Annotated in this window: 63 protein-coding genes, 2 tRNA genes and 1 pseudogene (2 of these 66 running past the window's edge); 34 read left to right on the plus strand and 32 right to left on the minus strand. The window is 67.9% G+C overall.

The window, feature by feature from the left end:
- The 4 genes from thiE to QE452_RS10905 form a co-directional block, all read right to left on the minus strand.
- Positions 1-246 carry the start of a thiamine phosphate synthase gene (thiE, locus tag QE452_RS10890; protein WP_309657821.1) on the minus strand. 444 nt of this gene lie to the left of the window's left edge, so only the first 246 of its 690 coding nucleotides appear in the window; its start codon is at positions 244-246; the stop codon falls past the left edge of the window.
- A gap of 80 nt (positions 247-326) precedes the next feature.
- Complete coding sequence (locus QE452_RS10895; protein WP_309657820.1) at positions 327-1,235, minus strand: class I fructose-bisphosphate aldolase; 909 nt, start codon at positions 1,233-1,235, stop codon at positions 327-329.
- 34 nt (positions 1,236-1,269) lie between these two features.
- Complete coding sequence (locus tag QE452_RS10900; protein ID WP_309657819.1) at positions 1,270-1,611, minus strand: type II toxin-antitoxin system PemK/MazF family toxin; 342 nt, start codon at positions 1,609-1,611, stop codon at positions 1,270-1,272.
- Positions 1,608-1,838: a ribbon-helix-helix protein, CopG family gene (locus QE452_RS10905; protein WP_309657818.1), complete on the minus strand. Its 231-nt coding sequence runs from the start codon at positions 1,836-1,838 to the stop codon at positions 1,608-1,610. Before QE452_RS10905 ends, QE452_RS10900 begins: the two co-directional genes overlap by 4 nt.
- Before the next feature lie 136 nt (positions 1,839-1,974).
- Between QE452_RS10905 and QE452_RS10910 the strand changes: the two genes are divergently transcribed.
- Complete coding sequence (locus QE452_RS10910) at positions 1,975-2,469, plus strand: TlpA disulfide reductase family protein (protein WP_309657817.1); 495 nt, start codon at positions 1,975-1,977, stop codon at positions 2,467-2,469.
- A gap of 66 nt (positions 2,470-2,535) precedes the next feature.
- On the opposite strand, the gene QE452_RS10915 is transcribed toward QE452_RS10910, so the two are convergent.
- The 3 genes from QE452_RS10915 to gap are packed head-to-tail and all read right to left on the minus strand — an operon-like array spanning position 2,536 to position 5,257.
- Positions 2,536-3,726 carry a phosphoglycerate kinase gene (locus QE452_RS10915; RefSeq protein ID WP_309657816.1) on the minus strand — a complete coding sequence of 397 codons (1,191 nt, stop codon included), beginning with the start codon at positions 3,724-3,726 and terminating at the stop codon, positions 2,536-2,538.
- On the minus strand, positions 3,723-4,304 hold the full coding sequence (locus tag QE452_RS10920) for an MOSC domain-containing protein (protein WP_309730040.1): 582 nt from the start codon (positions 4,302-4,304) through the stop codon (positions 3,723-3,725). Before QE452_RS10920 ends, QE452_RS10915 begins: the two co-directional genes overlap by 4 nt.
- Complete coding sequence (gap, locus tag QE452_RS10925; protein ID WP_309657814.1) at positions 4,247-5,257, minus strand: type I glyceraldehyde-3-phosphate dehydrogenase; 1,011 nt, start codon at positions 5,255-5,257, stop codon at positions 4,247-4,249. Before gap ends, QE452_RS10920 begins: the two co-directional genes overlap by 58 nt.
- 153 nt (positions 5,258-5,410) lie before the next feature.
- On the opposite strand from gap, the gene QE452_RS10930 reads away from it, so the two are divergent.
- The 4 genes from QE452_RS10930 to QE452_RS10945 all read left to right on the plus strand — a co-directional run bounded on the left by QE452_RS10930 (position 5,411) and on the right by QE452_RS10945 (position 6,908).
- A complete protein-coding gene (locus QE452_RS10930; protein WP_125992989.1) occupies positions 5,411-5,638 on the plus strand; it encodes a hypothetical protein in 228 nt (75 codons plus the stop codon).
- Positions 5,638-5,943 carry a cell division protein ZapA gene (locus tag QE452_RS10935; protein WP_125992988.1) on the plus strand — a complete coding sequence of 102 codons (306 nt, stop codon included), beginning with the start codon at positions 5,638-5,640 and terminating at the stop codon, positions 5,941-5,943. The genes QE452_RS10930 and QE452_RS10935 overlap by 1 nt, the downstream gene beginning before the upstream one ends.
- Positions 5,944-6,141: 198 nt before the next feature.
- Positions 6,142-6,705, plus strand: a complete 564-nt coding sequence (locus QE452_RS10940) for a 5-formyltetrahydrofolate cyclo-ligase (RefSeq protein WP_309657813.1) — start codon at positions 6,142-6,144, stop codon at positions 6,703-6,705.
- Entirely contained in the window at positions 6,702-6,908 is a 207-nt protein-coding gene (locus QE452_RS10945) for a DUF2842 domain-containing protein (protein ID WP_309657812.1), read from the plus strand. Before QE452_RS10940 ends, QE452_RS10945 begins: the two co-directional genes overlap by 4 nt.
- Before the next feature lie 26 nt (positions 6,909-6,934).
- Here QE452_RS10945 and QE452_RS10950 read toward each other — a convergent pair.
- The 4 genes from QE452_RS10950 to QE452_RS10965 form a co-directional block, all read right to left on the minus strand.
- Positions 6,935-7,011 (minus strand) — tRNA-Asp (locus tag QE452_RS10950).
- 69 nt (positions 7,012-7,080) lie between these two features.
- Positions 7,081-7,157 (minus strand) — tRNA-Asp (locus QE452_RS10955).
- Between the two features lie 56 nt (positions 7,158-7,213).
- A complete protein-coding gene (locus QE452_RS10960; RefSeq protein ID WP_309658126.1) occupies positions 7,214-8,410 on the minus strand; it encodes an AI-2E family transporter in 1,197 nt (398 codons plus the stop codon).
- Between the two features lie 127 nt (positions 8,411-8,537).
- On the minus strand, positions 8,538-8,879 hold the full coding sequence (locus tag QE452_RS10965; protein WP_125992984.1) for a hypothetical protein: 342 nt from the start codon (positions 8,877-8,879) through the stop codon (positions 8,538-8,540).
- A 138-nt stretch (positions 8,880-9,017) separates the two neighbouring features.
- Here QE452_RS10965 and QE452_RS10970 point away from each other — a divergent pair, with 138 nt between their 5' ends.
- The gene (locus QE452_RS10970; protein ID WP_309657811.1) at positions 9,018-9,512 is read left to right on the plus strand and encodes a hypothetical protein; all 495 of its coding nucleotides are present in this window, start codon (positions 9,018-9,020) and stop codon (positions 9,510-9,512) included.
- A 162-nt stretch (positions 9,513-9,674) separates the two neighbouring features.
- Here QE452_RS10970 and QE452_RS10975 read toward each other — a convergent pair whose 3' ends face one another.
- Positions 9,675-11,777, minus strand: a complete 2,103-nt coding sequence (locus QE452_RS10975; RefSeq protein ID WP_309657810.1) for a prolyl oligopeptidase family serine peptidase — start codon at positions 11,775-11,777, stop codon at positions 9,675-9,677.
- Between the two features lie 287 nt (positions 11,778-12,064).
- Here QE452_RS10975 and QE452_RS10980 point away from each other — a divergent pair, with 287 nt between their 5' ends.
- Entirely contained in the window at positions 12,065-12,808 is a 744-nt protein-coding gene (locus QE452_RS10980; RefSeq protein ID WP_309657809.1) for a PEPxxWA-CTERM sorting domain-containing protein, read from the plus strand.
- Between the two features lie 72 nt (positions 12,809-12,880).
- Here the strand turns inward: QE452_RS10980 and QE452_RS10985 are convergent, their stop codons facing one another.
- Positions 12,881-14,614, minus strand: a complete 1,734-nt coding sequence (locus tag QE452_RS10985) for a DUF885 domain-containing protein (RefSeq protein ID WP_405052798.1) — start codon at positions 14,612-14,614, stop codon at positions 12,881-12,883.
- Between the two features lie 142 nt (positions 14,615-14,756).
- On the opposite strand from QE452_RS10985, the gene QE452_RS10990 reads away from it, so the two are divergent.
- Positions 14,757-15,584, plus strand: coding sequence for an alpha/beta hydrolase (locus QE452_RS10990; RefSeq protein ID WP_309657808.1), 828 nt, complete (start codon positions 14,757-14,759; stop codon positions 15,582-15,584).
- A gap of 39 nt (positions 15,585-15,623) precedes the next feature.
- On the opposite strand, the gene QE452_RS10995 is transcribed toward QE452_RS10990, so the two are convergent.
- Positions 15,624-15,941 carry a septum formation initiator family protein gene (locus QE452_RS10995; protein ID WP_125992979.1) on the minus strand — a complete coding sequence of 106 codons (318 nt, stop codon included), beginning with the start codon at positions 15,939-15,941 and terminating at the stop codon, positions 15,624-15,626.
- A gap of 10 nt (positions 15,942-15,951) precedes the next feature.
- Positions 15,952-17,232: a phosphopyruvate hydratase gene (gene eno / locus QE452_RS11000; RefSeq protein ID WP_309657807.1), complete on the minus strand. Its 1,281-nt coding sequence runs from the start codon at positions 17,230-17,232 to the stop codon at positions 15,952-15,954.
- Positions 17,233-17,367: 135 nt separating this feature from the next.
- On the opposite strand from eno, the gene QE452_RS11005 reads away from it, so the two are divergent.
- The 5 genes from QE452_RS11005 to QE452_RS11025 all read left to right on the plus strand — a co-directional run bounded on the left by QE452_RS11005 (position 17,368) and on the right by QE452_RS11025 (position 19,366).
- A complete protein-coding gene (locus QE452_RS11005) occupies positions 17,368-17,943 on the plus strand; it encodes a hypothetical protein (protein WP_309657806.1) in 576 nt (191 codons plus the stop codon).
- 5 nt (positions 17,944-17,948) lie between these two features.
- On the plus strand, positions 17,949-18,299 hold the full coding sequence (locus tag QE452_RS11010) for a phage holin family protein (protein WP_125992976.1): 351 nt from the start codon (positions 17,949-17,951) through the stop codon (positions 18,297-18,299).
- The gene (locus QE452_RS11015; protein WP_309657805.1) at positions 18,296-18,637 is read left to right on the plus strand and encodes a hypothetical protein; all 342 of its coding nucleotides are present in this window, start codon (positions 18,296-18,298) and stop codon (positions 18,635-18,637) included. Before QE452_RS11010 ends, QE452_RS11015 begins: the two co-directional genes overlap by 4 nt.
- Complete coding sequence (locus tag QE452_RS11020) at positions 18,634-19,074, plus strand: hypothetical protein (protein ID WP_309657804.1); 441 nt, start codon at positions 18,634-18,636, stop codon at positions 19,072-19,074. The genes QE452_RS11015 and QE452_RS11020 overlap by 4 nt, the downstream gene beginning before the upstream one ends.
- A gap of 64 nt (positions 19,075-19,138) precedes the next feature.
- Positions 19,139-19,366, plus strand: a complete 228-nt coding sequence (locus QE452_RS11025; protein ID WP_125992973.1) for a DUF4170 domain-containing protein — start codon at positions 19,139-19,141, stop codon at positions 19,364-19,366.
- A gap of 191 nt (positions 19,367-19,557) precedes the next feature.
- On the opposite strand, the gene QE452_RS11030 is transcribed toward QE452_RS11025, so the two are convergent.
- From QE452_RS11030 to carA, 5 genes are all read right to left on the minus strand, one after another.
- The gene (locus tag QE452_RS11030) at positions 19,558-20,139 is read right to left on the minus strand and encodes a rhomboid family intramembrane serine protease (RefSeq protein WP_405052761.1); all 582 of its coding nucleotides are present in this window, start codon (positions 20,137-20,139) and stop codon (positions 19,558-19,560) included.
- A gap of 68 nt (positions 20,140-20,207) precedes the next feature.
- On the minus strand, positions 20,208-20,684 hold the full coding sequence (greA, locus tag QE452_RS11035) for a transcription elongation factor GreA (protein ID WP_125992971.1): 477 nt from the start codon (positions 20,682-20,684) through the stop codon (positions 20,208-20,210).
- Between the two features lie 74 nt (positions 20,685-20,758).
- Entirely contained in the window at positions 20,759-24,118 is a 3,360-nt protein-coding gene (gene carB, locus QE452_RS11040; RefSeq protein WP_309657802.1) for a carbamoyl-phosphate synthase large subunit, read from the minus strand.
- Entirely contained in the window at positions 24,118-24,381 is a 264-nt protein-coding gene (locus QE452_RS11045; protein WP_309657801.1) for a hypothetical protein, read from the minus strand. The genes carB and QE452_RS11045 overlap by 1 nt, the downstream gene beginning before the upstream one ends.
- Before the next feature lie 2 nt (positions 24,382-24,383).
- Positions 24,384-25,559 carry a glutamine-hydrolyzing carbamoyl-phosphate synthase small subunit gene (carA, locus tag QE452_RS11050; protein WP_309657800.1) on the minus strand — a complete coding sequence of 392 codons (1,176 nt, stop codon included), beginning with the start codon at positions 25,557-25,559 and terminating at the stop codon, positions 24,384-24,386.
- Between the two features lie 145 nt (positions 25,560-25,704).
- Here carA and QE452_RS11055 point away from each other — a divergent pair, with 145 nt between their 5' ends.
- The 4 genes from QE452_RS11055 (at position 25,705) to QE452_RS11070 (ending at position 31,035) form a co-directional block, all read left to right on the plus strand.
- Positions 25,705-26,157, plus strand: coding sequence for a GatB/YqeY domain-containing protein (locus tag QE452_RS11055; RefSeq protein ID WP_125992968.1), 453 nt, complete (start codon positions 25,705-25,707; stop codon positions 26,155-26,157).
- Positions 26,158-26,354: 197 nt separating this feature from the next.
- Complete coding sequence (dnaG, locus tag QE452_RS11060) at positions 26,355-28,250, plus strand: DNA primase (RefSeq protein ID WP_309657799.1); 1,896 nt, start codon at positions 26,355-26,357, stop codon at positions 28,248-28,250.
- Positions 28,250-30,277 (plus strand): RNA polymerase sigma factor RpoD, encoded by a 2,028-nt coding sequence (gene rpoD, locus QE452_RS11065; protein WP_309657798.1) that lies wholly within the window; start codon positions 28,250-28,252, stop codon positions 30,275-30,277. Before dnaG ends, rpoD begins: the two co-directional genes overlap by 1 nt.
- Before the next feature lie 11 nt (positions 30,278-30,288).
- Positions 30,289-31,035, plus strand: coding sequence for a glycosyltransferase family 25 protein (locus tag QE452_RS11070; protein ID WP_309657797.1), 747 nt, complete (start codon positions 30,289-30,291; stop codon positions 31,033-31,035).
- Here QE452_RS11070 and QE452_RS11075 read toward each other — a convergent pair.
- From QE452_RS11075 to trmD, 3 genes and pseudogenes are all read right to left on the minus strand, one after another.
- Positions 31,032-32,360 (minus strand): DUF418 domain-containing protein, encoded by a 1,329-nt coding sequence (locus tag QE452_RS11075; RefSeq protein WP_309657796.1) that lies wholly within the window; start codon positions 32,358-32,360, stop codon positions 31,032-31,034. The two genes, QE452_RS11070 and QE452_RS11075, sit on opposite strands and share 4 nt — an antisense overlap.
- A 98-nt stretch (positions 32,361-32,458) precedes the next feature.
- A complete protein-coding gene (gene rplS / locus QE452_RS11080; RefSeq protein ID WP_125992964.1) occupies positions 32,459-32,851 on the minus strand; it encodes a 50S ribosomal protein L19 in 393 nt (130 codons plus the stop codon).
- Positions 32,848-33,590: pseudogene (trmD, locus tag QE452_RS11085) on the minus strand (tRNA (guanosine(37)-N1)-methyltransferase TrmD). The gene rplS and the pseudogene trmD overlap by 4 nt, the downstream one beginning before the upstream one ends.
- On the opposite strand from trmD, the gene QE452_RS11090 reads away from it, so the two are divergent.
- Positions 33,586-34,533 carry an NAD(P)/FAD-dependent oxidoreductase gene (locus QE452_RS11090; protein ID WP_309730043.1) on the plus strand — a complete coding sequence of 316 codons (948 nt, stop codon included), beginning with the start codon at positions 33,586-33,588 and terminating at the stop codon, positions 34,531-34,533. The pseudogene trmD and the gene QE452_RS11090 sit on opposite strands and share 5 nt — an antisense overlap.
- A gap of 4 nt (positions 34,534-34,537) precedes the next feature.
- On the opposite strand, the gene QE452_RS11095 is transcribed toward QE452_RS11090, so the two are convergent.
- The 6 genes from QE452_RS11095 to QE452_RS11120 all read right to left on the minus strand — a co-directional run bounded on the left by QE452_RS11095 (position 34,538) and on the right by QE452_RS11120 (position 40,894).
- Positions 34,538-35,956, minus strand: a complete 1,419-nt coding sequence (locus QE452_RS11095) for an amino acid permease (protein ID WP_309657794.1) — start codon at positions 35,954-35,956, stop codon at positions 34,538-34,540.
- 8 nt (positions 35,957-35,964) lie between these two features.
- On the minus strand, positions 35,965-36,471 hold the full coding sequence (rimM, locus tag QE452_RS11100; RefSeq protein ID WP_309657793.1) for a ribosome maturation factor RimM: 507 nt from the start codon (positions 36,469-36,471) through the stop codon (positions 35,965-35,967).
- Positions 36,452-36,619 (minus strand): hypothetical protein, encoded by a 168-nt coding sequence (locus tag QE452_RS11105; protein ID WP_184113804.1) that lies wholly within the window; start codon positions 36,617-36,619, stop codon positions 36,452-36,454. Before QE452_RS11105 ends, rimM begins: the two co-directional genes overlap by 20 nt.
- Positions 36,620-36,886: 267 nt before the next feature.
- Positions 36,887-37,276 carry a 30S ribosomal protein S16 gene (gene rpsP, locus QE452_RS11110; protein WP_125992960.1) on the minus strand — a complete coding sequence of 130 codons (390 nt, stop codon included), beginning with the start codon at positions 37,274-37,276 and terminating at the stop codon, positions 36,887-36,889.
- A gap of 50 nt (positions 37,277-37,326) precedes the next feature.
- Entirely contained in the window at positions 37,327-38,847 is a 1,521-nt protein-coding gene (gene ffh / locus QE452_RS11115; RefSeq protein ID WP_309657792.1) for a signal recognition particle protein, read from the minus strand.
- Positions 38,848-39,052: 205 nt separating this feature from the next.
- Positions 39,053-40,894 carry a methyl-accepting chemotaxis protein gene (locus QE452_RS11120; RefSeq protein ID WP_309730047.1) on the minus strand — a complete coding sequence of 614 codons (1,842 nt, stop codon included), beginning with the start codon at positions 40,892-40,894 and terminating at the stop codon, positions 39,053-39,055.
- 299 nt (positions 40,895-41,193) lie between these two features.
- On the opposite strand from QE452_RS11120, the gene QE452_RS11125 reads away from it, so the two are divergent.
- The 3 genes from QE452_RS11125 to QE452_RS11135 are packed head-to-tail and all read left to right on the plus strand — an operon-like array spanning position 41,194 to position 44,017.
- Positions 41,194-42,402: a MiaB/RimO family radical SAM methylthiotransferase gene (locus QE452_RS11125; RefSeq protein WP_309657790.1), complete on the plus strand. Its 1,209-nt coding sequence runs from the start codon at positions 41,194-41,196 to the stop codon at positions 42,400-42,402.
- Positions 42,399-43,334, plus strand: coding sequence for a signal recognition particle-docking protein FtsY (gene ftsY / locus QE452_RS11130; RefSeq protein ID WP_125992956.1), 936 nt, complete (start codon positions 42,399-42,401; stop codon positions 43,332-43,334). Before QE452_RS11125 ends, ftsY begins: the two co-directional genes overlap by 4 nt.
- A 38-nt stretch (positions 43,335-43,372) precedes the next feature.
- Positions 43,373-44,017, plus strand: coding sequence for an inner membrane-spanning protein YciB (locus tag QE452_RS11135; RefSeq protein WP_309658123.1), 645 nt, complete (start codon positions 43,373-43,375; stop codon positions 44,015-44,017).
- Between the two features lie 73 nt (positions 44,018-44,090).
- Here the strand turns inward: QE452_RS11135 and QE452_RS11140 are convergent, their stop codons facing one another.
- Positions 44,091-44,702 carry a superoxide dismutase gene (locus QE452_RS11140; protein WP_309657789.1) on the minus strand — a complete coding sequence of 204 codons (612 nt, stop codon included), beginning with the start codon at positions 44,700-44,702 and terminating at the stop codon, positions 44,091-44,093.
- A gap of 67 nt (positions 44,703-44,769) precedes the next feature.
- The gene (pspF, locus tag QE452_RS11145) at positions 44,770-45,834 is read right to left on the minus strand and encodes a phage shock protein operon transcriptional activator (RefSeq protein ID WP_125992954.1); all 1,065 of its coding nucleotides are present in this window, start codon (positions 45,832-45,834) and stop codon (positions 44,770-44,772) included.
- A gap of 172 nt (positions 45,835-46,006) precedes the next feature.
- Between pspF and QE452_RS11150 the strand changes: the two genes are divergently transcribed.
- From QE452_RS11150 to QE452_RS11190, 9 genes are all read left to right on the plus strand, one after another.
- The gene (locus QE452_RS11150) at positions 46,007-46,144 is read left to right on the plus strand and encodes a hypothetical protein (protein WP_309657788.1); all 138 of its coding nucleotides are present in this window, start codon (positions 46,007-46,009) and stop codon (positions 46,142-46,144) included.
- A 37-nt stretch (positions 46,145-46,181) separates the two neighbouring features.
- A complete protein-coding gene (gene pspA / locus QE452_RS11155) occupies positions 46,182-46,850 on the plus strand; it encodes a phage shock protein PspA (RefSeq protein WP_309657787.1) in 669 nt (222 codons plus the stop codon).
- Between the two features lie 7 nt (positions 46,851-46,857).
- On the plus strand, positions 46,858-47,169 hold the full coding sequence (gene pspB / locus QE452_RS11160; RefSeq protein ID WP_309658121.1) for an envelope stress response membrane protein PspB: 312 nt from the start codon (positions 46,858-46,860) through the stop codon (positions 47,167-47,169).
- Between the two features lies 1 nt (position 47,170).
- A complete protein-coding gene (pspC, locus tag QE452_RS11165) occupies positions 47,171-47,548 on the plus strand; it encodes an envelope stress response membrane protein PspC (protein WP_309657786.1) in 378 nt (125 codons plus the stop codon).
- 28 nt (positions 47,549-47,576) lie between these two features.
- Positions 47,577-47,897, plus strand: a complete 321-nt coding sequence (locus QE452_RS11170) for a hypothetical protein (RefSeq protein ID WP_309657785.1) — start codon at positions 47,577-47,579, stop codon at positions 47,895-47,897.
- Positions 47,898-47,919: 22 nt separating this feature from the next.
- Positions 47,920-48,174: a hypothetical protein gene (locus QE452_RS11175; RefSeq protein WP_309657784.1), complete on the plus strand. Its 255-nt coding sequence runs from the start codon at positions 47,920-47,922 to the stop codon at positions 48,172-48,174.
- 14 nt (positions 48,175-48,188) lie between these two features.
- Positions 48,189-48,431 (plus strand): hypothetical protein, encoded by a 243-nt coding sequence (locus QE452_RS11180; protein WP_309657783.1) that lies wholly within the window; start codon positions 48,189-48,191, stop codon positions 48,429-48,431.
- Positions 48,432-48,572: 141 nt separating this feature from the next.
- The gene (locus tag QE452_RS11185) at positions 48,573-48,881 is read left to right on the plus strand and encodes a glycine zipper 2TM domain-containing protein (protein ID WP_241214695.1); all 309 of its coding nucleotides are present in this window, start codon (positions 48,573-48,575) and stop codon (positions 48,879-48,881) included.
- Between the two features lie 164 nt (positions 48,882-49,045).
- Positions 49,046-49,636 carry a glycine zipper 2TM domain-containing protein gene (locus tag QE452_RS11190; protein ID WP_125992949.1) on the plus strand — a complete coding sequence of 197 codons (591 nt, stop codon included), beginning with the start codon at positions 49,046-49,048 and terminating at the stop codon, positions 49,634-49,636.
- Positions 49,637-49,696: 60 nt separating this feature from the next.
- Here the strand turns inward: QE452_RS11190 and QE452_RS11195 are convergent, their stop codons facing one another.
- Positions 49,697-49,942, minus strand: a complete 246-nt coding sequence (locus tag QE452_RS11195; protein ID WP_405052762.1) for a hypothetical protein — start codon at positions 49,940-49,942, stop codon at positions 49,697-49,699.
- Between the two features lie 59 nt (positions 49,943-50,001).
- Here QE452_RS11195 and crcB point away from each other — a divergent pair, with 59 nt between their 5' ends.
- The 4 genes in view from crcB to QE452_RS11215 are tightly spaced (at most 7 nt apart) and all read left to right on the plus strand, a layout consistent with a single transcriptional unit that may run on beyond the window.
- Entirely contained in the window at positions 50,002-50,376 is a 375-nt protein-coding gene (crcB, locus tag QE452_RS11200; protein WP_309657782.1) for a fluoride efflux transporter CrcB, read from the plus strand.
- A complete protein-coding gene (locus QE452_RS11205) occupies positions 50,373-51,470 on the plus strand; it encodes an RluA family pseudouridine synthase (RefSeq protein ID WP_309657781.1) in 1,098 nt (365 codons plus the stop codon). The genes crcB and QE452_RS11205 overlap by 4 nt, the downstream gene beginning before the upstream one ends.
- Before the next feature lie 7 nt (positions 51,471-51,477).
- Complete coding sequence (locus tag QE452_RS11210) at positions 51,478-52,131, plus strand: HAD-IA family hydrolase (protein WP_309657780.1); 654 nt, start codon at positions 51,478-51,480, stop codon at positions 52,129-52,131.
- On the plus strand, positions 52,128-52,203 hold the start of the coding sequence (locus QE452_RS11215) for a hypothetical protein (protein WP_309657779.1). The gene runs 143 nt beyond the window's last position; the window shows 76 of its 219 coding nt (coding positions 1-76); it begins with the start codon at positions 52,128-52,130; the stop codon falls past the right edge of the window. Before QE452_RS11210 ends, QE452_RS11215 begins: the two co-directional genes overlap by 4 nt.

A 52,203-nucleotide genomic window follows, 5' to 3' on the forward strand; every position in this document is an offset into this window, starting at 1 on the left:
ATCCGCGCAAATCCGCTGGAGCGGCTCGGCAAGGCGCGCCGCCTCATGCTGGTCGACATCCTTGACGCGGAACTGGAAGGCCGCGACCGGCCCGGCATCCAGTGCGCGCGCCAGCCGGTCGGCGAAGCCGCCGGCCACGTCGAGCGGCGAGATCAGATAGAGTTGGCAGGGTGGCCGCCGCACGTCGCGCTGGAAGGCGGCGGCGAAATTCGGGTCGAGAGGGCCCAGGGGATCGTCTTCGGTCATCCCCCCGCCCTAGCCGCTTGCAGCCGCGTGCTCCAGAGCGGTGATCGGCCGTCGCCCATGGGACGACGGCCGTGCGGGCCTTATTCCTCGTCCTTGTAGATGCGGACGATGCGCGCCAGCATCGCCAGCGCTTCCTCGCGCGGGCGCTGGAAGGTGTTGCGGCCGATGATCGAGCCCTGGCCGCCGCCGTCGCGAATGTCGCGCGCGTCCTGGAACACCGCATCCTCGCCCTTGGCCGCGCCGCCCGAGAAGACGTTGATCCGCCGGCCCGCGAAGCTCGCCTGCACCATATGGCGCACGCGCGCCGCCTGGGACGTGAAGTCGCCGTCCTTGTAGAGCGGCTTGGCTTCGTTCTGCTCGATATGGTCGGTGGGCAGCTTGGTCTTGATGATATGCGCGCCGAGCAGCGCCGCCATGTGCGCGGCATAGGCACCGACGTCGAGCGCCAGCTCGCCCTCCTTGGACAGGTCGCCGCCGCGCGGATAGCTCCAGATCACCGTCGCCAGCCCGACCGCCTCGGCCTCCTCGCGCAGCGCCCGGATCTCCTCCATCTGCTCAAAGATCTGGTCGGAGCCCGGATAGATGGTGAAGCCGATGGCGGCGCAGCCCAGCCGCAGCGCGTCGCCGACGCTGGCGGTCACCGCCTGGTCGATGCTGGTCGCCCAGCTGTTCGAGCTGTTGACCTTCAGGATCGTCGGGATCTGCCCGGCGAAGGTGTCGGCCCCCGCCTCCAGCATCCCAAGCGGCGCGGCATAGGCCGACAGGCCGGCATCGATCGCGAGCTGATAGTGGTAATGCGGGTCATAGGCCGCCGGATTGACCGCGAAGGAGCGCGCCGGGCCATGTTCGAAACCCTGGTCGACCGGCAGGATCACCAGCTTGCCGGTGCCGCCCAGATGGCCCTGCATCAGGATGCGGGCTAGATTCGCCTTCACGGCCGGGCTGGTGCCTTCGTACTTGTCGAGAATGGCCTTCACGGTCGGGGTCATGTGCGTCTCCTGAAAGTGTCGGATTGAAACAAGATCAAAGGGCGAGCCAGCGGCGCAGCGCCTGGTCCACCTGCTCCATGCGAGTCGCCGAAGCATGGCCGAGCAGCTTGACGCAGCGATGACGCGGCACCGAGATGATGCGATCGACCTGCACCTCGCACTCGACCGGCAGGCCGGTATGCTCCTGGGGCGATATGGCGACGCGGAACAGCGCCTCGCCGCCGACGCTGCGGGTCAGCGGGCAGAGCGTGATGGTGGCATGGGTCTCGTTGAACAGTTCGGCCTGGACGACCACCGCCGGCCGCGGCTCGCCGCCGTCGTGACCGTCGACCAGCAGGATCGCGCCCCGCGCCAGGTCGCTCGCCGCGACACTCATGCGCCGCGCGCCTCGGCCAGGACGGTCCAGAAGCCGTCATCCTCCGCCTTGTCGCGCTTGGAGGCGCGCAGCGACTGGCGCCGCGCCTCGCGCCGATACGCCTCGTCGTGCAGGTCGACATAGCGGCGCACTGCCTCGCGCGCGATGTCGCTCTTGCTGCGGCCCTGGGTCCGCGCGACCGCCGCCAGCCGCGCTTCCAGATCCGAGTCGAGCCTGACACCGAGCATGGGGTTCTCCGTTTAACGTGTTAAACGTAGCAACGCGCGACCGGTGTTTCAACCGGCGATCGACATGGCTTGATCGGCCGTGCCGGGACGGCCAATCTGGGGCTCGGCCCGGGGGCGGGCCATGAGGGGGATCAGGATGAAGAGGATATGGGCCGCAGCGGCGGCGATGACGATGCTGGCAGCGCCATCGTCCCTTTGGGCGGGGAGCCGGACGGTAAAGGTCGGCGAACCGGCACCGGATGCGGAATTGACGCTGGTCGACGGTAGCACGGTGCGGCTTGCCGATCTCAAGGGGCAAGTGGTGCTGCTCAACTTCTGGGCGACCTGGTGCGTGCCGTGCCGGCAGGAACTGCCCCTGCTCGATTCCTATTATCGCTCGGCGCAGAAATACGGGCTGCGCGCCTATGCGGTCACGACCGAGGGGTCGGTGCCGATCTACCGGCTGAAAACGCTGTTCGCCGCCATGGCCATCCCCTCGGTCAAGCGGATGAAGGGCCTGTCGGGCGAGATGCCGGCGGTGCCGACCAACTATATCATCGATCGCGCCGGGATCGTCCGCTACGCCAAGGCGGGCGCGATGGACCTGGACGATCTGAACCGCGAACTGGTGCCGCTGCTCAAGGCCCAATGAGGGCGCATCGTTCCTCCCTGCATGGCGCGTGGCGCTGCCACCGCCCCGTGCAGGGAGGAGGAGCCGTTACTTCATCAGCGCCGCGACGCCGGGCAGGTCCTTGCCCTCCATCCATTCCAGGAACGCGCCGCCGGCCGTCGAGACGAAGGTGAAGGCCCCCGCCACACCCGCCTGATTGAGCGCGGCGACCGTGTCGCCACCGCCCGCCACCGAGACCAGCGAGCCGTCCTGCGTCAGCGCCGCCGCCGTGCGCGCCAGCGACACCGTCGCCGCGTCGAAGGGCGGCGTCTCGAACGCGCCCATCGGCCCGTTCCACACCAGGGTCCGGCAGTTCTTCAGCACATCGCCCAGCGCCTCGACGGCGGCGGGGCCGACGTCCAGGATCATCTCGTCCGCCGCGACCTCATGGACGTTGATCGTGCGCGTCGCCGGGTTCGGCTTGAACTCGCGCGCCACCACCACGTCATAGGGCAGGTGGACCGTGCAGTTCGCCGCATCCGCCGCGTCCAGGATCGATTCGGCGGTGCCGGTCAGGTCATGCTCGCACAGCGACTTGCCGACATCGACGCCGCGCGCCGCCAGGAAGGTATTGGCCATGCCGCCGCCGATGATCAGGTGGTCGACCCGGCTGACCAGATGGCGCAGCACGTCGAGCTTGCTCGACACCTTGGCCCCGCCGACCACCGCCGCGACCGGATGCGCCGGATTGCCCAGCGCCTTTTCCAGCGCATCGAGCTCGGCCTCCATCGCCCGGCCGGCAAAGGCGGGCAGCACATGCGCCAGCCCCTCGGTCGAGGCATGGGCGCGGTGCGCGGCGGAGAAGGCGTCGTTGACGTAGAAATCCCCCAGCTTCGCCATGTCGGCGACCAGCGCGGGATCATTCTTCTCCTCGCCGGGGAAGAAGCGGGTATTTTCCAGCACCGCGACATCGCCGGGCTGGAGCATCGCCACCGCCTCGGCCGCGCCGTCCCAATCGACGAAGCGGACGGGCCGGCCCAGCACCTCACCATAGGGCTTGGTCACCATCGCCAGCGACATGTCGGGATTGCGCTGCCCCTTGGGGCGGCCGAAATGCGCCAGCACCAGCACGATCGCGCCGCGATCCGCCAGTTCGCCGACGGTGGCCAGCGTCGCGCGCAGCCGCGTGTCGTCGGTCACCCGACCGTCCGCCATCGGCACGTTGAGATCCTCGCGCACCAGCACGCGCTTGCCCTGGATATCGCCCATGTCGTCGAGCGTCTTGAACGGCTTGGTCATGCTTCCTCGATCCTGATGATGTCGCCCAGGGCGATCCGCCCGCCCGCCAGCACGCGCGTGCACACGCCGCCACGCCAGTCCGGGGTCAGGGCCCGTCGCAATCCCGGCCGCAGCGCATCCATGCGCTGGCAGGGCTCGCATTCCATGGTGATTTCCAGCACCACCGCCGCGCCGATCCGCAACCGCGCGCCCGCCACCTGGGGCAGGACGAGGCCGTCGACCAGCAGGTTGGCGCGCCGCTCCTGCCAAAGCAGGTCATGGGTCAGCGCCGGGTCGAGTTCGGCCAGCGCCTGGCCCCAACCCGTCCGCGCCATCGCGGTCACCTGACGCCGGCCGCGCCCGCCGGGCTTGACCAGCCCGCGGCTATCGCCCGCGAGGCCGGCATCGAGAGAGATGTCGACCGCGTCGATCACCTCCACCGGCCCCTTGGGGCGGGCATGGCGGGCGATACCGGCCAGCACGCCCGTCAGCCCCGTGACGGGCATGACGGACGCATCGGCGTGGACGGGCAGGTCGCGGTTCAGAGGAACCGCGCCATCGCGGTCGCGGTGTCGACCATGCGGTTGGAGAAGCCCCATTCATTGTCGTACCAGGACACGACGCGGACCAGCTTGCCGTCGATCACCGCCGTCTCCAGGCTGTCGACGGTCGACGACTGCGGCGAGTGCATCAGGTCGATCGAGACCAGCGGCTCGTCCGAATAGACCAGCACGCCCTTCAGCGGGCCGCTTTCCGACGCTGCCTTCAGGATCGCGTTCACTTCGTCGCGCGTGGTGTCGCGCTTGGGGGTGAAGGTCAGGTCGACCAGGCTGACGTCCGGCACCGGCACGCGGATCGCCGAGCCGTCCAGCTTGCCCTTCAGCTCCGGCAGCACCTCGCCCACCGCGCGCGCCGCGCCGGTGGTGGTCGGGATCATCGACATGGCGGCCGCACGGGCACGACGCAGGTCCGGATGGATCTGGTCGAGGATCTTCTGGTCGTTGGTATAGGCGTGGACCGTGGTCATCAGGCCGCGCTCGATGCCGATCGCGTCGTTCAGCACCTTGGCGACCGGCGCCAGGCAGTTGGTGGTGCAGCTGGCGTTGGACACGATGGTGTGGTCCGCGCCGAGCTGGTCGTGGTTGACGCCGAACACGACGGTCAGGTCGACATTCTTGCCGGGGGCCGAGATCAGCACCTTCTTCGCGCCCGCATCGATATGCTTCTGGCACGAGGCGCGGTCGGTGAAGAAGCCGGTGCACTCCAGCACCAGCTCGATGCCCAGTTCCCGGTGCGGCAGGTTGGCGGGATCGCGCTCGGCGGTGACGCGGATGCGCTTGCCGTCGATGACGATGTCATTGCCCTCGGCCGACACTTCGCCGGGATAGCGGCCATGGACGCTGTCGCGGCTGAACAGCCATGCGTTGGACTTGGCATCGGCCAGGTCGTTGATCGCCACCAGTTCGAGCTGGCCGTCGCCGCGCTCCAGAATCGCGCGGGCGACCAGGCGACCGATACGCCCGAACCCGTTGATCGCTACCTTCACCGTCATCGCGCCTGCTCCTTCGGATAGTGGCCCAGCGACGGCTAAGTCGCGGAGGGGCCGAACGTCCGCGCCTTTCGGATCGTCGGCCCTGCCTGTCAACCATCGCAACAACGGTTCGCGGCCCTTGCCGCGTCTCCGCTCCATCCCTACTCCGGCCGAATGGATGACCTGCCCGCCACCGAACACCCCAGCGACACCTCCGCCGCCGACCGGATCGAAGGCGCGATCGCCCGGATCGAGCGTGCCGTCGCGGTGCGCGCCGCCGACAGCGAAGCCCTTGCCAAGCGCCACGCCGCCCTGAAGGCCCGGATGGCCGAGGCGGTGTCCGCGCTCGACGAGGTCATCGCGCGCACCCCGGCCACCGCACCTGCGCAGGGCCGCCGCTGATGGCGACCGTCACGCTCAATATCGGCGGCCGCCCCTTCCCCGTCGCCTGCCGCGATGGCGAGGAGGCACGGCTCCAGTCGCTCGGCCGGATGGTCGCCGAACGCTGGCCCGCCGCCGACCGCGCCGCCAACGGCCAGCCGGAACGCGCGATGCTCTATGTCGCGCTGATGCTCGCCGATGCGCTCGACGAATCGGAGAGCCGGCCGCCGCCGGGCTCGGCGGTCAGCGAACCGGCGCTGCTGCGGATCGCGGATCGGCTGGAAGCGCTGGCGGATGCCCTTGAGCAATCGCCCCCGAGCGCCTAGATAGATGGGCGGCGGGTACTGCCCGGTGCGAGCCTCTTATATCCCTGAGGCTATTCTTCATCCAAGGGGGCTGTCCCTGCCCGGACCCTGGTCCGACGCACATGGTCCCCACCTGACGTACTGGGCGTCGGTGGATACAATGGCAAACGGCCATGGCGGTCCCGCCACCCGCTTCATTCCCTTCCTGCGCGTGCGTTCGTGAGCGACGCACGCCCCTCGACCGACAAGAGCGCGCTGCGCGCCCGTATGCGCGCACTGCGCGATGCGGTGCCGCCGCAGGCCTTGCCGGTGCCGGCGGCCTTCCTCGCGCTCCTGCGGCCGGCGCTGGTCGTCGCCAGCTATGCCCCGATGGGCGGCGAGGCCGACCCCGCCCCCTTCGCCCAGGCCGCGCTGGCGGCGGGCGCACGACTGGCCCTGCCCCATGTCGTCGACCGGGCGACGCCGCTCCGCTTCCTGGCCTGGGACGGACAGACCCATGAGCCCGGCCCCTTCGGCCTGCGCAATCCCCCCGCCGGCTCGCCAGAGTTGCAACCCGACCTGATCCTGACGCCGCTGGTCGGCTTCGATCGTTCGGGCAACCGGATCGGGCAAGGCGCCGGCCATTACGACCGCGCCTTCGCCACCTTTCCCCAGGCGATTCGAATCGGCATCGCATGGGGCGTGCAGCAATTGCAGCCGATAACGCCGGACCCATGGGACGTGCCGTTGCACGCCATCGCCACCGAACAGGAATGGATCAGCATCATGGACCCCACCGCATGACCCCCAGTTGGCGCAAACCCGCCGGCGCGCTGCTGATCCTGGCGCTGATCGTGATCTGGGTGGGGCTGGTCGCCAGCCTGTCCGGCCTGGTCGGCAGCTGGCACTGGACGGCGCAGCTCATATTCTACGCGGTCACGGGACTGGTCTGGATCGCGCCGCTCAAGCCGCTGCTCCGATGGATGGAGACGGGGCGCTGGCGCTGAATTTCAAGGTATGAATTTGCGCCGGGTGGCGCGAGTGACGGGGCTCGAACCCGCGACCTCCGGCGTGACAGGCCGGCGCTCTAACCAACTGAGCTACACCCGCAGACCCTGCGGACCTGGCGGCCCGCGAACATCGGCGACTTCCTGCTTATGCACCATCCCCGAAAGGGGGTGGCGCGAGTGACGGGGCTCGAACCCGCGACCTCCGGCGTGACAGGCCGGCGCTCTAACCAACTGAGCTACACCCGCTTGCGAAGCGAGGCCGGCCCACTATGCGACAGGCGGGGGGCTGTCAACGGCCCTTTTCATTTTCCTTCGTCGCCGGTCCCATTTCCCATGCCCCGCTGCCGCCGCTCGCGCCCCTGATGGACCAGCGTGCCGTGCTCGAACAGGAAGCCGGCGATATCCGGCTTGCCCGCCGCGCCCAGCACGGTCTGGAGGATGATCAGCAGCGGCACCGCGAGCAGCGCCCCCAGTGTCCCCCACACCCATCCCCAGAAGCTCAGCGAGATCAGGATGAGCAGCGGGCTGATCGTCAGCCGGTGGCCGACGATGAAGGGCGTAATCGCATTCGCCTCGACCAGGTGCAGGCCGTACATCACCACCGGCGGCAACAGGGCGGTCCAGATGTCGTTGAACGTCATCAACCCGCCCAGCGCGAGCAGGAACGCCCCGATCACCGGCCCGAAATAGGGGATGTAGTTGAGCAGCGCGACGATGCCGCCCCACATCGCCGGATAGGGCATCCCGATCGCCCACAGCGCCGTGCCCGTCACGATGCCCAGGATGACGTTGATCAGCGTGATCGTGCCCAGATAGGCCGACACGTCGTCGACCACGTCCTGAATGACGCGGGCGGTCGCCATCGCGCCATCGAAGCTGGTCCGGCCGGTGATCGTCTTCTGCCGCATCCGCGTCCAGCCGGACAGGAAGAAGAAGACGATCAGCACCCCGAACAGGAATTGCACGATCACCGCCGGCGCCGAGGTGGCGGCCAATTCGAGGATCGACGAAGGCGGTGCGACGGCGGCGGTCGGCGAGGAGCGGATTGGCGTCGAGGCGATCTGGTGCAGCGCCTTGTTGGCATAGCGTTCCAGGCTGGAATAGAGATCGAGCAGCGGCGCCAGATTGTCCTGGATACGCCCGATCCGGCTCGGCAGCAGGCGGAAGAAGTCGGTCGCCGGCACCACGATCGCGGCCAGCGCGATGTTCACCGCGATCAGGAACAGCAGGATGCACAGGATCGCCGCCAGCGCCGAGGGCACGCGGCGCCGCTCCATCCATTCGAGGATCGGCACCATCGCCACCGCGATCACCAGCGCGGTGGTCAGCGGCAGGAAGAATTCGGCCCCCTCCTTCAAGGCGAAGGGGGTGGCGAAGATCAGGCCGATGCCGGCAGTCAGCGTCAGCGCGGCGAGCAGCCGATCGCGACGCATCGCGATCCGCACCGCTTCATCCGGCGCGACGCCGCTCGGCACCCCCAGGATGCTGTCGCCCGGCATGGTCGATGCCGGGTCCGATACGTCGTCGTTGCTGATCGTCATGGCGGCATCCTAGCCGCTTTACGGACAGCCGCCATCCCGAAGCCACGCCAGCACCACGATAAATGGGCGGCGTGGCGGAGAAAAGTCAGTTGCGGTCGATTTCCATCAACATCGTATGCTCGTAGCGCTTCTCGCCCGGCTGGTAGAGCGCGCTCGGCTGGAAGCGGCGCGGCGTGATGCGCAGCGCGCCCAGGCCGGCGAGCTTGAACGTGCCGATCTTTTCCTCGCGCGGCGGCTTGCCGTCGCGATCCAGGGTCAGCGCATCGACATAGATCTCGTCGTGCCGGGTGTAGATGGCGTGGGGCGCCAGCGTCACGTCGCCGCGATTATAGGTCGCGGCGACCGCGAGTTGCTTGACGATCGCCTCGAAGATGACGGCGGGGGATGGCGGCGGCGTGGTAGGCTGACGCTCGATCGTGGCGCTCATATCGTTCATTCCCACCCCTTTGCCGAAACTGCTGCACCGCAGCAAGGACGATCCTGCGCCATGGATGTTTCGTCCCTGTCTCTATGCGGGCCATATCCGGTGCCGGGAACGTCGACCCGCGCGGGCGGTTCCACGACCATGAGCGACACGGCGACCCGCGACGATCCCCGGCTGTGGGAGGAGGTGAAGGCCCGGATCACCGCCGGCGACAAGGGCGGCAAGGCCGGCCAATGGTCGGCGCGCAAGGCGCAGATAGCGGTCGCGGACTATCAGAAGCGCGGCGGCGGCTATATCGGCGGCAAGGACGCCGACAACCATCTCCACCAATGGACCGAGGAGGATTGGGGCACCAGATCGGGCGAAAAGAGCGGCGAGACGCACGAACGCTATCTGCCGAAACAGGCCCGCGCGGCGCTGAGCGACGACGAGTACGCCCGCACCACCGCCGCCAAGCGCCGCGATTCGCGTGACGGAAAGCAATATTCCGCCCAGCCCGACGACATCGCGAAGAAGACCGCACCCTTTCGCGACCACCGGACCAAGGCGGAACTCTATGCCGAGGCGAAACGCCGCGACATCGCCGGCCGCTCGTCGATGACCAAGGCCCAGTTGCAGGCGGCGCTCGACCGATAGGACGCACCATCCGCCCCCCACCTGTTCCCCGGCGAAGGCCGGGGCCCGGTTGGGGGGGGGCGATGGTGACGAGGCGCAGCGTTGCTTCACGACCGCCCTCGCGACTGACCCCCGGCCCTAACCGGGGGTCACCCTAAGCCGATGGAGCGGACGAGGACCGCATCACTTCGCCGGAGCCGCTCCCATCAGCTTCTGCGCGAAATAGGTCATCTGCAGGGCCTGCAACCGCGCGCCCTGCTCGATATCGGCATCGCCCGAATGGCCGCCGGCCGTGTCCTCGTAGAATAGATAGGGCTTGCCATATTCCTTCAGCCGGGCCGCGAACTTGCGGGCGTGCTGCGGACCGACGCGATCGTCCTTGGTGGTCGTCCAGATATAGGGCTCGGGATAGGTCACGTCCTTGCGGATATTGGCATAGGGCGAGATGCGGCGCAGGAACGCGGCCTCGTCCGGCTTCTCGATCGAGCCATATTCGCCCTCCCAGGACGCGCCCGCCGCGATCGACTGGTAGCGGACCATGTCGAGCAGCGGCACCTGGATCGTCACCGCCTTCCACAGGTCGGGATGCTGGGTGAACTCGACGCCCATCAGCAGCCCGCCGTTCGACCCGCCATAGATGCCCAGCTTGGCCGGACTAGTCAGCTTGCGCCGGAACAGGTCCTTCGCCACGCTGGCGAAATCGTCATAGATCACCTGCCGCTTGGTCTTAAGGCCGGCATCATGCCATTTCGGCCCGAACTCGCCGCCGCCGCGGATATTGGCGAGCACATAGGCCCCGCCCCGCTCCAGCCACAGCTTGCCCGTCCCGCCCGAATAACTGGGCGTCATCGGCAATTCGAACCCGCCATAGGCGGTCATGATCGTCGGCGTCTGCCCGTCGAGCGGCGCATCGGCGCGGTGGACGACGAAATAGGGCACCTTGGTGCCGTCGGTCGAGGTCGCCTCGAATTGCTCGACCTTGAGGCCGGCGGCGTTGAAGCGGGCCGGCGTCGCGCGGATTTCCTTCGGCGCGGCGTTGCCCGCGGCGTCATAGGAATAGAGCGCGGTCGGCGTCAGGAAGCCGGTGACGGTCAGGAACAGCTGGTCGCTGCGATCGGTGGTGCTGGCGAGATCGATCGAGACATTGTCGGGCAGCGCTACCTGCTTCGTCGTCCAGCCGTTCGCGCCGGGCGTCAGCACCGCCAGGCGGCCACGGACATTGTCCATATAGGTGACGACCAACGTGTCGCGCGTGGTGGCGACCCCGTCCACCGCCTGGCGGGGCGTCGGCTGGAACACCAGCTTGGGCGTCGCCCGCCCGGCCTCCAGCTCCGCGACCGGAACCGCGGCGATCGCCCCCGCCGGCACCGTGCCCCAATCGTCGCTGGTGGTGAACACCACCTGCCCGTCCACCATGCCCGAGGGGAAGGCACGCGCCGGCATGTTCAGCTTGCGCGTGCCGGACGGGGTCCAGACCGCCTTGTCGCCGCCGAAGAAATCCTGCCGCCGCTCCATGAAGACGATGCGATGCCCGCTGCCGTCGGTGAGGACGGAGGCATAGGTGCCGAGCTGGTCCTCCGCGCCGCCGCGATAGACTTCGGTGGCGGCCGTCAGCGGCTGGCCCCGCTTCACCAGCTTGACGACGAAGGGATAGCCGGAGGTCGTCATCGTCCCCGCGCCCCAGTCGCGGCTGACCAGCAGCGTGTCCTTGTCGAGCCATTCCGCGCCCTGTTTGGACTTGGGCAGGAGGAAGCCGTTGTCGACGAAGCGGCCCGCCTCCAGGTCGAACTCGCGATAGGTGACCGCGTCCTCGCCGCCCTCCGACAGGGCGACTAGGCACAGTCGCTCTTCCGGCTCCAGGCAGGTCGCGCCCTTCCACACCCATTTCTTGCCCTCGGCCTTGGACAGGGCGTCGAGGTCGATCAGCGTCTTCCAGGCCGGTTGCGGATTGGCGTAGTCGGCCACCGTCGTCCAGCGCCACAGCCCCTGGGGATGATCGGCATCGCGCCAGAGATTCAGGATGCGGCCATAGCGCTGCGACGGCATCGGGATGCGATCCTTGGCGGAGGCGATCGCCAGCGCCTCGCGATAGAAGGTCGCATAGCGCGGGTCATTCTGGAGGCGCGGCAGCGTGCGGGCATTCTCCGCCTCCACCCAGGCGAGCGGCTTCGCGCCATCCTTGTCCTCGAGCCAGATATAAGGATCGTCCATCGTCTTCGCCTGTTGAGCAAGCGCCGGTGCGCCTGCGAGGAAGCTTGCCGCGAGCAGGAACGTGAGGCCGCGCATAATCACCCCTTATAGTGGATGCGGCGGATTGTGCCCCGCGGGGCGCGTCGCTGCAATCCATCCCGACACCGCCCCCCCAACGGCTCGCATCGCCCGGCAACGCCCCGCCACGCTAGATCCCGTATAATTAAAAGTACAAAAACTATATCTGCTTTAAATACCATCACACTATTAACCATGACGTTTCTCTAGCTGAAACAGCTATGGCCAAATACTTGCCGCGTTAAGCATTGCCGCATGGAGGAGCGAAATATAGGACTCCCCTCAACACAGAGGGAACACAGATCATGAAGCTCTTCACCGCCGCCTCCGCCCTTGCCGCCGCCGCGATCCTGCCCGCCGCCGCCCAGGCCGCAGACTTCAAGGTGACCTATGAAGCCCCCGGCGTGCAGAACACGACCGCCACCTTCGCCACCAAGGGCGTCGAGACCTTCGACAGCCGCGCCACCGGCACGCAGAGCTTCAAGACCGACTTCGGCACCAAGGGCGTCATCTCCGGCACTTACAGCAATGTCGGCGTCAATTCGGCCGATGTCTTCGGCGGCGCGGGCGGCACCGGCAATTATGCCGTGACCTTTTCGGGCGGCGGCTATTCGCTGGACCTGACCACCACCGACAGCCGCGGCATCAACTATTTCGGTTTCTGGCTGTCGGCGCTGGACAGCGGCAACCAGCTCACCTTCTACAAGAACGGCGCCAGCGTGTTCAGTTTCTCGGCCGCCCAGATCGCCGGCCTGTTCACGAACAAGCCGGCCTATTACGGCAATCCGAACGGTAACCAGAGCGGCAACACCGCCGAGCCCTATGCCTTCCTGAACTTCCACGACACCAACGGCACCTTCGACAAGATCGTCTTCTCCGAATCGCCGCGGTCCGGCGGCTATGAGTCGGACAATCACACGGTCGGCTTCCTCAGCGACGCGACGGCCGTGCCGGAGCCGTCGACCTGGGCGCTGATGTTCTGCGGCCTCGGCATGGTCGCCGTGGCGATGCGCCGCCGCAAGGTTCGCACGGCGGTCGCCGCCGCCTGATCCTCCAGCCACGACGAAAAAAAGGGGCCGGCGGCATCATGCCTCCGGCCCCTTTTCCTTGGCTCCGGCGGATCAGAAGATCGCGCGGGCGCTCGGCTCGTTCATCATCATCTGGCGGACCAGCGGGATCGGCGGACCGCCATAGCTCAGGAACTGGTCGTGGAACGCCTTCCACCCCGCCCGGCCGCCATGACGCGCGGTCCAGTCGGCCCGGAGCCGGCGGATCATCAGCTTGCCCATCGTGTAGTTGAGATAGGCCGGGTCATAGGTGCCGCGCGCCGATTGCTGGCGCGCATTGCCCTCGTCCTGATAGCATTGCTCGACGAACATGCGACGCGACTGTTCCTGCGTCATGCCGCGCGCGTGCAGCCCGATCGCCGACAGGAAGCGGCAGTCGCGCAGCAGCGCGTTGGACAGCTGGCCGATATGGACCTGCGGATCGCCATCGCCCAGCCCCGCTTCCCACATCATCTCCTCGGTATAATGCGCCCAGCCTTCCGCAAAGGCATAGCCGACGAACACCCGGCCGAAGAGCGAGGGCGAGCGGTTGGCGTGGAGGAACTGGAGGAAATGCCCGGGCATCACCTCATGCACCGAGGTGAAGAGCAGGTCGTCGACGCCCGGCACGAACGCATCGCGCGTCGCCTTGTCCCAGCTCGGGTCCGGCGGCGAGATATAGTAGACGGACGGGATGTTGTGCTCGAACGGCCCCGGCGGATCGATATAGGCGCTGTTCTGCCGGTTATAGGGCGGGCTTTCTTCCACCAGCGCCTGTTCGGTGCCGGGGATGGTCACCAGGTCGTGCGCGGTGACGAAGGCGCGAAGCGTCGGCAATTGCCGCCGCGCCTCGGCGACGGGGCCGTCCTTGGGCTTGTTCGCCGCCATCTTGTCGACACAGGCCGGCACGGTCAGGCCGGGCGCGAACTGGGCGCAGGCGGCGACCAGCGCCGCGCGGTTGCGCGCCAGATCGGCACGGCCCGCCGCCTCCAGCGTGGCGATCGGCGTCGTCACCCCCTCGGTCGCCGCCAGCATCCGCTGGACGCGCGGCGCGCCGAGCGCGAACGCCTCGGTCGCCACGGGCCGCTGTGATTCGAGCCAGCCGCCCAGCGCCTTCACCGCCGCCGCCGCGCTGGTCGCCGCCATGCGCAGGTCGCGCTGGATCGCCGGGTCCTTGACCGAGGCGAAGGCCTCGACCGCATCCTTGGCATAATAATCCGCGAAGCCGTTGAACGCCGCCGCGCCGTAATTGGCGAAGCTGAGCGGCATCGGCGTCTTCAGATTGGCGCGGATATTTCCCGCCGCCGCCGGGACGTTGCGCAGGAAGGCGGTCAGCGCCCGCGCCCGCGTCGGCGCATCGGCATAGTTGCGCGCGATATAGACATTGGGATCGAGCGTGCCGACATACCAGGCGGGGTTGAGATGCGGCTGGTCGGCATCCTCCAGCCAGAACAGCCGGCCCTGCGCCACCTGCACCAGATAGTCGCGCTCGAACCGCTCGTCGCGGGTCAGGCCGCGCATCGGCATCGCGCGCGCCGCGGCGATCGACCGGCGATAGAAATCGCCCAGCCGCTTCAGCCCGGCGGGGCTCCAGTCCTGGATCTGCCCGTCGAAATCATGCCGCCCCTCATAGACGGCGAAATTCGGGTCGAGCCGGAACAGCTCTTCCATGAACGAATCGCGGAACGCCGACCAGCGCCGCGCGGTGGCCGGCATCGACTTGGCGGGCTTGGCCGCGGCCCGCGTCCCTTGTGCCATCGCGGGCAAGGCCCCGCCCCCCGTCAGGCCAGCGAGCGCGCTCGCGGCCATGATCAACCTCAATCCCTTCATCATGCCTCCCTGATTCGTATCGAACGATGCTGCCACTCCACCGCAGCCGGCGCCAGTGCGCGCACCGGAACGGCGGCACCTGATGGACGTTTCTGCCCCCGCAACAAGCCGGAGCCTCTCAATGCCCTATGTCAAGACGCGCGACGGGACCGACCTCTATGTCAAGGATTGGGGCAGCGGCCGGCCCGTCATCCTGCTCCATGGCTGGCCGCTCAATGCCGATAGCTGGGATGCGCAGGCTATGGCGCTGGCGGAGGCGGGATTCCGCTCCATCGCCTATGACCGGCGCGGTTTCGGCCGGTCGGGCCAGCCTTGGTCGGGCTATGACTATGACACGCTGTCGGACGATCTGGCCGATGTGATGAAGGCCGCCGGCGCCGACCAGGATGCGACGATCATCGGCTTCTCGATGAGCGGCGGCGAGGTCGCGCGCTACATGAGCCGGCACGACGGACAGGGCGTGGTCGCGGCCGGGCTGATCTCCTCGGTCGTGCCCTATATGCTCAAGACCGACGACAATCCCCATGGCACGCCGCAATCGACCTTCGACCAGATCGCCGAGGGCATCGTGAAGGACCGGCCGAAATTCTTCCGCCACACCTTCGTGCCGCAATTCTACGGCGTCGGTTACATCACCAGCCCGGTGAGCGACGATGTGGTGGAATATTCGACCAACATGGCGCTGATGGCCGGCCTGAAGCCGACCCTCGCCTGCGCCGAGGCGTTCGGCCACACCGATTTCCGCCCCGACCTGCCCGCCTTCCGCGTGCCGACGCTGATCGTCCACGGCACGGGCGACCAGACGGTGCCGATCGACGCCTCGGCCCGCGCTGCGGCGGCCGGTATCTCGCAAAGCCAGCTGGTGGAATATGACGGCGCGCCGCACGGCCTGAACGTCACCGAAAGCGACCGGCTGACCCGCGACCTGCTGACCTTCCTGGGTCACTGAGCCGCGATCGCCCGCCCCCGGTCCGCCGGGGGCGGCGCGTCACTTGTTCAGCGGTACGATCATCTCGTCTGGGTGCGCGACGTTCAGTTCCTTGCGCACCATCTCGTCGACCATGTCCGGATTGGCATGGTCGGGATCGAGCAGCGCCACGCGGTTGCGCAGCACCGCCCGCTGCTTGTCGAGCGCGGCATAGTCCCGCTCCCGCTTGGCGAGCTGGCGCTTATAATCGCCGTACGCCAGCACGCCGTTCGGCCCGGCCACCGCATAGGCGCCGAAAAAGGCCAGGACGACCAACACCGCCGCGGGCAAGGCCGCGCGGCGGAGGACGTCACGGACGCTGGTCTTCTTCCTGCGCATCGCCTGTCGATCAGCCCCGGATCAGAATGTCACGACCGGCATAACGCGCGGCATCGCCCAATTCTTCCTCGATCCGGATGAGCTGGTTGTACTTGGCGAGCCGGTCCGAGCGCGCCAAGCTGCCCGTCTTGATCTGACCGCAATTGGTCGCGACCGCCAGATCGGCGATCGTCGCATCCTCGGTCTCGCCCGAACGGTGGCTCATCACGGCGGTGTAGCGCGCGCGCTGCGCCATGTTGACCGCCTCCAGCGTCTCGGTCAGCGTGCCGATCTGGTTGACCTTCACCAGCAGCGAATTGGCGTAGCCGCCCTCGATGCCGCGCTTCAGGCGGGTCGGGTTGGTGACGAACAGGTCGTCGCCGACCAGCTGCACCTTGTCGCCGATCAGGTCGGTCAGCGCCTTCCAGCCCTCCCAATCATCCTCGGCCATGCCGTCCTCGATCGACAGGATCGGATAGCGACGGGTCAGGTCGGCGAGATATTCGGCCATCTCATGGCTCGACAGGATCTTGCCCTCGCCCGAGATATTGTACCGGCCGTCCTTGAAGAACTCGGTCGCGGCGCAATCGAGCGCCAGCATCACGTCCTCGCCGGGCGTGTAGCCGGCCTTCTCGACCGCCTGCATGATGAAGTCGAGCGCGTCGGTGGTCGAGGCGATGTTGGGGGCGAAGCCGCCCTCGTCGCCCACGCCCGTCGCCAGGCCCTTGTCATGCAGCGCCTTCTTCAGCGTGTGGAAGATCTCCGAGCCGCAGCGCACCGCCTCGACGATGTTCGGCGCCCCGACGGGCATGATCATGAATTCCTGGAAGTCGATCGGATTGTCGGCATGTTCGCCGCCATTGATGATATTCATCATCGGCACCGGCAGCAGATGCGCGGCGACGCCACCGACATATTTGTAGAGCGGCATGCCGCGCGCTTCCGCCGCCGCCTTGGCCGCCGCCAAGCTGACGCCCAGGATCGCGTTGGCGCCCAGCCGGCCCTTGTTCTCGGTGCCGTCCAGCTCGATCATCGCGCGGTCCAGATCGGCCTGGTCCTCGGCGTCGCGGCCCAGCACCGCGTCGGCGATCTCGTCGTTCACCGCCTCGACCGCCTGGTCGACGCCCTTGCCGCCCCAGCGGGTCTTGTCGCCGTCGCGCTTCTCGACCGCCTCATGCGCGCCGGTGGACGCACCCGAGGGCACGGCGGCGCGACCGAAGCTGCCATCCTCCAGCAGCACATCGACCTCGACGGTCGGATTGCCACGGCTGTCGAGAATCTGGCGGGCGTGGATGTCGATGATCGCGGTCAAGTGATGCTCCTGCGAAGAGGTCAGGCGGGTTGCGCGCCGCTCTAGCCGCTGGTTGCGTCACGGGCAATCGTTGCGCGGATGGAACCGTGGCTGGTACGACAGGTTGAAGCGCCAGACTGATCGAGGGACCGAACCATGGCCGACAATGACCTGAAACCCGCCACCGGCGCCGATCTGGATACGCCCCCGGCGAACACGGATTTCACGCCCGCCGAACCGCTGAAGACCAGCGGCGTCGGCTTCACGCCGGAGGACGCGACTATCTCGACCCGCCCCGAGCTGACCGACGGCACCGGCTCGTCGGGCGGCGGCAAGGCGACGGACGTCAAGCAGACGCTCCGCGATGGCGCGGGCAAGCTCCAGGCACAGGCCGGCGACAAGCTGCGCGCCTATGCCGATGACGGCAAGGCCAAAGCGGGCAATGCGCTCGACCAGCTGTCGCAGTTGCTGACCGATGCCGCCGGCCAGGTCGATGAGAAGCTGGGCCAGCAATATGGCCAGTATGCCCGCAGCGCCGCCGACCAGGTCCAGGGCTTTGCCGAGACGGTGAAGAGCAAGGATGTCGAGGACCTGCTGGAGGATGCGCGTCACTTCGTCCGCGCCAGCCCGGCGGCGGCGATCGGCGTCGCGGCCGCGCTCGGCTTTGCCGTCGCACGGCTGGTGCAGGCGGGTGTCGAGCCCGTCGCCAACGACCCGACCGGCCGGGCCTGACCCGGATGCGGGTGTTTGGGCAGGACGACGGCATCGCGTCGTTGGTCGGCCGACTGGTCGATGACGGCCGCTCGGTCGTCTCGGCGGAAATCGCGCTCTACAAGGCCAAGGCGGTCGAGCGGGTCGATGCTTATCGATCGGCGACGATCTTCTTCGCCATCGCCGCGGTGCTGGCGCTGGCGGGGCTGATCGCCCTGCTGGTCGGGCTGATCCTGTCGCTGGCGACCTTGATCGGGCCGCTCGGCGCGACCGCGATCGTGGTGGGCGTCGTTTTCGCCGCGGCGGCTGTGTTCGGCCTGATCGGCAAGGGCAAGCTGGCCAGCCCCGTGTCCACCCTGCCGGATACCCGCGCATGACCGCCGCCAAACGCTCCCTCGCCGCCGCCGAGGCGCAGGCCATCGAGGCCCGTACGCGCCTGTCGGCGACCTGGACCGACGTCCAGACGCGGCTCGACCCGAAGCTGCTGGCGGACGAGGCGCGCGACGCCGGCACCGCCGCCGCCTTTGCCGGGATCGAGCAGGTACGGCGCAACCCGTCGCTCGTCGCCGGGATCGCCAGCCTGTTCGGGCTGCTCCTGCTGGGCCGGCAGATCGCGACCGTCCGCCGTCGTCGGCAGCGTCGCAAACCCCTGCCCGCCCAGGTCCGGTCGACGCCGTCGTCCACTCCCCCTTCGCTTTCGAGGATCGAATCATGACCGACAGCCGCTACGATCACGCCCGCGACACCGTGTCGCATGTCTATCACGACGCCCGCGAAAAGGCAGCCGAGACGCTCTCCGCCTCCAAGGACAGCGTCCAGGACGCCGCGCATCGCGCCGCCCATGAGATCGAGGCGAACCCGCTGCTGGTGCTCGCCGGTGGCCTGGCGCTCGGCGTGGTGATCGGCGCGCTGCTGCCGCGCTCCACCAAGGAGAAGGAACTGCTCGGGCCGCTCGGCAGCAAGCTCGGCGAGACCGCACGCCAGGCCTTCGCCGCCGCTAAGGACGCCGGTTACCAGGAACTGGACTCCGCCGGCCTGACCAAGAGCGCGGCCAAGGATCGCGGCAAGGACCTGTTCGACGGCGTCGTCCGCGCGCTCAGCAGCGCCGGTACCGCCGCCGTCCAGTCGGCCCGCAAGGCGGACGCCGCCTAAGTACGATGCGCTATATTGCGGTGCGGGGTTCAAACCCGCACCGCTTGCCTCTAAAAGAGACGATATGAGCAAGCTTCATCTCGTCTTCGGCGGCCGTGTCCGCGACCCGCAAACGCTGGACTTCGCCGATCCCACGGCCTTGGAAGTGGTCGGCATCTTCCCGGATTATGCCAGCGCCGAAAAGGCTTGGCGCGCCGCGGCGCAGCGCACCGTCGACGATGCGGAGATGCGCTTCGTGGTCGTGCACCTGCACCGGCTGCTGGAGCCCGATCAGCTGACGCCGGCGGGCTAAGGCTTCATCTCGGCACACTCTGTGGTGCACCCCGGCGGGGGCGAGGCATGTGCGACCGTCACGCCCTCGCCCCACATACCGGACTACCCCGGCGGAGGCCGGGGTCCAGTGACGGACCGTTTCGACTGATTTGCAGACGCCACTCATATAGGTCCCGGCCTTCGCCGGGATGGTAAGTGCCTGATCCGCCCTCAGGCGTGACGGTGGTTCCACAAGAGCAGCGGTCGTGCCAGCGCCAGTCCGGCGAGGAAGCCGCCGATATGCGCGCCGATCGCGACGCTGACGCCGCCCATGCCGGCCACCGCGATCAGGAACTGGATGCCGATCCAGGCCACCGCCAGCCACAGCACATGCACCAGATGCGCGGGCACCGGCCCCAGCGCCTTGGCCCGCCGCTCGCCATAGAGCAGCGCATAGGCCCCCACCGTGGCGGAGATCGCGCCGCTGGCACCGATCATCGGCAGGGCCGAATGCGGATCGAACAGCCAGTGGACCGCCGCCCCGGCATAGGCGCCGACCAGATAGAGCAGCGCCGATGGCCCCGAGCCGATCGCCCGCTCCACCGCCTGCCCGCAAAAGACCAGCATCACCAGGTTGAAGCCGAGATGCGCCAGCCCGCCATGGACCAGCGTCGCGGTCAGTGGCGTCGCCCAGGCGGGGATCCAGAACAATGCCGGATTGAACAGTTGCGGCGCGGCGAAGCGCAGCGGGATCACCCCCGCCTTCACCGCCGCCGCATCGAGTTGCCCGCTATAGACGAGCCACAGCGACACGACCGTCGTGACCCCGGCAATAATCGCCGTGGCCGGCCAGTCCCGCCATCCGCGCCCGCCCATGAGGGTCAGATGAACTCGATCTTGGACACGAGATAATAGCGGTCGCCCGCCGGCACCGACACCTCGACCTCCTCGTCCACCTTGCGTCCGATCAGCGCGCGGCCCATCGGCGAGTTGTACGAGATGCGGCCGGTACGGGCGTTCGCCTCGGTCTGGCCGACGATCTGATATTTGATCGGCTTCTCGTCCTCGTCGAGCAGCGTCACCGTCGCCCCGAACACGACCTTGTCGCCCGACAGGTCGCGCGGGTCGATGATCTGGGCGCGGCTCAGCTTGTCCTCGATATCGGCGATCGACGCCTCGATCTGGCCCTGACGCTCCTTGGCGGCATGGTATTCGGCGTTCTCCGACAGATCGCCATGTGCCCGTGCTTCTTCGATCGCGTCGACGATCTGCGGGCGCTCCTCTTTCAGACGCCGGAGATCCGCGGTGAGCGTCTCATAGCCCTCCTGGAGCATCGGCATCTTTTCGACGGTGGCCATTCTATCGTCCCCAAATCAAAGTCGCCCCGAACGGGCCAGAAAGGCCCGTCCGCACATCATCCATGCTGCCGGGATCAGTTGTGCGACTGCGAATAATAGTCCTGCAAGGGCCGAACTTCAAGGACACCACCCGAACCACTCGCGCTTTGACCCGCCTGATGCGCGGCCAGGATCGCCTTTGCCGCCTCCACGCTGGCCGATGCGGTGGTGTAATAGGGGATGCGCTGGCCCAGCGCCGCCTGGCGGATCGGCTTCGAATCCTTCAGCGACTGCCAGCCTTCGGTGGTGTTGAAGATCAGGTCGATGCCGCCGTCCTTGATCCGGTCGACGATATGCGGCCGCCCTTGCGCCACCTTGTTGATCCGCTCGACCGTGACGCCGGCCTGTTCCAGGTAATCGGCGGTGCCGCTGGTCGCGACGATCGCGAAGCCGGCCTCCGCCAGCGCGCTGACGCCGGGCAGGATCGCGGCCTTGTCCGTCCCCTTGACGCTGACGAACACCGCGCCCTTGGCCGGCAGCACGGTCGAGGCGGCGAGCTGCGACTTGGCGAAGGCGGTGGTGAAGTCGGCGGCGATGCCCATCACCTCGCCCGTCGACTTCATCTCCGGCGACAGCACCGGATCGACGCCGGGGAAGCGGTTGAAGGGGAAGACCGCCTCCTTGACCGCATAGTAAGGGATGGCGCGATCGATCCGGGGCAGTTCGGCCAGCTTCTCGCCCGCCATCACCCGCGCCGCGATCTTGGCGATCGGGGTGCCGATCGCCTTGGCGACGAAGGGCACGGTGCGCGACGCCCGCGGGTTCACCTCGATCAGATAGACCTGGTTGTCCTTCACCGCGAACTGGATGTTCATCAGGCCGACGACGTTCAGCCCGCGCGCCAGCGCCTCGGTCTGCCGCTCGATCTCGGCGATGATCTCTGCCGACAGCGAATAGGGCGGGATCGAGCAGGCCGAATCGCCCGAATGGACGCCCGCCTCCTCGATATGCTGGAGCACGCCCGCGACCACCACATCGGTGCCGTCGCAGATTGCGTCCACGTCCACCTCGACCGCATCGCGCAGATACTGGTCGATCAGCACCGGCGCATCGCCCGACACCTGCACCGCCGTCTGGATATAATCCTCCAGCTGCATCGGTCCGTCGACGATCTCCATCGCCCGGCCGCCCAGCACGAAGCTGGGCCGCATCAGCACCGGATAGCCGACTCGCTCGGCGACGATCAGCGCTTCCTCGCGGCTGCGCGCGATCCCGTTCTTGGGCTGGAGCAGCTTCAACCGGTCGACCAGCGCCGCGAACTGCTCGCGATCCTCGGCCAGGTCGATCGCCGCCGGGCTGGTGCCCAGGATCGGGATGCCCGCCGCCTCCAGCGCGCGCGCCAGGTTGAGCGGAGTCTGCCCGCCGAACTGGACGATCACGCCGACCAGCTCGCCGCGCGACTTCTCCACGTCCAGGATCGACAGCACGTCCTCGGCGGTCAGCGGCTCGAAATAGAGCCGGTCCGACGTGTCGTAATCGGTCGACACCGTCTCCGGGTTGCAGTTGACCATGATCGTCTCATAGCCCGCATCCGCCAGCGCGAAGCAGGCATGGCAGCAGCAATAGTCGAACTCGATGCCCTGCCCGATCCGGTTCGGACCACCGCCCAGGATCACCACCTTGCGACGATCGGACGGCATCGCCTCGTCCTCGGGCTCGCCGAAGCTGGGGCCTTCATAGGTCGAGTACATATAGGGCGTGCGCGCGTCGAATTCGGCGGCGCAGGTGTCGATCCGCTTGAACACCGGGCGCACGCCCAGCTTCAGGCGATGCTCGCGCACCTCCTCCTCGGTGACGCCGCCGGTCATCGCCTTCACCACCTCGTGGATCAGGCCCGAACCGCGCGCGATGCCGCGGGTCATGCCGCGCAGGTTCGCCGATTGCAGCGCCAGCCAGGCCAACCGCTTGTCGCTGAAGCCCATCGCCTTCAACCGGCGCATGCCGGGCGCGTCGATCGGCAGGCCGTTCTCCATCACGTCCTTCTCGGCCGCGACGATCTCGGCGATCCGCTCCAGGAACCAGGGATCGTATTTGGCGATCGCATGGACCTCGGCGACGGTGAAGCCCTCGCGCAGCGCCTGGGCGGCCACCAGCAGCCGGTCGGGCGTGGGCGCGGCCAGCGCCGCCTCGATCTCCGCGCGCGGCGCGCCGACCAGATGGTCGACATGGTTGAAGCCGGACAGGCCCGTCTCCAGCCCGCGCAGCGCCTTCTGCATCGATTCCTGGATGTTGCGGCCGATCGCCATCACTTCGCCGACCGACTTCATCGCGGTGCCCAGCACCGGCTCGGCGCCCTTGAACTTCTCGAAGGCGAAGCGCGGGATCTTGGTGACGACATAGTCGATCGTCGGCTCGAACGAGGCGGGCGTCGCGCCGGTGATGTCGTTCTCGATCTCGTCCAGCGTATAGCCGACCGCCAGCTTGGCCGCGACCTTGGCGATCGGGAAGCCGGTCGCCTTCGACGCCAATGCCGAGGAGCGCGACACGCGCGGGTTCATCTCGATGACGATCAGACGGCCGTCCTTGGGATTGACCGCGAACTGGACGTTGGAGCCGCCCGTCTCCACCCCGATCTCGCGCAGCACCGCGATGGATGCGTTGCGCATGATCTGATATTCCTTGTCGGTCAGCGTCAGCGCCGGCGCGACGGTGATGGAATCGCCCGTATGGACGCCCATCGGATCGACATTTTCGATCGAGCAGATGATGATGGCATTGTCGTTGCGATCCCGCACGACCTCCATCTCATATTCCTTCCAGCCGAGCAGCGACTCCTCGATCAGCACCTCGGTGGTCGGCGACAGGTCCAGGCCCTTGCGGACGATCTCCAGGAATTCCTCGCGGTTGTACGCGATGCCGCCGCCGGAGCCGCCCATGGTGAAGCTGGGGCGGATGATCGCGGGCAGGCCGACCTTGTCCAGCCCGGCCAGCGCCTCCGCCTCGGTATGCGCGATCGCCGAACGGGCGGATTCCAGCCCGATCTTGTCCATCGCGTTGCGGAACTTCAGCCGGTCCTCGGCCTTGTCGATCGCTTCGGCATCGGCGCCGATCATCTGGACGCCGAACTTCTCCAGCGTGCCGTCATGGAACAGCGCCAGCGCGGTGTTGAGCGCGGTCTGCCCGCCCATGGTCGGCAGGACGGCGTCGGGCCGCTCCTTCTCGATGATCTTGGCGACCACGGCGGGCGTGATCGGCTCGACATAGGTGGCGTCGGCCAGCTCGGGATCGGTCATGATCGTCGCCGGGTTCGAATTGACCAGGACGATGCGATAGCCCTCTTCCTTCAGGGCCTTGATCGCCTGCGTGCCCGAATAGTCGAACTCGCACGCCTGACCGATGACGATCGGCCCCGCGCCGATGACGAGGATGGAGGAGATGTCGGTGCGTTTTGGCATTATTTTTCTTCCGAAGCTTGTTCGTTGCCGATGAAGGCGATGTCACTCATCGGCACGACTGCGCTGACTTTCCCGAGCACGCACTGCATCCTGGTCAGGTCGCCATCCGGGCCACCCTGGATGATGACCTGGCGGTCGCGCAAAACCAGCCAGTCACGGGGCGCGTGACAGGCGTCGGCCATGGCATTCAGGTCAGTCTGGCTCACCTGCTGCGAAGGCCGGGGGGATTGCGCCGCGACCTGCAGGGCAAGTGCGAGCGACATGCTCATTTCCGAAGCGAACCCACGAACCGCTCGAACAGGTACAGGCTGTCCTGCGGCCCCGGCGAAGCCTCGGGGTGATATTGCACGCTGAATGCCGGCCGGTCGGTCAGCTCCAGCCCGGCATTCGAGCCGTCGAACAGCGACACATGCGTCTCGCGTGCATTCGCGGGCAGCGAGTCCCGCTCGACCGCGAAGCCGTGGTTCATGCTGGTGATCTCGACCGCGCCGTCGGACAGGCGCTGGACCGGATGGTTGGCGCCGCGATGGCCCTGGAACATCTTGGTCGTGCGGGCGCCGACCGCCAGCGCCAGCAGCTGGTGGCCGAGGCAGATGCCGAACAGCGGCACGCCCGCGTCCAACACCTGGGCGATCACCGGCACCGCATATTCCCCCGTCGCCGCCGGATCGCCGGGGCCGTTGGACAGGAACACGCCGTCCGGCTTCAACGCCATGACCTGCTCGAAGGTCGCGGTGGCGGGCAGCACCGACACCTTCGCCCCGGCCTTGACCAGGTTGCGGAAGATGTTGCGCTTGCTGCCATAATCGATCGCGACGACGTGCGGACGCTCGCCCTCGCCGACGCTGTCGTCATAGCCGAAGCCCAGCCGCCACAGGCCGCCGGCCCAGCCATAATGAGTCTCGGTCGACACGGTCTTGGCGAGGTCCATCCCCTCCAGCCCCGGCCAGCTCCGCGCCATGTCGAGCAGCAGGTCGAGGTCGAACTCGCCGCTCGGGCTATGGGCGATGACGCCGTTGGGCGCGCCGCCGGCCCGGATGCGGCGGGTCAGCGCGCGCGTGTCCACGCCGGCCAGGCCGATGCGCGCATGGCGCTGCATCCAGCCGTCCAGCCGCTCCATCGCGCGGAAGTTGGACGGCTCGGTCGGCACCTCGCGCACGATCATGCCCAGGGCATGGGGATCGTCCGCCTCGATATCGTCGGGATTGGCACCGACATTCCCGATATGCGGGAAGGTGAAAGTGATCATCTGTCCCGCGAAGCTGGGGTCGGTCATGATCTCCTGATAGCCGGTCATGGCGGTGTGGAAGCAGACCTCTCCCACCGCCTCGCCTTCGGCACCGAAGCCGTGGCCCCAGATCACGTCACCCGTGGCAAGAACGAGGCACCCGGTGGCGCCCTCGGGCTTTTCGGGCATGGCAAAGGGCGTTGCGTCGGCCATGGTCAGGCGGGCACTCCATAAGAAAGTTCGGCGATGTCGCTAAGCCGCGCCCGCTAGACCCCCTGCCCCGTTCGGTCAACCGGTGTACGGCGGACCGCCCTTGCGCTAGGGCGGTTCCTTTCCCGTGCGAAAGAGACGTTCGACCATGATCCGCGACGACATCAAGGCTGCCCAGGTCACCGCCATGAAGGCCGGCGACAAGGAAGCACGCGCCGCCATCTCCTTGATTCAGGCCGCGATCAAGAACCGCGACATCGAGGTCCGCACCGGCACCGCCCCCGCCGACGACGATGTGCTGGTGGTCGAGGTGCTCCAGAAGATGGTCAAGCAGCGCCGCGAATCGATCGCCATGTACGAACAGGGCGGCCGCCCCGAACTCGCCGAGGCCGAGGCGCGCGAGGTCGCGGTGATCGAACGATTCCTGCCGCAGCAGATGAGCGAGGCGGAAACCAGCGCCGCGATCGAATCGATCAAGGCGGAGCTGGGCGCGACCGGCATGAAGGACATGGGCCGGGTGATGGCGGAACTGAAGACGCGCCACGCCGCCAATCTCGACATGAGCAAGGCGAGCGGCCTGGTGAAGGCGGCGCTGTCGTAAACCGCTCGGGTACAGCCCGGCATGTTCCCCGGCGAAGGCCGGGGCCCGGTCGGGAAGGCTGTCGTACCGAAGCGCATCCCGTGGTCACCATCGTCCCCCGGCCGGGCCCCGGCCTTCGCCGGGGAACAGGGGACGTGTTTATCGTGCCCCCGATTGCGCTCCCCCGCTTTTCCCTTCATAACGCGGTACAATAGGCAATGAGTCTTTCGCCCGCCTTTCTCGACGAGCTGCGCGCCCGCACCTCGTTGTCGGCGCTGATCGGCAAGACGACCAAGTTGCAGAAGGCCGGCCGCGAGATGCGTGGCTGCTGCCCCTTCCACAATGAGAAGACGCCCAGCTTCTACGTCAACGACGACAAGGGCTTCTATCATTGTTTCGGCTGTTCCGCGCATGGCGACGCGATCCGCTGGATGACCGACCAGCGCGGCCTGCCCTTTATCGACGCGGTCAAGGAACTGGCGCAGGCGGCGGGGCTGGAGATGCCGGCGATGGACCGCCAGTCCGCCGCCAAGGCCGAACGCGCCAAGGGCCTGCACGAGGCGATGGAGGAAGCGGCGAACTGGTTCGTCGAGCAGCTTCACGGCCTGAGCGGCGTCGATGCGCGCAAGCTGCTGGAGCGGCGCGGCATCACGGCGGAGACGGCGCGCCGGTTCGGCATGGGCTTCGCACCCGACAGCCGGGGCAAGCTGAAGGCCGCGCTCAAGGAGTTCGGCGAGCCGATGCTGGTCGAGACGGGCATGTTGATCCAGGTCGAGGGCAAGGAGCCCTATGACCGGTTCCGCGGCCGGCTGATGATCCCGATCCGCGACCAGCGCGGCCGGGTGATCGCGTTCGGCGGTCGCATCCTCGACCAGGGCGAGCCCAAATATCTCAACAGCCCGGACACGCCGCTGTTCGACAAGGGGCGCACGCTCTACAATCTCGACCGCGCCGCCCCCGCCGCGCGCAAGGCCAATCGGCTGCTGGTGGTCGAGGGCTATATGGACGTGATCGCGCTGGCCCAGGCGGGGATCGCGGAGGCGGTCGCGCCGCTCGGCACCGCGCTGACCGAGCATCAGCTTGAGCGGCTGTGGCGGATGGTCGAGGTGCCGGTGCTGTGCTTCGACGGCGACGCGGCGGGGCAGAAGGCGGCGATCCGCGCCGCGCACCGCGCGCTGCCGCTGCTCCAGCCGGGGCGCAGCCTGCGGTTCGTGACGCTGCCCGAGGGGCAGGACCCCGACGATCTGGTCAAGGCTAAGGGCGCGGGCGCGATGGAGGCGTTGCTCCGCGATGCGCAGCCGCTGGTCGACCGGCTGTGGCAGAGCGAGGTCGCGGCCGAGCCGCTCGACACGCCCGAGCAGCGCGCCGGCCTCAAGCGGCGGCTGAACGAACTGGCCGGCACCATCGCCGATCCGGGCGTGAAGCACGAATATCTCGCCGAGTTCCGCCGCCGCGCCGACGAGCAGATGCGCCCGCAGCGCGCGCCGTTCCAGCCGTTCAAGCGCGGCAAACAGCCCTGGCGGCCGCCCGTCCCCGTGACCGAGGACGCCAAGAAGGTGCGCGCGACCGGCATCGACCGGGTGCTGGCCAAGGCGGTGCTCGCCGGGCTGATCCGCCATCCGGCCGAGATCGCGCGCCATGTCGAGGTGCTGGGCAGCCTGAAGCTGGCGGACGGCGCGCTCGGCCGGTTGTTCGAGGCGGTGGTCGACGTCGCGCTGGAGGATACGCACCGCGCGCCGCCCCGGCCGGGTGCGCAAGAGGCGGCGGCGCTTGATAGCGCGCGCCTCGTCACCATATTGGCACGGTCCGGGTTCGAAGGGATCGCAAGCGATCTTCTCCGGGCCGACACGATGCCCTATACGTTCACGCAGAAATCGGGGGATGAGGAACGCGCTCGCGCCGACCTCGACGAAGCGATCGCGATCCTGATCGCGCGGCCGGAAGTGGATGCCCAGCTGGCGGAGGCGACCTCCGCGATGATGGCCCGCTTCACCGATGAAGCGTTCGAACGCCAGGTATCGCTGGTGAAAGAGAAACAGGCGTTGGATGCTCGGCTTGCAAATCTGGTGCAGGCGAACGAAGACGCCCGATCGTTGGGACCCGAGGGTAATTGATGGCGAAGGCGAATATGGCGGCGGATACCGAAGCACCCGAGACGGGCGACGCGCCGCTGATCGATCTCAACGAGGCGTCGGTCAAGAAGCTGATCGCGCGCGCCAAGAAGCGCGGCTACATCACCTATGACCAGCTCAACGAGGCGCTGCCGCAGGACCAGATGTCCTCCGACCAGCTTGAGGACATCATGTCCGCGCTCAACGAGATGGGCGTGAACATCGTCGAGAATGACGAGCAGGGCGAGGACGGCGAGACCGAGGAGCGCGCCGACGACAGCGACGAGGCCGAGCCCTCGGACGACGGCAGCCAGGATGCCCCCGCCGTCGAGAAGAAGAAGGAGACGGTCGATCGCACCGACGATCCCGTCCGCATGTATCTTCGCGAGATGGGCGCGGTCGAACTGCTAAGCCGCGAGGGCGAGATCGCCATCGCCAAGCGGATCGAGGCCGGCCGGGACACGATGATCCTGGGCCTGTGCGAATCGCCCATCACCTTCAACGCCATCATCGACTGGTCGACCGCCCTGAACGAGGGCACGATGCAGCTGCGCGAGATCCTGGACCTCGACGCGATGCTGTCCAAGGGACCGTCGGCCGAGCAGGTCGAGGGCGCCGAGGAGGAAGGCGACGAGATCAGCGAGAAGACCGCCGGCACCTCGTTCAAGGAAGAGGACGAGCCGGAGGAAGCGTCGTCGGACGATGACGACGACATGACCGAGCGCCGCACGCCGCGCCCGTCGGACGATGAGGAGGAGGACAATACCCTCAGCCTCGCGCAGATGGAGGAGCAGCTCAAGCCGCAGGCGCTGGAGCGGTTCGCCAACATTACCGCGCTCTACAAGAAGTTCGCCAAGCTCCAGCAAAGCCGTCTGGAGGCGATGGCGGCCGGCGGCGAGATCTCGACCGCCGACGAGCGCAAGTACCAGAAGCTGCGCGAGGAACTGACCGCCGAGGTCGAGAGCGTCCAGTTCCACAACGCCAAGATCGAATATCTGGTCGACCAACTCTACGCCTATAACCGCCGGCTGACGACGCTGGGCGGGCAGATGCTGCGCCTGGCCGAGCGGCACAAGGTCAACCGTAAGGACTTCCTGGATCGCTATGTCGGCCATGAGATGGACGACACCTGGCTCCAGGTGCAGGGCAAGGCCGACAAGAAATGGTCCGCCTTCGTCACCAACGAAGCCGAATCGATCGAACGCATCCGCACCGAGGTGAGCGAGATCTCGCAGCAGACCGGCATGGCGCTGGTCGAGTTCCGCCGCATCGTCAACATGGTGCAGAAGGGCGAACGCGAGGCGCGCATCGCCAAGAAGGAGATGGTCGAGGCGAACCTGCGCCTGGTGATCTCCATCGCCAAGAAATACACCAATCGCGGCCTGCAATTCCTGGATCTGATCCAGGAGGGCAATATCGGCCTGATGAAGGCGGTGGATAAGTTCGAATATCGCCGCGGCTACAAGTTCTCGACCTATGCGACCTGGTGGATCCGCCAGGCGATCACCCGCTCGATCGCCGACCAGGCCCGCACGATCCGCATTCCGGTCCATATGATCGAGACGATCAACAAGCTGGTCCGCACCAGCCGCCAGTTCCTGCACGAGCAGGGCCGCGAACCGACCCCGGAGGAGATGGCCGAGCGCCTCTCCATGCCGCTGGAGAAGGTGCGCAAGGTGATGAAGATCGCCAAGGAGCCGATCAGCCTCGAAACGCCGATCGGCGACGAGGAGGATTCGCATCTCGGCGACTTCATCGAGGACAAGAATGCGATCATCCCGGTCGATGCGGCGATCCAGGCGAATCTGAAGGAAACGGTCACCCGCGTCCTCGCCAGCCTAACCCCGCGCGAGGAGCGTGTGCTGCGGATGCGCTTCGGCATCGGCATGAACACCGACCATACGCTGGAAGAGGTCGGTCAGCAGTTCAGCGTGACCCGCGAGCGTATCCGCCAGATCGAGGCGAAGGCGCTGCGCAAGCTGAAGCACCCCAGCCGGTCGCGCAAGATGCGCAGCTTCCTCGACCAATAAGGATCGCGACCATGGGAAAGACGCCCTCGACCGCCGCCGGCGCGGCCTTTGCGGGCGCCTTTCCCCGGGTACGGGTCATCAACCTCGCGCAGCGTGCCGACCGGCGGCGCGAGATGGAAGCCGAGTTCGCCAAGCTCGGCCTGGCCTTTGGCGACGGCATCCGCCTGCACGTCGCGACCCGCTGCGACGACGCGGCGGGCTTTCCGACCATCGGCACGCGTGGCTGCTTCCTCAGCCATCTTGGCGTGCTGGAAGCGGCGCTGGCCGATGATGCCGAATCGGTGTTGATCGTCGAGGACGATCTGAGTTTCTCCCCGTCCGAGATCGCGCGGATGGCGGACTGCCTGGCGGCCTTGAAGACGAAAGCCTGGTCGATCTTCTATGGCGGCATCCTGCGCTATGGCGACCGGGAGCAGCCGACCGGTGTCGCCTCGCCCCTGTTCGTCGCCGATCCGGCCACGGGGATCATGGGCGGCCATTTCCTGGCGATGCGCCGTGACGCGATCGCGGCGGCGGTCCCCTATCTCCAGGCGATCCTGACCCGGCCGCCCGGCAGCCCGGAGGGCGGCCCGATGCATGTCGATGGCGCCTATGGCTGGCTGCGCGCCGCACGGCCCGATCTGGTGACGCTGGTGGCCAATCCGGGCTTGGGCCATCAACGGGCCTCGCGCACCGACATCCACCAGCTCCGCTGGAAGGACCGGGTGCCGGTCGTGCGGGACGTGGTGCAGTGGCTGCGCCAGGCGCGTAGAGCCTAGTTTCGGAAGCGCAGACGCCGCCCCTCGACCAATGATCGCCACGCCCATTCGACGGGCGCGATCCGGTAGTGCCGCACCCAGATGTTCGCCGCGACCAGCAGCACCGCATCCACCGCCAGCGCCGTCAGCATCATCGCCACCCAGTCCTGACGGCCATAGAGGCCCAGCGCGAAGGGCGGGTAGAGCAGCCACAGGCAGATCAACGTCTGCGCCACGTAGAGCGTCAGCGCGGTGCGCCCTGCCGCCGCGAACGGCCTCAGCAGCCGCTGCCCCAGGCTCGTGCCCAGCACCAGCAGCACCAGCCCGACATGGCCCATGGTGACCGCCAGCCGCCCGACCTCATAGGTCGCCCAGCCCATGGTCGGCGCGCCGTCGAAGCGCAACGTCGCCGCCGCATTCATCGCCCGGACGCTGATCCCCAGGCCATAGCCCGACACCGCCAGCGCGGCGTAGAGCCGCAATGAGCGCTCGCCCTGCAACACGCCCCAGCGATAGAGCGCCGCGCCGATCAGCATCGTCGACAGCGCCTCCCAGACCGAATCCAGTTCGCCATCGCGCAGCAGCACGACACCGGTCGACCAAGCGGATCGAACCCAACCGGCAAAGCCACTGCTCCGCATCCGATCCTCAAGCGCGATCCGACCCTCGTCCCGCGCCTTGCGCCGGGCCAGTTCCGCCCGCCGATCGCGCTCGGTCACCAGCCCGGCCCGCTCCACGCTGGTGAGCGGTTGCCCGGCGGCCCGGTGCATCGTCGCGCTCGCCATGACCGCCTGCTGCTGACGCGCCGCCTGATAGCTCGCCACCCCGCCAGCGAAATCGAACACCGTCATCACCAGCCCCAGCGCCAGCAGCGCCTGCGGCGACCGCGTGCGAAAGAACAGGCCGAGCAGCGCCGCCACGGCATAGGTGTGGAGGATATCCCCCGGCCAGAGCAGCACGAACATATGGACGAGGCCGAAGGCGAACAGCACCACCTGCCGCCAGGCATAGCGGCCGATCATCGCCGCCTCGCCCGCCTGGGTCGCGATCCGGTCGGTCAGGATCACCATCCCCGCGCCGAACAGGAGTTCGAGCAGGCAACGGGCCGTCCCCTCGGCGAACAGTTCACGCAGCCACCACACCCATTGGTCGGCCGGAGACCAGCCATAATGGCGCGGGTCGGTCCAGCCTGCCCAGATCGAGCCGGCCATTTCCGGCATGTTCATGAACAGGATGCCGAGGATCGCGAGCCCACGCAGGATATCGAGCGCGGCGATGCGCGGCGCGCCGTCCGGTTCGGAGGCCGCGCGGGCAGTGGGATCGGACGGGGCGATCGGATCGGTCACCCTGCCCGCCTATCAGGCCATCCGCCCCGCACAAGACAAAGCGGCGGCCATCCCTGGGGACGACCGCCGCTTCGATTACGCATACTGATAGAGAAGACTTATTCGGCGGCGGCGCTGCCCTTGGCCGGACGCGTGTCGCGACGCTCGGCGATACGCGCCGACTTGCCGGTGCGGCCGCGCAGGTAATAGAGCTTCGCGCGACGCACGGCGCCCTTGCGGACCACCTCGATCGAATCGATGTTCGGCGAATAGAGCGGGAAAACGCGCTCGACGCCCTCGCCGAACGAGATCTTGCGGACCGTGAAGGACGATCCCATGCCCTTGTTCGAGCGCGCGATGCACACGCCCTCATAGGCCTGGACGCGGGTACGCTCGCCTTCGACCACCTTCACGCCGACCTTCAGCGTATCGCCGGGACGGAATTCGGGGATCGCGCGCTGCGCGGTGAGCTTCTGAATCTGCTCGGCTTCGAGCTGCTGGATCAGGTTCATCGTACGTCTCTCATTCGTCGCCGCGCGCCAGAGGGCGGTGGACCCGAGCGTCCTTGTGACGCTCCCAAAGGTCCGGCCGCCTTAGCCGTGTATCGGTCTCGGCCATGGACATGCGCCAGGCCGCGATCCGCGCATGATCCCCCGATCGCAGCACTTCGGGGATCGTGCGCCCCTCCCATTCAGCCGGGCGGGTATAGTGGGGATATTCGAGGAGGCCGCTTTCGAAGCTTTCCTCATCCCCACTGGAAGCCGCGCCCATTACCCCCGGAAGCAACCGAACGCAAGCATCCAGCAGCACCAGCGCTCCCATCTCGCCGCCCGACAGGATGTAATCGCCGATCGAGACCTCCTCGATCGCGCGCGCTTCGAACAGCCTCTGGTCGAATCCCTCGAACCGGCCGCAGAGCAGGGTCGCACCCGGCCCCGCCGCCAGCGCCCGCACCCGCGCCTGGGTCAGCGGGCTCCCTCGTGGCGTCAGCGCCAGCACCGGCAGGTCGGGCGCGGCGGCGGCGGCCTGGTCGACCGCGCGCGAGACCACATCGGCGCGCAGCACCATGCCGGCGCCGCCGCCCGCCGGCGTGTCGTCGACGGAGCGATGCTTGTCGGTGGCGAAATCGCGCATCTGGATGGCATCGCAGCGCCATCGTCCCTCCCGCAGGGCACGCCCCGCGATCGAATGGCCAAGGGGTCCCGGGAACATCTCCGGGTAGAGGGTGATTACCTGCGCGATGAACATGATCCGCCCCCTTCCCCCGCTCGCGCAGGCCGCGCAAGAGGTGGACGACTGCATCATCGTCGGCGCAGGCCCCGCCGGCCTCACGGCGGCCATCTATCTGGCGCGTTTCTGGCTGAAGATCCGCCTGTTCGACTCGGGCGACAGCCGCGCGCGATGGATCCCGCGCACCAACAATCATGCCGGCTATCCCGACGGCATACCCGGCCCCGAGCTGCTCGCCTTGATGCAGGCCCAGGCGGAGCGCTTCGGCGCGGTGCGCGAGGAAGCGACCGTCACCGCGATCCGGCCGGACGGCGACGGCTTCATCGTCCAGGTCGGCGATCGCGGCGCGTGGGCGCGATCGGTGCTGCTGGCGACCGGGGTCGTCAACAACCATCCCGAAATGGACGCCGACCTGCATTCGCGCGCGCTCCAAGGTGGCCTGCTCCGCTACTGCCCGATCTGCGACGGCTATGAGGTCACCGACAAGCGGGTCGGCGTGATTGGGCGCGGACGCCACGGCACCAGCGAGGCGATCTTCCTGCGCGGCTATACGCGCGACGTGACGCTGATCAGCCCGGATGTGGAGAACGACCTCGATCCGGAGTGCATCGCCGCGCTGGACGATGCGGGCGTGGTGCGGGTCGATGGCCCCTGCGGCGGCTTCGCGATCGAGGGCGAGCAATTCGCGATGGACACGGCTGGTGGCCGCATGGCGTTCGACAGCGTCTATCCGGCGATGGGATCGGTGATCCGCTCCCGCCTGGCGGTCGAAGCCGGCGCCAGGGCCAGCGACGAAGGCTGCCTGGAGGTGGACGACCACCAGCGCACCTCGATCCCCGGCCTGTTCGCGGCCGGCGACGTGGTGAAGGGGCTGGACCAGATCAGCCACGCCATGGGCGAGGCCGGCGTCGCCGCCACCACCATCCGCAACATGCTGAGCGCGCAGCGTCCGCTGCGCCGCTGACGGCCTAGTCGGCCAGCGCGGACCGCCGGATCGAATAGCCGAAATAGATCAGGCAGGCCGCGCCGATCCACAGGCCGAACAGTAGGAAGGTGTCGGCCGGCAGCCCGACGATCAGATAGAGGCACGCCGCCACGCTCAGGATCGGCAGCACCGGATAGAGCGGCACCCGGTATCCGCGCGGCAGGTCCGGCCGCCGACGCCGCAACAGGATGACGCCGATCGACACGGCGGCGAAGGCGATCAGCGTGCCCATGCTGGTCAGGTTGACCAGCACGTCGAGCGGCACCACCGCGGCGAGCAGCGCGACGCCGGTCGCCACCACCCAGCTATTGCGGCGCGGAACCTGCGTGACCGGGTCGACCTGGTGGAAAAAGGCCGGGAGCAAGCCGTCGCGGCTCATCGCATAGAGGATGCGCGTCTGGCCGTAGAGCACGACCAGCGTCACGCTGAAGATCGAGGCGACCGCCCCCAGCGACAGCAGCACCGCCGGCCAGCCCTGCCCGGTCAGGTTGCGCAGGATCACCGCCAGCCCCGCCTCCTGCCCCGCGAAGGATGTCCAGGGTTGCGCGCCCAGCGCCGCGACCGCCACCAGAATATAGGCGGCGGTGACGATCAGCAGCGACAGGATGATGGCCAGCGGCAGGTTGCGGCGCGGATTGCGCACCTCCTCCCCCGCCGTCGATACCGCGTCGATGCCGATATAGGAGAAGAAGATCGACGAGGCCGCCGAGCCGACCCCCACCCATCCCCTGGGCGCGAAGGGATGAAAGTGGCTGGCGGAAAAATGCGCCAGCGCGATGCCGACGAACAGCGCCAGCACCGCCAGCTTGGCGACGACCAGCACGGCATTGGCGGCGGCCGACTCGCGCGCGCCGCGCAGCAGTACGATCAGGCACAACCCCACCAGCAGTACCGCCGGCAAATTGACGATCCCGCCCGCCCCCGGCGGCCGGGCGAGCGCATCGGGCATCCGCCAGCCGATCGTCAGGCCGAACAGCTCGTTGAGATACTGGCCCCAGCCGACCGCGATGGCCGAGGCCGAGACGCCATATTCGAGGAGCAGGCACGCCCCGATCAGGAAGGCCGCCAGTTCCCCCAGGGTCGCATAGGCATAGGAATAGGACGACCCCGCCGCCGGCACGGTCGAGGCCAGTTCGGCATAGCAGAGCGCGGTCAGCGCGGCGGTGATGCCGGCCAGCACGAAGGAGACGGTGACCGCCGGTCCCGCCTCCGGCACCGCCGTGGTCAGCGCCACGAAGATGCCGGTGCCAATCGTCGCGCCGACACCCAGCATGGTCAGCTGGAACAGGCCGAAACTGCGCGCCAGCGACCGTTCGTCCTCCCCATCCCCTTCGGGCCGGGTATAGTAGTCGGCGACCGGCTTGCAGCGGATCAGCCGCAGCCACAGCGAGGATGGCGGCATCGGCCCGCTCAGGCGGCGAAGTCGGGTTCGATCACCATCCGCTCAGGCGACCATTCGGGCACCGCCTCGGGGCGCATCGGCACCATGAACCGCTTGCCGGTCGGACGCTCGACCTCAATCACATCGCCCGCGCCGAAATTGTCCACGGCGACGACGGTGCCGAGCGGCTCGCCGGTCGGCGTGACGGCGGGCAGGCCGATCAGGTCGGCATGATAATATTCGCCCTCCGCCAGCGGCGGCAGTTCGGAGCGGGGCACGGTCAGCGTGGTACCGCGCATCGCCTCGGCGGCATTGCGGTCGCGGATTTCGGCGAAGCGCGCGATCGCGCCATTGTTGCCGGGGCGCAGACTGGTCAGCGTTAGCGCACCGTCGTTGAAGCGGGTGAAGGGCGACAGATCGTCGGCGAACACCTTCAATCGCACCTCGCCCGCCACGCCGTGCGCGCCGATGATGGCGGCCAGCGTGACGGGGCCGGATGCGATCGGCGGGGTGGAATCAGCCTTGGGGGGAACCATCGGTCTCCGGCGCGGCGCTATCGTCGCCCTCGGCCGGAGCCTGGGCCGACTGGCCGTCATTGCTGGCGTCGCTGAGCGGCGCGGGCTTGGGGGTCGCATCCTCGCCGTCGTCGGGCGCGGTGCGGGGATCGGGGTCCTGTTCGGTCATGCATCGTCTCCACGGGTTGCAGAGGGGAAACGCATGACGACCCGTTATGCTGCCACAGGACGAACAGCAGGCGGGGCAAGAGTTGCGAGCGCCGCCCGTTACGCTCCGCCCCGGCAAAGACCGGAGCCGGTGACGGAACGGGCGCGAAGGCCGAGCCGCCTCCGACCGCATCCCAGCCTGGGCCGGGAGGGTCGGAAAAGACGACAGGCCAGCGCCAGACCACAAGGCGACGGGATGACCCGAAGGCCGCCCCCGTCGCCCGACCGATTACTCGGCGGCTGCGGTCTCGCCGGTCGACTCGGCGGCGGCTTCCTGCGCGGCCTTCAGCTTCTCGGCACGCTCCTCGGCGCGCTCGGTCGCCTTCTCGCCCGGCTTCGCCTTGTTCGGGTTGTTGCGCGCGGCGCGCTCGCGGACGCCGGCCTGGTCCAGGAAGCGGGCGACGCGGTCGGTCGGCTGCGCGCCATTGGCCAGCCAGTGCTTGGCGCGCTCGGCGTCGAGCACGATGCGCTGCTCATTGTCCTTGGCGAGCAGCGGGTTGTAGTTGCCGATCTTCTCGATGAACTTGCCGTCGCGCGGGCTGCGCGCATCGGCCACGACGATGCGGTAATAGGGACGCTTCTTGGAGCCGCCACGCGACAGACGAATGCTGAGTGCCATCTTAATCTAGTCCTTGCTTCACGTTTTTGGGGATATCGGCCGGAGCCGGATCACTTCTTCTTCAACAAACCTTCGAAACCGGGCGGCAGCTTGGGCATTTCGCCGCTGCCGAGCGCGTCGAGGCCGGGCAGCGTCTTGCCGCCCGCCGCCTTCTGCATCAGGTCGCCCATGCCGGGCCCGCCAATGGCATTGCCCAGGCCGCCCAGGCCACCGCCCAGACCGCCCTTGCCGAGCATCGCCATCATCCCCTTGATGCCGCCCATCTTCTTGAGCTTCTTCATCGCGGTGGACATTTCCTGATGCATCTTCAGGAGCTTGTTCACGTCCTGCACGGTGGTGCCGGAACCCTTGGCGATGCGGATCTTGCGCTTGGCGTTGATCAGCTCCGGCTTGGACCGCTCCTTGGGGGTCATCGAGCCGATCATCGCATCCATATGGATCAGGATCTTGTCGCCGCCGGCCTGCTGGAGCGCGCCCTGCGCCTTCTTCATACCGGGCATCATGCCCGCCAGCGCGCCCAGGCCACCCATGCGGCGCATCTGCGCCAGCTGGCCGCGCAGGTCGTTCATGTCGAACTGACCCTTGGCCATCTTCATGGCCATGCGCTCGGCATCTTCCTGCTGGATCGATTCCGCCGCGCGCTCGACCAGCGAGACGACGTCGCCCATGCCCAGGATGCGCCCCGCCACCCGCTCGGGGTGGAAGGCCTCCAGTGCGTCCATCTTCTCGCCGGTGCCGGCGAACTTGATCGGCTTGCCGGTGACCGCGCGCATCGACAGCGCCGCGCCGCCGCGCGCATCGCCGTCCATGCGGGTCAGCACCACGCCGGTCAGCGGCACCTGCTCGGAGAAGCTGGAGGCGACGTTGACCGCGTCCTGGCCGGTCAGCGCATCGACCACCAGCAGGATTTCCTGCGGCTTAGCGATGTCGGCGACCGCCTTCATCTCGTCCATCAGCGCCTGGTCGACGTGCAGTCGACCGGCGGTGTCGAGCATCAGCACATCGAAGCCCTGGAGCTTCGCCGCCTGCATCGCGCGCCGCGCGATCTCGACCGGCTGCTGGCCGGCGATGATCGGCAGCGTCGTCACCTCGACCTGGGTGCCGAGCGTCGCGAGCTGTTCCTGCGCCGCGGGCCGTGCGACGTCGAGCGACGCCATCAGCACCTTCTTGCGGTCGCGATTCGCCAGCGTGCCCTGCGACAGGCGCTTGGCGATCTTCGCGGTGGTCGTCGTCTTGCCCGAGCCCTGCAGGCCGACCATCATCACCACCGCCGGCGGCGTGACGTCGAGCAGCAGCGTCGATTCGTCCGCGCCCAGCATCTCGACCAGTGCGTCGTTGACGATCTTGATGACCTGCTGGCCCGGCGTGACCGAGCGCAGCACGTTCTGGCCGATCGCCTGCTCGGTCGCCTTGTCGACGAACTGGCGGGCGACGGGCAGCGCCACGTCCGCCTCCAGCAACGCCACGCGCACTTCGCGCATCGCGGTGCGGACATCCGCCTCGGTCAGCGCGCCACGCCCACGCAGACGGTCGAAGACACCGCCAAGCCGGTCGCTCAGACTCTCGAACATGGGGACAACAACCTCTACTCGGGCCAAACGCAAAAGCGCCGGCGGGCGAAACCTCGCCGGCCAGCGTGCATGCCGCGACAATGGCGGTCATGCGTGTCATCAGCGTTCAACAACGGAACGATCGCGCGGCCTTAGGCGAAAGCCCCGCGCTTGGCAAGCGCGGGGCGGATCGAAGGGCGTTCAGAAGGACGCCCAATCCTCTCCATCATCGCCGCCCTGCGCGGACACCGGCTGGCGCGCGCGGACCATGGACGGCAGCGCCTCGGCCGGCAGCGGTCGAACCGGGCCCTCGAAGCGACTCGCCATCGAAGCGCCCCCCGTGTTGAACCCGGGCGGCCTGGTCGGCGAGGTGCGCGGTTTCGCTCGCCAGATTGCGGGCGGCGGCGGAGGTTTCCTCCACCATCGCGGCATTCTGCTGGGTGCTGCGATCCATGCTGCTGATCGTGCTGGCGACCTGGGTGATCGCCGCCGCCTGCGCCTGGTTGTCGGTGGCGATGGTCGCCAGCAGGCCGTGCACCTCGGTCACGTCGCCGGAGATCGCCGACAAGGCACCGTCGACCTTCTGCACCGCCTCGACCGCGGTGACGATATCGGCCTGGGTCGCGGTCAGCTGCTCGCGGGCGCGCTTCGCCTCCTCCTCGGAGCGCATCGCCAGTGCCGACACCAGATCGGCGACAACTGCGAAGCCGCGCCCGGCATCGCCCGCGCGTCCCGATTCCACTGCCGCGTTCATCGCCAGCACGCGCGTCTGGAAGGCGATCTTGTCGAGCCCCTCGATCACCGAATCGATGCCCTTGGCGCTTTCGGAGACCCGGCCCATCGCCTGGACGGCCTCGTCCGCCACCACCCGGCCGCCGCCAACGGTGTTGATCGCCTGGTCCGCGCGAGTCACGGTCCGGCCGGCGGCATCGGCGGTCGCCTTCAGCCGTTCGTCCATCTGCGTGATCGCGGAAGCGGTCTGCTCCAGCGAGGAGGCGTTGCCCTCCGTGCGGCGCGCCAAATCCTCCGCCGCCTGCGCAATCTCGCCCGAGCCGCTGCGGATCGCCACCGCACCGTCCGACACCGCGCCGATCAGGCCGCGCAGCTTGTCCAGCGCCTCGTTGAAGTTGCGCTTCAGCGTATCATATTCGCTGGGGAAGGTCGTCCGGATCGGCGTCGTCAGATCGCCGTCCGACAGGCGCGACAGGTGCGAGGAGACGGTGTCCACCACCATCTGCTGCTCGGCATCGCGGGTCGCCTTCTCGGCATCGATCGCCGCCTTGGCGATGCCATTGTCGCGGAACACGCGCACCGCGCGCGCCATCGCGCCGACTTCGTCCTTACGGTCGGCATCGCTGACCTCCTCGGCATAATGACCGCCGGCATAACGGCCCATCTGATCGCGGAGCCGGATCAGCGGCCCGGTGATGCTCGACCGCGTCAGCGCCATCGCCGCGCCGATCCCGGCCAGGGTGCCGATCAACGTGGTCAGGATCAGCGTCCAGGCGGTGCCATGCATCTTGTCGGTCAGCCGATCCGACTCGGCGAGCGAGTAATCGATCTGCCGGTTCGAAAAGGGGATCATCTCACCGCGTATCGACTGGCTGCGGCGGTCGACCGACACCAGTATCTCACGCGCGGCCACGACGTCCCCGCGCTGCGCCGCCGCGATCGCCGCCTGACAGCTGTCGTGCAGACCGCGCAGCCGGACGATGAAGCGATCGACGATGGCATCCGTGGAGGGGTCGATCTCGCGGACCTCGTTCAGCCGCTTCGACGCCTGTTTGAACGATGCGGCTTCCTCCGCCGCCGCGTCCTTGCCCATCGGCGTGGTGGGGCCATAGGCGATCACCTGATAGGATCGCAGCCCCATTTCCAGCACCCGGCGGTTCGCCTGCGCCAGACGGATCGCAGGCACCATCTTGTTCGCGATCAATTCCGAATAGACGGTATCGGCGGTCCAGAGCTGGACGACACCGTTGACGGCGACGGTGAGGGTGATCGCGCCCATCGCCAGCAGCAACAGGGTGATCTTCAGGGAAATCCTGAGATTGTGGATGAAGGTCATGACGGCTCCCGAAGACGCTTGAAGGGCGGACACCCCCCACACGCAAAGCTCGGCGAGCCGGGATGTCCGTCTGCTTACCTTACGTTTATGGCCGGTTTGACCGGCCTCCGGTCACGATGTGCGGATTTTATGCACCGTCGGCCTTCCCTTGGCCTCTCGCCGGCACCGCGTCGAGGCGCCCGGCGATCGGGCCGGCATGCTGGCCGGACGGCGCCCCCCGCCGCAGCCCAAACCAATAGTCGCGCACCGTCCCGGCCATGTCATGGACTTGCACGCCTTCGGTCACTAGATCGCGTGCCATGTCTCTCCCCGAGCCGGAGGTCGTCAGCCTCGGCTGTCGACTCAATATAGCCGAGAGCGAAACGATCCGCACCCTGCTTGCCGGGCGCGACGACGCGCGCGCCATGGTCGTCGTCAACAGCTGCGCGGTGACCAACGAGGCGGTGAAGCAGACCCGCGCCGCGATCCGCCGTGCGGCGCGCGACCGGCCGGGCGCGGCGATCGTCGTCACCGGCTGTGCCGCGACGATCGATCCGGCCGGTTTCGCCGCGATGCCGGAGGTGGCGCGCGTCGTCGCCAACGACGCCAAGCTGGCCCCCGCCACCTGGGGTGCGCCCCCCTCGCTGGTGCCGGTGGCCTTTGCCGGCCATGCCCGCGCCTTTGTCGAGGTGCAGAATGGCTGCGACCATAGCTGCACCTTCTGCATCATCCCGCAGGGACGCGGAGCCAGCCGCTCGGTGCCGGCCGGGCTGGTGATCGAGCGCGTGCGCGCGCTGGTCGAGGCCGGCCACCGGGAAGTCGTGCTGACCGGCGTCGACCTGACCAGCTATGGCCCCGATCTGCCGGGCCGCCCGACCCTGGGGGCGCTGGTCGAGCGTATCCTGACGCATGTGCCCGAACTGCCGCGCCTGCGCCTGTCCTCGCTCGATTCGGTCGAGATCGACGAGCGGCTGTTCGCGCTGGTGACCCAGGAACCACGGGTGATGCCGCATCTCCATCTGTCGCTCCAGGCCGGCCACGACCTGATCCTGAAACGGATGAAGCGCCGCCACTCCCGTGCCCAATCGGTCGCGCTGGTCGAGCGGCTGAAGGCGGCGCGCCCCGAACTGGCGATCGGCGCGGACCTGATCGCCGGCTTCCCGACCGAGGATGACGCGATGTTCGCCGACACGCTGGCGCTGATCGACGATGTGGACATCGTCCATGCGCATATCTTCCCCTATTCGCCGCGCACCGGCACGCCGGCCGCGCGGATGCCGCAGGTCGCGCCGGAACTGCGCCGCGAGCGCGCCGCCCGGCTGCGCGCGGCGGCGGCGGCGCGGCGCGGCCGCTGGCTCGCCTCCCTGGTCGGCAGCGAACAGGCGATCCTGGTCGAGCGGCCCGGCACCCGCGGCCATGCGGGCAATTTCGCCGATATCCATTGCACCTCCCCCGCCGAACCCGGCACGCTCCGGCGCGTCGCGGTGACCGGCGCGACCGACACCAACCTCATCGGAACCCTGCTATGAGCACCACCCCATCCTGGCACGAGAAGCTGCTCGGCGGCTTCAAGCGCACCTCGGACCGGCTGGTCGGCAATCTCGCCGGCCTGGGCGGCGCGCGGCTCGACGACGCGACGCTCGACGAGATCGAGGAGGCGCTGATCGCCTCCGACCTGGGGCCGCAGACCGCCGGCCATATCCGCACCCGCCTGGCGGAGGGCACGTTCGAGCGGAACATGGAGGAACTGGGCATCCGTCTGGTCGTGGCGGAGGAGGTGGAGAAGGCGCTGGCTCGAGTCGCCACGCCGCTGGAGGTCACCGCCTTCCCCCGGCCGCAGGTGATCCTGGTGATCGGCGTCAACGGTTCGGGCAAGACGACGACGATCGCCAAGCTGGCGCATCTGCTGATGGAGCAGGATTACGGTGTGATGCTGGCGGCGGGCGACACGTTCCGCGCCGCCGCGATCGGGCAGCTGCGCACCTGGGCGGAGCGGGTCGGCGTGCCGATCGTCACCGGCAAGGAGGGCGGCGACGCCGCCGGCATCGTGTTCGAGGCGGTGAAGCAGGCGACCGAGACCGGCATCGACGTGCTGATCGTCGACACCGCCGGCCGCCTCCAGAACAAGCGCGAGCTGATGGACGAGCTGGCCAAGATCCGTCGCGTGCTCGGCCGCCTCAACCCCGCCTCGCCCCATGACGTGGTGCTGGTGCTGGACGCCACCACCGGGCAGAACGCGCTCAACCAGATCGAGGTGTTCAAGGACGTGGCCGGCGTCACCGGCCTGGTCATGACCAAGCTGGACGGCACCGCGCGCGGCGGCGTGCTGGTCGCGGCGGCGGAGAAATACGGCCTGCCCATCCATGCCATCGGCGTCGGCGAGGGGATGACCGACCTGCGCCCCTTCGACGCCAACGAAGTCAGCCGCATCATCGCCGGCGTGGAGGACAAGCGCAAGTGACCCGCACCGCCCCGAAGGACGTCAATCCCGGCCTGCGCATGGCGGTGGACTATGCGCCGCTGGTCATCTTCTTCCTGGTCAACTTCCTGGCGCCGGCCGAGCCGATGATGCGGCTGGTCGCGCAGTTCAGCGGCTTCCTGTCGGGCATGGAGCGGCTGGGCGCGATCGTCATCGCACGGGTGATCTGCGCCACCGGCGCCTTCATCCTCGCCACCATTGTCGCGATGATCGTGTCGCGGGTGAAGCTGGGCCATGTCTCGCCGATGCTGTGGATCTCGGGCGTGCTGGTCGTGGTGTTCGGCGGCCTGACCATCTATTTCCACGATCCCCGATTCATCCAGATGAAGCCGACCATCGTCTATGCCGCCTTCGCCGCCGTGCTGCTGTTCGGGCTGGTGACCGGCCGGCCGCTGCTCCAGGGGCTGCTCGGCACCGCCTATCCGGGGTTGAGCGCGGATGGATGGCGCAAGCTGACTCGCAACTGGATGCTCTTCTTCCTCGCCATGGCGGTGCTGAACGAGATGGTCTGGCGCTCGACCAACTGGAATTTCTGGGTCGGGTTCAAGCTGTGGGGCGCGATCCCGCTGACGCTCGGCTTCGCGCTCGCCAACATGCCGATGCTGCTGCGCCACGGCTTCCAGGCGGGCGGCGACTTGCCCCAGGACGTGCCGCCGGCGGATTGACGGCGATCCGTGCGCCCGCCTCCGCAGGCGCACGGATCAGAAAAAAGGGCTCCCGAAGGAGCCCTTTCCCGTCTTACTTCTTCGCCGCGTCGTAGCGCTGGCCGACCACGTCCCAGTCGACTACGTCCCACCACGCCTTGAGATAGGCGGCGCGATCGTTCTTGTAGGTCAGGTAATAGGCGTGTTCCCACACGTCGTTGCCGAGCAGCGGCGTGCCGCGATCCTTCACGTCGTCCATCAGGGGATTGTCCTGATTGGGCGTGGAGGTCACCTTCAGCGTGCCGGCGTCGTCGACGATCAGCCATGCCCAGCCCGAACCGAACTGGCCCGCACCCTTGGTGTTGAACTCTTCCTTGAGCTTGTCGAGGCCGCCGAAGGTCGACTCGATCGCCTCGGCCAACGCGCCGGACGGCTGACCGCCGCCCTGCTTCATCGACTTCCAGAAGAAGTCGTGGTTCCAATAGCCACCGCCATTGTTGCGGACCAGCGGCGGCTGCGACGAGATCGAGGCCAGGATGTCCTCGATCGTCTTGCCCTGCAGCGCCGGGTCCTTCTCGACGCCTTCGTTCAGCTTGTCGGTATAGGCCTTGTGGTGCTTGTCGTGGTGGAACGTCATCGTCTCCTTGGAGATGGTCGGTTCCAGCGCGTCATAGTCATAGGGCAGCGGCGGCAGTTCGAAGGCCATCGGGCTCACTCCTGATTGGTTTCGTGCGGTGAACGCACGCCCGCCCCCGTTGCTCCCGTCGTCCGCGTTACGCAACCGTTCCGATCAGGTCATGCCGCCGCAGCGCATGGCGAAGCTGGTCATAGGACAGGCCCAGCGAGTCGGCCGTCTGGCGCTGGTTGAACCGGTTCTCCGCCAGGGCGCGGGCCAGCAACTCGCGCTCGAACCGCGCGACGCGGCTCTTGAAGTCGGACGGCCCGACCTCGCATGCCGCCACCTCGTCGTCGCTGCCGGGCGCGGAGGACGCGCCCTCCTCCGCCTCCGGCTCGGCCCGTTCCGCCTGCTGCGCCCGCGTCGCGGCCGGCGCCTGGCCGCGCGGGCGATAGGGCGAGGCGAAGGGATCGATCTCGATCGAATCGACCGGCCCGTCCCGCTCCCAGCGATAGACCGCCCGCTCCACCACGTTGCGCAATTCGCGGACGTTGCCAGGCCAGCGATGGCCGCTCAACTGGTCGAGCGCGGCCGGGCCGAAGCCGGGCCAGCGCTGCCAGCCCAGTTCCGCCGCCATGCGCCGCCCGAAATGATCGGCCAGCACCACCACATCCCCGGCCCGCGCGCGCAGCGGCGGCAGCGTCACCACCTCGAAGCATAGCCGGTCGAGCAGGTCGGCGCGGAATTCGTGCCGGTCGACCTTGTCGGGCAGATGCTCGTTGGTCGCCGCGACGATCCGGACATCGACCCGCACCGGCCGCGACGATCCGATCCGCGTGATCTCGCCATATTCCACCGCACGCAGCAGCCGGTCCTGCGCCGCCATCGACAGGGTGCCGAGTTCGTCGAGGAACAAGGTGCCGCCATCCGCCTCCTCGAACCGGCCGGCGCGCGCCTTGGTCGCGCCGGTGAAGGCGCCCGCCTCATGCCCGAACAACTCCGCCTCGATCAGCGTCTCCGGCAGCGCGGCGCAGTTCATGATGACGAGCGGCTGGTCCCAGCGCGGCGACAGGCGATGGAGGCGTTCGGCCACCAGTTCCTTGCCGGTGCCGCGTTCGCCGATGACGAGCACGGGCCGGTCCAGCGCCGCCGCCCGGCTCGCACGTTCCAGGGCATCGATGAACGCCCCCGACTGACCGATGACCTGGCTCGTCCGTTCCATCCCCAAGGATTGGCGCATTTCCCCAAAGCTTGGCAAGCCATGAGCTGCCCCGTCCCACCACTTTCTCCAGGAAACGGCGGAAATCCGCCATTTTCGAAATTGGCACGGGCCGTGCAAAGCATGGAATATCCCGCCGCAACGGCGGCCAAGTTCAAGGTTTCAGGAGGTTTCCATGCTCAAGACCATTGCCACCAAGTTCGCCGCCCTCGCCCTCACCGTCGTGCTGAGCGGCACCTGCATCATGGCCGCCGTCGGCCCCGCCCAGGGCGATGGCAAGATGGTCGCCAGCACCACGCGCTTCATGGCATAAGGCGATGAACGCACTCACGGTCCCTCAGGAGTTTATGATGGGCATCTTCTCCCGCACTCGCGACATCGTCGCCGCCAACTTCGCCGATCTGCTCGACAAGGCGGAAGACCCGTCGAAGATGATCCGCATGATCATCCTCGAAATGGAGGAGACGCTGGTCGAGGTCCGCGCTTCCGCGGCGCGCACCATCGCCGACCAGAAGGAAATGCGCCGCCACATCGCCAAGCTGGAACAGCTCCAGGCCAATTGGACCGAGAAGGCGGAACTGGCGCTGAGCAAGGACCGCGAGGATCTGGCCAAGGCGGCGCTGCTCGAACGGCAGAAGGCCACCGACATGGCCGAGCAGCTGAAGGCCGAGGTGCAGGTGCTCGACGATGCGCTGCGCGCGTCGGAAGAGGACATCGCCAAGCTGCAGGGCCGGCTGCGCGAGGCGCGGACCAAGCAGTCGAACATCCAGACCCGGATCGAGACCGCCAACAACCGCTTCCGCCTGCGCGACATGTATGCCGGGCCGAAGACGCAGGAGGCGTTCAGCCGCTTCACCGACCTGGAACGCCGCGCCGACGAGGCCGAGGGCCGCGCCGAGGCGATGGGCCTGGGCGTCGGCAAGAGCCTGGAGGAGGAGATCGCCGAGCTGCGCCAGAGCGACCGGGTGGACGAGGAACTGGCCGCGATGAAGCGCCGCCTGCAAAGCCGGGAGGGTTGATCCGATGCTGGACGAAATCCTGATGCCGGTCATCGTTGTCGGCATGCTCTTCATCGGCCTGCCCTGGGTCATCCTCCACTATATGACCAAGTGGCGGCAGGCGCCCAAGATCACGGAGGAAGACGAGCGGATGCTGGACGAGATGTACAATCTCGCCCGCCGCCTAGAAGACCGGCTGAACACGGTGGAGCGCATCGTCGCCGCCGACAATCCGGACTTCCGCCCCGGCCTGAACGCGCCGCACCATGGCTATTCGAACGAGTTGCCGTCGATCGACCGGTTCGACCGCAACGACCGCACCTTCAATCGGAGCAACTGAGATGGCTGCCCGTACCCAATTCTACCTGAACAAACAGGATGCCAAGTATAAGGGCGTCTGCGCCGGGATCGCCGACTATACGGGGATCGAGGTTCTCTGGGTCCGCATCGCGCTGATCCTGCTGACCCTGGCCGGCGGCTTTCCCTGGACGCTGATCGCCTATGGGCTGATCGCCTGGATGGCGCAGACCAAGCCGATCGGCCTCTACCAGGACGCGCAGGACCAGAAATTCTGGCAGGGCGTGCGGGCCAATCCGACCCGCTCCACCGCCGAGGTCCGCTCCAAGCTGCGCGACATCGATCGCCGCCTGGCGGACATGGAAACCCACTTCACCAGCCGCAACAGCGCGCTGGCCAAGGAAATCGACAGCCTGCGCTAAGACGGGCTGAGTAAAGGGGAAGAAGACGATGTCGAACCTGGCCTTGCTCATTCCGATCGCAGCGATCACGATCGGGCCGATCTCCTGGGTGGCGAACAACTGGCTGCGCACCAAACATGGCTATGCACCCCAGGATTACGGGAACCGACGCCGGGGCGGCGGCGGGAATCTGGAGGCGGAGCGCAAGATCATGCTGCTCTCCAACGAGAATGAGAAGCTGACCGGCCAGGTCGGCCGGCTGGAGGAGCGGATCGCGGTGCTCGAACGCATCGCCACCGATCCCGCCGAGCGCACCGCGCGTGAGATCGAAGCGCTGCGCGACCGCCCGACCCTGCCCGGCATCAACTGACCCATCCACCGGAGCGCCTGCCATGACGTTCTTTTCCATGGTCTTCGGCATCGTCACCGTGGTGATGATCGCGCAGATCCTGTCCGCCCGTTACCGCGCGCTCGGCCAGCAGGCCGACCCGCACCGATCCACCCCCGTCCAGAGCATCGACCAGATGCGCGCGCAGGACGAGATCCGCCAGCTCAAGGAGCGGGTCGCCGTGCTGGAGCGTGTGATCACCGACCATAATCGCAGCATCGACCTCGACCGCGAGATCGACCGCCTGCGCGACCGCTGAAAGGAGGCGACATCATGACCGACCCGTTTACGACCCTGACCCTGTCCCTCTCCGGCCTGGCCGGGGTCGGCATCATCGCCGCCGCCGGCCTGTCCGGCTGGCGCGGCTGGCTCCAGCTCCAGCACAGCCAGATGGTCCGATCGTCCGATGACGACGCCTCCATCGCCATGCCCCATGCCGGCGCACGGATCGAAATGGCCGATCTGAAGGAGCGTATCCGCAAGCTGGAGGCGATCGCCGCGGGCGTCGATCTCTGATCCCGGACAACGCTCCGTCCATCGCCTTTCTGTCCCGCAATGGGAACCGATCCGAAGATGAACGCAACGTTGTTTAGGGTTCATGCAACCGCCACTAAAAGCCTACGTTTCGCTACCGTGATTATCGTAAGGGAGTAGATGATGCGTAAGCTGATGCTGGTTTTGGGTTGTGCCGCGATGGTGACGCCGACCCTGATCGCCACCACTGAGAATGCCGACGCCCAGCGTCGCTACAAGTATCGCGAATGGCGCGACGATCGCGGCCGCATCCGCTGCCGCAAGCCGAACGGCACGACCGGCCTGGTGGTCGGCGGCGTCGCGGGCGCGCTGCTCGGCCGCACGATCGACACGCGCGGCGACCGGACGCTCGGCACGCTGGGCGGTGCCGCCGTCGGCGCGCTGGCCGGTCGCGAAGTCGAGCGCGGCACGAGCAATCGTCGCTGCCGCTGATAAGCAGCATTTGCCGAATGAAGACGGGGCGTCGCGACTGGGTCGCGGCGCCCTTTCTCTTGGCGTCGCCTGTCCCATTGCTGAACATGACGTAGTATTGAGTTCACGCAACTTGCTGTAATCTCGTCAGTTCTTAGCGGTATCAGGAAGACGAGGATTTCAGGATGCGTAACATGATGCTGTCGGTCGCCTTGGCGGCCAGTGCGGTCACCGCGATGCCGGCGGCGGCGCAGGACAATCGCTGGCAGGCGAACCGCGAATATCGCGACAATGTCCGCGACGCCCAGCGCGACTATCGCCGCGACCTGCGCGACGCCGACGACCGCCGCGACGTCCGCGACGCACGGCGCGACTATCGCGAGGATGTCCGCGACGCCCGGCGCGAACGCCGCGAGGATATCCGCGACATCCGCCGCGACAATAATCGCGATTGGCGGCGGTGGAACAGCTACGACTACAACCGCTTCGAGCCGGGCCAGCGCAATTATTTCGCCGACCGCTATTATCGGGACGGCCGCTATTACCAGACGCGCCGCCTGAGCCGGAACGATCGCGTCTATCGCGGCGGCAATGGTCAATATTATTGCCGCCGCAACGACGGCACCACCGGCCTGATCGTCGGCGGTCTGGCGGGCGGCGCGCTTGGCAACATCATCGCCAATGGCCGGTCCAGCCTGCTCGGCACGCTGATAGGTGCGGGCGGTGGCGCGCTGCTCGGCCGCTCGGTCGATCGCGGCCAGGTCGTCTGCCGCTAAGCCTTCAACGGTTGGTCACGGGGAGGCCCGGCGCTCGCGCGTCGGGCCTTTCGTGCGTGGTCAGAAGATGCCGCCGCCGAGCATCAAGCGCAGCGCGAAGATGATGATCAGCACGATGTTGAGGTTGCGCCCGCCATTGCTCGACGACAGGGCACCGACCGCCGCGCCGACGATACCGAGCGGAATCACCAGCCAGTTCATCCAGCCCAGGAACGGGATGAAGGCGACGAGGCCGAAGGCGAGCGTGGCCAGGCCGATGAGGATCGAGACGAGATTGAGCATGACCGGCAAGATGCCCCCGGCCATCGTGCAGGACAAGCACGCATGATTTGCCGGGCGTCGCCGGCTGGTCTAGGGAGCAGGGAATGCCTCCCCTCGTCCTCGTCATGCTCGGCGGCGCGATCGGCTCTGGCGCGCGGCATTGGACCGGGCGCTGGATGCTGGCGCGTCTGGGCCCGGATTTTCCCTATGGCACGCTGACCGTCAATCTGGTCGGCGGCTTCGCCATGGGCGTGCTCACCGGACTGCTCGCGCGGGTCGGCGGCAACGAGCCGTGGCGGCTGCTGCTCGGCGTCGGGGTGCTGGGCGGCTACACCACTTTCTCTTCCTTCTCGCTCGACGTCGTGACGCTGGCGGAACGCGGGCAGATGTTGACGGCATTGGGCTATGTCCTGCTGTCGGTCATCGGCGCGATCCTCGCCCTCTTCGCCGGGCTGCTTGTCACCAGGAGCTTCGCATGAGCGAGGTACGTCAGTTCACCGTCGGCTATGATGACGACGGCATTCGCCTCGATCGCTGGTTCAAGCGACACCTGCCCGAAACCAGCTTCACCACCGTCGCCAAATGGGCGCGCACCGGCCAGCTCCGAGTCGATGGCGCGCGCGCGACGCCGGGCGACCGCATCGCCGCCGGCCAGCAACTGCGCGTGCCCCCGGAGGAGCCGGTCACGCCCGCCGACAAGGCCGCCCGGACGCCGCGCCCCCGCGCGCCGCTGTCCGACGACCAGCGCACCTTCATCCGCGAGATGGTGATCCACCGCGATCCCCAGGCCTTCGTCCTCAACAAGCCGCCGGGCCTGGCGACGCAGGGCGGCACCAAGACCACCGAGCATGTCGACCATCTGCTCGACGGGCTGGTCGATGACGAGGAGGGCCGGCCCAAGCTGGTCCATCGCCTGGACAAGGACACCAGCGGCGCCTTGCTGGTGGCGCGGACCAGCCGTGCCGCCGCCTTCTTCGCCAAGGCCTTTTCCTCGCGCACCGCGCGCAAGGTCTATTGGGCGCTGGTCGTCGACGTGCCCTCGATCGACGACGGCATCATCGACCTGCCGATCGGCAAGCAGCCGGGCACCGGCGGCGAGAAGATGCAGGTGGACGAGGAGAATGGCTCGCCCGCGCGCACCCGCTACCGCGTCATCGAGCGCGCCGGCAATCGCTGCGCCTGGGTGGAGCTGCAACCCTTTACCGGCCGCACCCACCAGCTCCGCGTCCATATGGCGGCGATCGGCCATCCGATCGTCGGCGACGGCAAATATGGCGGCCCCGCCGCCTTCCTGACCGGCGGCATCTCGCGCAAGATGCACCTCCACGCCCGCCGCCTGCGCGTCGACCATCCGGACGGCGTGCGGATCGACGAGACCGCCGCGCTGCCGACCCATTTCGCCGAGAGCTTGGCGAGCCTGGGTTTCGAGGAGGAGGTCGGCGATCGGCTGGAACTCCAGGAGGACAAGGGACCGCCGCCCAAGTCGGTGCTGAAGCAGCGCGCCAAGGCCCATGCCAAGTCGGTCCGCAAGGAACGGCGCGGCGAGCGGCGCGGTCGCGGCGCGCGCGACTGATCCGCCGATGCCGCGTCTCGCCGTGTTCGACTGCGACGGCACGTTGGTCGACAGCCAGGCCAATATCTGCCGCGCGATGACGCGGGCCTTCCAGGCCTGCGGCCAGACACCGCCGCCGGTCGCCGCGATCCGGCGGATCGTGGGGCTGAGCCTGGTCGAATCGATGCAGATGCTGCTGCCGGACGCACCGGACGACCTGCACCGCGAACTGGCCGCCACCTACAAGGCGATGTTCCACCAGTTGCGCAGCGAGAATGCGCTCGACCCCGAACCCTTGTTCGAGGGGATCGCGGAGACGCTGACGCATCTGCGCGACCATGGCTGGCGGCTGGGCGTCGCGACCGGCAAGTCGGACCGGGGCCTGGGCCTGTTGCTCGCCCATCATGGCCTCACCGACTGGTTCGTGACGCTCCAGACCGCCGATCGCCACCCGTCCAAGCCCGATCCGTCGATGCTCCACGCCGCGATGGCGGAGGCGGGCGCGGTGCCGGCGGAGACGGTGATGATCGGCGATACCAGCTTCGACATGGCGATGGCGCGCGCGGCGGGCGTGCGGGCGATCGGGGTCGCCTGGGGCTATCACAGTCCGGCCGATCTGGCGGCGGCACGTGCCGATGTGATCGCCGACCATGCCGCCGACCTGCCGGGGCTGCTGGCATGAGCGTGCCGCTGTCGGTGGCGCGACGGCGCTGGCTGATGCTCCAGGTCGCGCGGGTCGCCGGCGTGGCGGGCG

Source organism: Sphingomonas sp. SORGH_AS_0438 (assembly GCF_031453475.1).
In the GTDB taxonomy this organism is placed as follows: domain Bacteria; phylum Pseudomonadota; class Alphaproteobacteria; order Sphingomonadales; family Sphingomonadaceae; genus Sphingomonas.

Excerpts from the sequence above, each read along its gene's own strand:
- QE452_RS10895 (WP_309657820.1), bottom strand. The coding sequence starts at position 1,235 with ATGACCCCGACCGTGAAGGCCATTCTCGACAAGTACGAAGGCACCAGC.
- QE452_RS10900 (WP_309657819.1), bottom strand. The coding sequence starts at position 1,611 with ATGAGTGTCGCGGCGAGCGACCTGGCGCGGGGCGCGATCCTGCTGGTC.
- QE452_RS10905 (WP_309657818.1), bottom strand. The coding sequence starts at position 1,838 with ATGCTCGGTGTCAGGCTCGACTCGGATCTGGAAGCGCGGCTGGCGGCG.
- QE452_RS10910 (WP_309657817.1), top strand. The coding sequence starts at position 1,975 with ATGAAGAGGATATGGGCCGCAGCGGCGGCGATGACGATGCTGGCAGCG.
- QE452_RS10915 (WP_309657816.1), bottom strand. The coding sequence starts at position 3,726 with ATGACCAAGCCGTTCAAGACGCTCGACGACATGGGCGATATCCAGGGC.
- QE452_RS10920 (WP_309730040.1), bottom strand. The coding sequence starts at position 4,304 with ATGGGGCTTCTCCAACCGCATGGTCGACACCGCGACCGCGATGGCGCG.
- gap (WP_309657814.1), bottom strand. The coding sequence starts at position 5,257 with ATGACGGTGAAGGTAGCGATCAACGGGTTCGGGCGTATCGGTCGCCTG.
- QE452_RS10930 (WP_125992989.1), top strand. The coding sequence starts at position 5,411 with ATGGATGACCTGCCCGCCACCGAACACCCCAGCGACACCTCCGCCGCC.
- QE452_RS10935 (WP_125992988.1), top strand. The coding sequence starts at position 5,638 with ATGGCGACCGTCACGCTCAATATCGGCGGCCGCCCCTTCCCCGTCGCC.
- QE452_RS10945 (WP_309657812.1), top strand. The coding sequence starts at position 6,702 with ATGACCCCCAGTTGGCGCAAACCCGCCGGCGCGCTGCTGATCCTGGCG.
- QE452_RS10960 (WP_309658126.1), bottom strand. The coding sequence starts at position 8,410 with ATGCCGGGCGACAGCATCCTGGGGGTGCCGAGCGGCGTCGCGCCGGAT.
- QE452_RS10965 (WP_125992984.1), bottom strand. The coding sequence starts at position 8,879 with ATGAGCGCCACGATCGAGCGTCAGCCTACCACGCCGCCGCCATCCCCC.
- QE452_RS10970 (WP_309657811.1), top strand. The coding sequence starts at position 9,018 with ATGAGCGACACGGCGACCCGCGACGATCCCCGGCTGTGGGAGGAGGTG.
- QE452_RS10975 (WP_309657810.1), bottom strand. The coding sequence starts at position 11,777 with ATGCGCGGCCTCACGTTCCTGCTCGCGGCAAGCTTCCTCGCAGGCGCA.
- QE452_RS10980 (WP_309657809.1), top strand. The coding sequence starts at position 12,065 with ATGAAGCTCTTCACCGCCGCCTCCGCCCTTGCCGCCGCCGCGATCCTG.
- QE452_RS10985 (WP_405052798.1), bottom strand. The coding sequence starts at position 14,614 with ATGGCCGCGAGCGCGCTCGCTGGCCTGACGGGGGGCGGGGCCTTGCCC.
- QE452_RS10990 (WP_309657808.1), top strand. The coding sequence starts at position 14,757 with ATGCCCTATGTCAAGACGCGCGACGGGACCGACCTCTATGTCAAGGAT.
- QE452_RS10995 (WP_125992979.1), bottom strand. The coding sequence starts at position 15,941 with ATGCGCAGGAAGAAGACCAGCGTCCGTGACGTCCTCCGCCGCGCGGCC.
- QE452_RS11005 (WP_309657806.1), top strand. The coding sequence starts at position 17,368 with ATGGCCGACAATGACCTGAAACCCGCCACCGGCGCCGATCTGGATACG.
- QE452_RS11010 (WP_125992976.1), top strand. The coding sequence starts at position 17,949 with ATGCGGGTGTTTGGGCAGGACGACGGCATCGCGTCGTTGGTCGGCCGA.
- QE452_RS11015 (WP_309657805.1), top strand. The coding sequence starts at position 18,296 with ATGACCGCCGCCAAACGCTCCCTCGCCGCCGCCGAGGCGCAGGCCATC.
- QE452_RS11020 (WP_309657804.1), top strand. The coding sequence starts at position 18,634 with ATGACCGACAGCCGCTACGATCACGCCCGCGACACCGTGTCGCATGTC.
- QE452_RS11025 (WP_125992973.1), top strand. The coding sequence starts at position 19,139 with ATGAGCAAGCTTCATCTCGTCTTCGGCGGCCGTGTCCGCGACCCGCAA.
- greA (WP_125992971.1), bottom strand. The coding sequence starts at position 20,684 with ATGGCCACCGTCGAAAAGATGCCGATGCTCCAGGAGGGCTATGAGACG.
- carB (WP_309657802.1), bottom strand. The coding sequence starts at position 24,118 with ATGCCAAAACGCACCGACATCTCCTCCATCCTCGTCATCGGCGCGGGG.
- QE452_RS11045 (WP_309657801.1), bottom strand. The coding sequence starts at position 24,381 with ATGTCGCTCGCACTTGCCCTGCAGGTCGCGGCGCAATCCCCCCGGCCT.
- carA (WP_309657800.1), bottom strand. The coding sequence starts at position 25,559 with ATGGCCGACGCAACGCCCTTTGCCATGCCCGAAAAGCCCGAGGGCGCC.
- QE452_RS11055 (WP_125992968.1), top strand. The coding sequence starts at position 25,705 with ATGATCCGCGACGACATCAAGGCTGCCCAGGTCACCGCCATGAAGGCC.
- dnaG (WP_309657799.1), top strand. The coding sequence starts at position 26,355 with ATGAGTCTTTCGCCCGCCTTTCTCGACGAGCTGCGCGCCCGCACCTCG.
- rpoD (WP_309657798.1), top strand. The coding sequence starts at position 28,250 with ATGGCGAAGGCGAATATGGCGGCGGATACCGAAGCACCCGAGACGGGC.
- QE452_RS11070 (WP_309657797.1), top strand. The coding sequence starts at position 30,289 with ATGGGAAAGACGCCCTCGACCGCCGCCGGCGCGGCCTTTGCGGGCGCC.
- rplS (WP_125992964.1), bottom strand. The coding sequence starts at position 32,851 with ATGAACCTGATCCAGCAGCTCGAAGCCGAGCAGATTCAGAAGCTCACC.
- QE452_RS11090 (WP_309730043.1), top strand. The coding sequence starts at position 33,586 with ATGATCCGCCCCCTTCCCCCGCTCGCGCAGGCCGCGCAAGAGGTGGAC.
- QE452_RS11095 (WP_309657794.1), bottom strand. The coding sequence starts at position 35,956 with ATGCCGCCATCCTCGCTGTGGCTGCGGCTGATCCGCTGCAAGCCGGTC.
- rimM (WP_309657793.1), bottom strand. The coding sequence starts at position 36,471 with ATGGTTCCCCCCAAGGCTGATTCCACCCCGCCGATCGCATCCGGCCCC.
- QE452_RS11105 (WP_184113804.1), bottom strand. The coding sequence starts at position 36,619 with ATGACCGAACAGGACCCCGATCCCCGCACCGCGCCCGACGACGGCGAG.
- rpsP (WP_125992960.1), bottom strand. The coding sequence starts at position 37,276 with ATGGCACTCAGCATTCGTCTGTCGCGTGGCGGCTCCAAGAAGCGTCCC.
- ffh (WP_309657792.1), bottom strand. The coding sequence starts at position 38,847 with ATGTTCGAGAGTCTGAGCGACCGGCTTGGCGGTGTCTTCGACCGTCTG.
- QE452_RS11120 (WP_309730047.1), bottom strand. The coding sequence starts at position 40,894 with ATGACCTTCATCCACAATCTCAGGATTTCCCTGAAGATCACCCTGTTG.
- QE452_RS11125 (WP_309657790.1), top strand. The coding sequence starts at position 41,194 with ATGTCTCTCCCCGAGCCGGAGGTCGTCAGCCTCGGCTGTCGACTCAAT.
- ftsY (WP_125992956.1), top strand. The coding sequence starts at position 42,399 with ATGAGCACCACCCCATCCTGGCACGAGAAGCTGCTCGGCGGCTTCAAG.
- QE452_RS11135 (WP_309658123.1), top strand. The coding sequence starts at position 43,373 with ATGGCGGTGGACTATGCGCCGCTGGTCATCTTCTTCCTGGTCAACTTC.
- QE452_RS11140 (WP_309657789.1), bottom strand. The coding sequence starts at position 44,702 with ATGGCCTTCGAACTGCCGCCGCTGCCCTATGACTATGACGCGCTGGAA.
- pspF (WP_125992954.1), bottom strand. The coding sequence starts at position 45,834 with ATGGAACGGACGAGCCAGGTCATCGGTCAGTCGGGGGCGTTCATCGAT.
- QE452_RS11150 (WP_309657788.1), top strand. The coding sequence starts at position 46,007 with ATGCTCAAGACCATTGCCACCAAGTTCGCCGCCCTCGCCCTCACCGTC.
- pspA (WP_309657787.1), top strand. The coding sequence starts at position 46,182 with ATGGGCATCTTCTCCCGCACTCGCGACATCGTCGCCGCCAACTTCGCC.
- pspC (WP_309657786.1), top strand. The coding sequence starts at position 47,171 with ATGGCTGCCCGTACCCAATTCTACCTGAACAAACAGGATGCCAAGTAT.
- QE452_RS11170 (WP_309657785.1), top strand. The coding sequence starts at position 47,577 with ATGTCGAACCTGGCCTTGCTCATTCCGATCGCAGCGATCACGATCGGG.
- QE452_RS11175 (WP_309657784.1), top strand. The coding sequence starts at position 47,920 with ATGACGTTCTTTTCCATGGTCTTCGGCATCGTCACCGTGGTGATGATC.
- QE452_RS11180 (WP_309657783.1), top strand. The coding sequence starts at position 48,189 with ATGACCGACCCGTTTACGACCCTGACCCTGTCCCTCTCCGGCCTGGCC.
- QE452_RS11185 (WP_241214695.1), top strand. The coding sequence starts at position 48,573 with ATGCGTAAGCTGATGCTGGTTTTGGGTTGTGCCGCGATGGTGACGCCG.
- QE452_RS11190 (WP_125992949.1), top strand. The coding sequence starts at position 49,046 with ATGCGTAACATGATGCTGTCGGTCGCCTTGGCGGCCAGTGCGGTCACC.
- QE452_RS11195 (WP_405052762.1), bottom strand. The coding sequence starts at position 49,942 with ATGGCCGGGGGCATCTTGCCGGTCATGCTCAATCTCGTCTCGATCCTC.
- crcB (WP_309657782.1), top strand. The coding sequence starts at position 50,002 with ATGCCTCCCCTCGTCCTCGTCATGCTCGGCGGCGCGATCGGCTCTGGC.
- QE452_RS11205 (WP_309657781.1), top strand. The coding sequence starts at position 50,373 with ATGAGCGAGGTACGTCAGTTCACCGTCGGCTATGATGACGACGGCATT.
- QE452_RS11210 (WP_309657780.1), top strand. The coding sequence starts at position 51,478 with ATGCCGCGTCTCGCCGTGTTCGACTGCGACGGCACGTTGGTCGACAGC.